Annotated in this window: 58 protein-coding genes, 2 tRNA genes and 1 pseudogene (1 of these 61 only partly in view); 42 read left to right on the top strand and 19 right to left on the bottom strand. The window is 47.6% G+C overall.

Annotated elements, in window-relative coordinates; all coding sequences use genetic code 11:
* Positions 1-973: the 5' portion of a lytic transglycosylase domain-containing protein gene (locus tag ACIQZ3_RS03615; RefSeq protein WP_397390416.1), read on the bottom strand. It extends 296 nt beyond the left edge of the window; only the first 973 of its 1,269 coding nucleotides appear in the window; the start codon lies at positions 971-973; the stop codon falls past the left edge of the window.
* 83 nt (positions 974-1,056) lie between these two features.
* Between ACIQZ3_RS03615 and ACIQZ3_RS03610 the strand changes: the two genes are divergently transcribed.
* The 5 genes from ACIQZ3_RS03610 to ACIQZ3_RS03590 are packed head-to-tail and all read left to right on the top strand — an operon-like array spanning position 1,057 to position 7,264.
* Positions 1,057-1,977, top strand: coding sequence for a histone deacetylase family protein (locus ACIQZ3_RS03610; RefSeq protein WP_397390414.1), 921 nt, complete (start codon positions 1,057-1,059; stop codon positions 1,975-1,977).
* A gap of 48 nt (positions 1,978-2,025) precedes the next feature.
* The gene (locus ACIQZ3_RS03605; protein WP_397390412.1) at positions 2,026-3,678 is read left to right on the top strand and encodes an acyl-CoA synthetase; all 1,653 of its coding nucleotides are present in this window, start codon (positions 2,026-2,028) and stop codon (positions 3,676-3,678) included.
* 58 nt (positions 3,679-3,736) lie between these two features.
* Entirely contained in the window at positions 3,737-4,486 is a 750-nt protein-coding gene (locus ACIQZ3_RS03600; protein ID WP_397390410.1) for an electron transfer flavoprotein subunit beta/FixA family protein, read from the top strand.
* Positions 4,487-5,422, top strand: a complete 936-nt coding sequence (locus tag ACIQZ3_RS03595) for an electron transfer flavoprotein subunit alpha/FixB family protein (protein ID WP_397390408.1) — start codon at positions 4,487-4,489, stop codon at positions 5,420-5,422.
* Between the two features lie 54 nt (positions 5,423-5,476).
* Entirely contained in the window at positions 5,477-7,264 is a 1,788-nt protein-coding gene (locus ACIQZ3_RS03590; protein ID WP_397390406.1) for an acyl-CoA dehydrogenase, read from the top strand.
* A gap of 41 nt (positions 7,265-7,305) precedes the next feature.
* Here ACIQZ3_RS03590 and ACIQZ3_RS03585 read toward each other — a convergent pair whose 3' ends face one another.
* Together ACIQZ3_RS03585 and ACIQZ3_RS03580 are read right to left on the bottom strand one after the other, a co-directional pair.
* A complete protein-coding gene (locus ACIQZ3_RS03585; RefSeq protein ID WP_397390404.1) occupies positions 7,306-7,752 on the bottom strand; it encodes a hypothetical protein in 447 nt (148 codons plus the stop codon).
* 36 nt (positions 7,753-7,788) lie between these two features.
* On the bottom strand, positions 7,789-8,313 hold the full coding sequence (locus ACIQZ3_RS03580; RefSeq protein ID WP_397390402.1) for an META domain-containing protein: 525 nt from the start codon (positions 8,311-8,313) through the stop codon (positions 7,789-7,791).
* Between the two features lie 253 nt (positions 8,314-8,566).
* On the opposite strand from ACIQZ3_RS03580, the gene rpsP reads away from it, so the two are divergent.
* The 6 genes from rpsP (at position 8,567) to ACIQZ3_RS03550 (ending at position 12,545) form a co-directional block, all read left to right on the top strand.
* Positions 8,567-8,812: a 30S ribosomal protein S16 gene (rpsP, locus tag ACIQZ3_RS03575; protein WP_011902362.1), complete on the top strand. Its 246-nt coding sequence runs from the start codon at positions 8,567-8,569 to the stop codon at positions 8,810-8,812.
* A 93-nt stretch (positions 8,813-8,905) separates the two neighbouring features.
* Positions 8,906-9,469: a ribosome maturation factor RimM gene (rimM, locus tag ACIQZ3_RS03570; protein WP_397390400.1), complete on the top strand. Its 564-nt coding sequence runs from the start codon at positions 8,906-8,908 to the stop codon at positions 9,467-9,469.
* Positions 9,470-9,515: 46 nt separating this feature from the next.
* Positions 9,516-10,262 (top strand): tRNA (guanosine(37)-N1)-methyltransferase TrmD, encoded by a 747-nt coding sequence (gene trmD / locus ACIQZ3_RS03565; protein WP_397390398.1) that lies wholly within the window; start codon positions 9,516-9,518, stop codon positions 10,260-10,262.
* 126 nt (positions 10,263-10,388) lie between these two features.
* Entirely contained in the window at positions 10,389-10,787 is a 399-nt protein-coding gene (rplS, locus tag ACIQZ3_RS03560) for a 50S ribosomal protein L19 (RefSeq protein ID WP_397390396.1), read from the top strand.
* Between the two features lie 64 nt (positions 10,788-10,851).
* The gene (locus ACIQZ3_RS03555; protein ID WP_397390394.1) at positions 10,852-11,589 is read left to right on the top strand and encodes a CoA pyrophosphatase; all 738 of its coding nucleotides are present in this window, start codon (positions 10,852-10,854) and stop codon (positions 11,587-11,589) included.
* Positions 11,586-12,545, top strand: a complete 960-nt coding sequence (locus ACIQZ3_RS03550) for a CobD/CbiB family protein (RefSeq protein WP_397390392.1) — start codon at positions 11,586-11,588, stop codon at positions 12,543-12,545. The genes ACIQZ3_RS03555 and ACIQZ3_RS03550 overlap by 4 nt, the downstream gene beginning before the upstream one ends.
* Here ACIQZ3_RS03550 and rsgA read toward each other — a convergent pair.
* Both rsgA and ACIQZ3_RS03540 read right to left on the bottom strand, forming a co-directional pair.
* Complete coding sequence (gene rsgA, locus ACIQZ3_RS03545) at positions 12,490-13,503, bottom strand: ribosome small subunit-dependent GTPase A (RefSeq protein WP_397390390.1); 1,014 nt, start codon at positions 13,501-13,503, stop codon at positions 12,490-12,492. The two genes, ACIQZ3_RS03550 and rsgA, sit on opposite strands and share 56 nt — an antisense overlap.
* A 23-nt stretch (positions 13,504-13,526) precedes the next feature.
* The gene (locus ACIQZ3_RS03540) at positions 13,527-14,777 is read right to left on the bottom strand and encodes a M48 family metallopeptidase (protein WP_397390388.1); all 1,251 of its coding nucleotides are present in this window, start codon (positions 14,775-14,777) and stop codon (positions 13,527-13,529) included.
* A 15-nt stretch (positions 14,778-14,792) separates the two neighbouring features.
* On the opposite strand from ACIQZ3_RS03540, the gene orn reads away from it, so the two are divergent.
* Positions 14,793-15,380 carry an oligoribonuclease gene (orn, locus tag ACIQZ3_RS03535; protein ID WP_397390386.1) on the top strand — a complete coding sequence of 196 codons (588 nt, stop codon included), beginning with the start codon at positions 14,793-14,795 and terminating at the stop codon, positions 15,378-15,380.
* 97 nt (positions 15,381-15,477) lie between these two features.
* On the opposite strand, the gene mog is transcribed toward orn, so the two are convergent.
* Positions 15,478-16,101, bottom strand: a complete 624-nt coding sequence (gene mog, locus ACIQZ3_RS03530) for a molybdopterin adenylyltransferase (protein WP_397390384.1) — start codon at positions 16,099-16,101, stop codon at positions 15,478-15,480.
* 71 nt (positions 16,102-16,172) lie between these two features.
* Here mog and pmbA point away from each other — a divergent pair, with 71 nt between their 5' ends.
* Together pmbA and ACIQZ3_RS03520 are read left to right on the top strand one after the other, a co-directional pair.
* Positions 16,173-17,474: a metalloprotease PmbA gene (gene pmbA / locus ACIQZ3_RS03525; RefSeq protein ID WP_397390468.1), complete on the top strand. Its 1,302-nt coding sequence runs from the start codon at positions 16,173-16,175 to the stop codon at positions 17,472-17,474.
* A 59-nt stretch (positions 17,475-17,533) separates the two neighbouring features.
* Positions 17,534-18,616 carry a TRAP transporter substrate-binding protein gene (locus ACIQZ3_RS03520; RefSeq protein WP_397390382.1) on the top strand — a complete coding sequence of 361 codons (1,083 nt, stop codon included), beginning with the start codon at positions 17,534-17,536 and terminating at the stop codon, positions 18,614-18,616.
* 74 nt (positions 18,617-18,690) lie between these two features.
* Here the strand turns inward: ACIQZ3_RS03520 and ACIQZ3_RS03515 are convergent, their stop codons facing one another.
* The 4 genes from ACIQZ3_RS03515 to fdxA are packed head-to-tail and all read right to left on the bottom strand — an operon-like array spanning position 18,691 to position 21,405.
* Positions 18,691-19,188, bottom strand: a complete 498-nt coding sequence (locus tag ACIQZ3_RS03515) for a dihydrofolate reductase (protein WP_397390380.1) — start codon at positions 19,186-19,188, stop codon at positions 18,691-18,693.
* Positions 19,189-19,203: 15 nt separating this feature from the next.
* Complete coding sequence (locus ACIQZ3_RS03510; RefSeq protein WP_215301534.1) at positions 19,204-19,998, bottom strand: thymidylate synthase; 795 nt, start codon at positions 19,996-19,998, stop codon at positions 19,204-19,206.
* 38 nt (positions 19,999-20,036) lie between these two features.
* A complete protein-coding gene (locus tag ACIQZ3_RS03505; protein WP_397390378.1) occupies positions 20,037-21,080 on the bottom strand; it encodes an NAD(P)/FAD-dependent oxidoreductase in 1,044 nt (347 codons plus the stop codon).
* A gap of 1 nt (position 21,081) precedes the next feature.
* Positions 21,082-21,405, bottom strand: coding sequence for a ferredoxin FdxA (fdxA, locus tag ACIQZ3_RS03500; protein WP_397390376.1), 324 nt, complete (start codon positions 21,403-21,405; stop codon positions 21,082-21,084).
* A gap of 119 nt (positions 21,406-21,524) precedes the next feature.
* Here fdxA and ACIQZ3_RS03495 point away from each other — a divergent pair, with 119 nt between their 5' ends.
* A complete protein-coding gene (locus ACIQZ3_RS03495) occupies positions 21,525-22,550 on the top strand; it encodes a 2-hydroxyacid dehydrogenase (protein ID WP_397390374.1) in 1,026 nt (341 codons plus the stop codon).
* Between the two features lie 26 nt (positions 22,551-22,576).
* Here the strand turns inward: ACIQZ3_RS03495 and ACIQZ3_RS03490 are convergent, their stop codons facing one another.
* The 5 genes from ACIQZ3_RS03490 to ACIQZ3_RS03470 all read right to left on the bottom strand — a co-directional run bounded on the left by ACIQZ3_RS03490 (position 22,577) and on the right by ACIQZ3_RS03470 (position 28,646).
* Positions 22,577-22,870 carry a hypothetical protein gene (locus ACIQZ3_RS03490; protein WP_015421612.1) on the bottom strand — a complete coding sequence of 98 codons (294 nt, stop codon included), beginning with the start codon at positions 22,868-22,870 and terminating at the stop codon, positions 22,577-22,579.
* An 11-nt stretch (positions 22,871-22,881) separates the two neighbouring features.
* Entirely contained in the window at positions 22,882-24,192 is a 1,311-nt protein-coding gene (glp, locus tag ACIQZ3_RS03485) for a gephyrin-like molybdotransferase Glp (protein ID WP_397390466.1), read from the bottom strand.
* Positions 24,193-24,200: 8 nt separating this feature from the next.
* The gene (gene mobA / locus ACIQZ3_RS03480) at positions 24,201-24,806 is read right to left on the bottom strand and encodes a molybdenum cofactor guanylyltransferase MobA (RefSeq protein WP_397390372.1); all 606 of its coding nucleotides are present in this window, start codon (positions 24,804-24,806) and stop codon (positions 24,201-24,203) included.
* Complete coding sequence (gene moaA, locus ACIQZ3_RS03475; protein WP_397390370.1) at positions 24,806-25,918, bottom strand: GTP 3',8-cyclase MoaA; 1,113 nt, start codon at positions 25,916-25,918, stop codon at positions 24,806-24,808. Before moaA ends, mobA begins: the two co-directional genes overlap by 1 nt.
* Positions 25,919-26,000: 82 nt before the next feature.
* Entirely contained in the window at positions 26,001-28,646 is a 2,646-nt protein-coding gene (locus ACIQZ3_RS03470) for a ribonuclease E/G (protein ID WP_397390368.1), read from the bottom strand.
* A gap of 450 nt (positions 28,647-29,096) precedes the next feature.
* On the opposite strand from ACIQZ3_RS03470, the gene ACIQZ3_RS03465 reads away from it, so the two are divergent.
* Genes ACIQZ3_RS03465 through ACIQZ3_RS03455 form a run of 3 tightly spaced genes read left to right on the top strand, consistent with a single transcriptional unit; the run spans position 29,097 to position 31,777 of the window.
* Positions 29,097-30,116, top strand: coding sequence for an RluA family pseudouridine synthase (locus ACIQZ3_RS03465; protein WP_397390366.1), 1,020 nt, complete (start codon positions 29,097-29,099; stop codon positions 30,114-30,116).
* On the top strand, positions 30,109-30,795 hold the full coding sequence (locus tag ACIQZ3_RS03460) for an HAD-IIIA family hydrolase (protein ID WP_397390364.1): 687 nt from the start codon (positions 30,109-30,111) through the stop codon (positions 30,793-30,795). The genes ACIQZ3_RS03465 and ACIQZ3_RS03460 overlap by 8 nt, the downstream gene beginning before the upstream one ends.
* Positions 30,796-30,817: 22 nt before the next feature.
* On the top strand, positions 30,818-31,777 hold the full coding sequence (locus ACIQZ3_RS03455; protein ID WP_397390362.1) for a S49 family peptidase: 960 nt from the start codon (positions 30,818-30,820) through the stop codon (positions 31,775-31,777).
* A 35-nt stretch (positions 31,778-31,812) separates the two neighbouring features.
* Here the strand turns inward: ACIQZ3_RS03455 and ACIQZ3_RS03450 are convergent, their stop codons facing one another.
* Positions 31,813-32,586, bottom strand: a complete 774-nt coding sequence (locus tag ACIQZ3_RS03450; RefSeq protein WP_216180249.1) for an SAM-dependent methyltransferase — start codon at positions 32,584-32,586, stop codon at positions 31,813-31,815.
* Positions 32,587-32,611: 25 nt separating this feature from the next.
* A complete protein-coding gene (locus tag ACIQZ3_RS03445; protein WP_397390360.1) occupies positions 32,612-33,235 on the bottom strand; it encodes a Maf family nucleotide pyrophosphatase in 624 nt (207 codons plus the stop codon).
* A 13-nt stretch (positions 33,236-33,248) separates the two neighbouring features.
* Between ACIQZ3_RS03445 and ACIQZ3_RS03440 the strand changes: the two genes are divergently transcribed.
* The 17 genes from ACIQZ3_RS03440 (at position 33,249) to nagZ (ending at position 48,649) form a co-directional block, all read left to right on the top strand.
* On the top strand, positions 33,249-33,827 hold the full coding sequence (locus tag ACIQZ3_RS03440) for a YceD family protein (RefSeq protein ID WP_397390358.1): 579 nt from the start codon (positions 33,249-33,251) through the stop codon (positions 33,825-33,827).
* Between the two features lie 105 nt (positions 33,828-33,932).
* Positions 33,933-34,112: a 50S ribosomal protein L32 gene (gene rpmF / locus ACIQZ3_RS03435; protein ID WP_011902241.1), complete on the top strand. Its 180-nt coding sequence runs from the start codon at positions 33,933-33,935 to the stop codon at positions 34,110-34,112.
* 84 nt (positions 34,113-34,196) lie between these two features.
* Positions 34,197-35,207, top strand: coding sequence for a phosphate acyltransferase PlsX (gene plsX, locus ACIQZ3_RS03430; RefSeq protein ID WP_397390356.1), 1,011 nt, complete (start codon positions 34,197-34,199; stop codon positions 35,205-35,207).
* A gap of 2 nt (positions 35,208-35,209) precedes the next feature.
* On the top strand, positions 35,210-36,196 hold the full coding sequence (locus ACIQZ3_RS03425) for a beta-ketoacyl-ACP synthase III (protein ID WP_397390354.1): 987 nt from the start codon (positions 35,210-35,212) through the stop codon (positions 36,194-36,196).
* 55 nt (positions 36,197-36,251) lie between these two features.
* Complete coding sequence (gene fabD / locus ACIQZ3_RS03420) at positions 36,252-37,187, top strand: ACP S-malonyltransferase (protein WP_397390352.1); 936 nt, start codon at positions 36,252-36,254, stop codon at positions 37,185-37,187.
* A gap of 64 nt (positions 37,188-37,251) precedes the next feature.
* On the top strand, positions 37,252-37,995 hold the full coding sequence (gene fabG / locus ACIQZ3_RS03415; RefSeq protein ID WP_397390350.1) for a 3-oxoacyl-ACP reductase FabG: 744 nt from the start codon (positions 37,252-37,254) through the stop codon (positions 37,993-37,995).
* Between the two features lie 103 nt (positions 37,996-38,098).
* Entirely contained in the window at positions 38,099-38,338 is a 240-nt protein-coding gene (acpP, locus tag ACIQZ3_RS03410; RefSeq protein ID WP_015421596.1) for an acyl carrier protein, read from the top strand.
* A 28-nt stretch (positions 38,339-38,366) separates the two neighbouring features.
* Positions 38,367-39,614, top strand: a complete 1,248-nt coding sequence (fabF, locus tag ACIQZ3_RS03405; RefSeq protein ID WP_397390348.1) for a beta-ketoacyl-ACP synthase II — start codon at positions 38,367-38,369, stop codon at positions 39,612-39,614.
* A 71-nt stretch (positions 39,615-39,685) separates the two neighbouring features.
* The gene (locus ACIQZ3_RS03400) at positions 39,686-41,134 is read left to right on the top strand and encodes a DegQ family serine endoprotease (protein ID WP_397390346.1); all 1,449 of its coding nucleotides are present in this window, start codon (positions 39,686-39,688) and stop codon (positions 41,132-41,134) included.
* A gap of 144 nt (positions 41,135-41,278) precedes the next feature.
* A complete protein-coding gene (lepA, locus tag ACIQZ3_RS03395; RefSeq protein ID WP_397390344.1) occupies positions 41,279-43,084 on the top strand; it encodes a translation elongation factor 4 in 1,806 nt (601 codons plus the stop codon).
* Positions 43,084-43,890 carry a signal peptidase I gene (gene lepB / locus ACIQZ3_RS03390; RefSeq protein WP_397390342.1) on the top strand — a complete coding sequence of 269 codons (807 nt, stop codon included), beginning with the start codon at positions 43,084-43,086 and terminating at the stop codon, positions 43,888-43,890. Before lepA ends, lepB begins: the two co-directional genes overlap by 1 nt.
* Positions 43,891-43,894: 4 nt before the next feature.
* Entirely contained in the window at positions 43,895-44,686 is a 792-nt protein-coding gene (gene rnc / locus ACIQZ3_RS03385; RefSeq protein WP_216180271.1) for a ribonuclease III, read from the top strand.
* Between the two features lie 2 nt (positions 44,687-44,688).
* Positions 44,689-45,624, top strand: a complete 936-nt coding sequence (gene era / locus ACIQZ3_RS03380) for a GTPase Era (RefSeq protein WP_397390340.1) — start codon at positions 44,689-44,691, stop codon at positions 45,622-45,624.
* A gap of 6 nt (positions 45,625-45,630) precedes the next feature.
* Positions 45,631-46,365: a DNA repair protein RecO gene (recO, locus tag ACIQZ3_RS03375; RefSeq protein WP_397390338.1), complete on the top strand. Its 735-nt coding sequence runs from the start codon at positions 45,631-45,633 to the stop codon at positions 46,363-46,365.
* A 12-nt stretch (positions 46,366-46,377) separates the two neighbouring features.
* Positions 46,378-47,121, top strand: a complete 744-nt coding sequence (pdxJ, locus tag ACIQZ3_RS03370; RefSeq protein WP_397390336.1) for a pyridoxine 5'-phosphate synthase — start codon at positions 46,378-46,380, stop codon at positions 47,119-47,121.
* A 15-nt stretch (positions 47,122-47,136) separates the two neighbouring features.
* Entirely contained in the window at positions 47,137-47,529 is a 393-nt protein-coding gene (gene acpS, locus ACIQZ3_RS03365) for a holo-ACP synthase (protein WP_397390334.1), read from the top strand.
* A 43-nt stretch (positions 47,530-47,572) separates the two neighbouring features.
* A complete protein-coding gene (nagZ, locus tag ACIQZ3_RS03360; RefSeq protein WP_397390332.1) occupies positions 47,573-48,649 on the top strand; it encodes a beta-N-acetylhexosaminidase in 1,077 nt (358 codons plus the stop codon).
* Positions 48,650-48,718: 69 nt separating this feature from the next.
* Here the strand turns inward: nagZ and efp are convergent, their stop codons facing one another.
* Both efp and earP read right to left on the bottom strand, forming a co-directional pair.
* On the bottom strand, positions 48,719-49,279 hold the full coding sequence (gene efp, locus ACIQZ3_RS03355) for an elongation factor P (protein ID WP_215301485.1): 561 nt from the start codon (positions 49,277-49,279) through the stop codon (positions 48,719-48,721).
* Between the two features lie 87 nt (positions 49,280-49,366).
* Positions 49,367-50,446, bottom strand: coding sequence for an elongation factor P maturation arginine rhamnosyltransferase EarP (earP, locus tag ACIQZ3_RS03350; RefSeq protein WP_397390330.1), 1,080 nt, complete (start codon positions 50,444-50,446; stop codon positions 49,367-49,369).
* Between earP and uvrC the strand changes: the two genes are divergently transcribed.
* The 7 genes and pseudogenes from uvrC (at position 50,445) to ACIQZ3_RS03315 (ending at position 56,006) form a co-directional block, all read left to right on the top strand.
* On the top strand, positions 50,445-52,385 hold the full coding sequence (gene uvrC / locus ACIQZ3_RS03345; RefSeq protein ID WP_397390328.1) for an excinuclease ABC subunit UvrC: 1,941 nt from the start codon (positions 50,445-50,447) through the stop codon (positions 52,383-52,385). The two genes, earP and uvrC, sit on opposite strands and share 2 nt — an antisense overlap.
* A gap of 36 nt (positions 52,386-52,421) precedes the next feature.
* Positions 52,422-52,997 carry a CDP-diacylglycerol--glycerol-3-phosphate 3-phosphatidyltransferase gene (gene pgsA / locus ACIQZ3_RS03340; protein WP_397390326.1) on the top strand — a complete coding sequence of 192 codons (576 nt, stop codon included), beginning with the start codon at positions 52,422-52,424 and terminating at the stop codon, positions 52,995-52,997.
* A 117-nt stretch (positions 52,998-53,114) separates the two neighbouring features.
* A tRNA-Gly gene (locus ACIQZ3_RS03335) sits at positions 53,115-53,190 on the top strand.
* Positions 53,191-53,240: 50 nt separating this feature from the next.
* Positions 53,241-53,314, top strand: a tRNA-Cys gene (locus ACIQZ3_RS03330).
* Between the two features lie 469 nt (positions 53,315-53,783).
* On the top strand, positions 53,784-53,966 hold the full coding sequence (locus tag ACIQZ3_RS03325) for a phage integrase central domain-containing protein (RefSeq protein WP_397390325.1): 183 nt from the start codon (positions 53,784-53,786) through the stop codon (positions 53,964-53,966).
* 41 nt (positions 53,967-54,007) lie between these two features.
* Positions 54,008-55,294, top strand: a pseudogene (locus tag ACIQZ3_RS03320) (IS110 family transposase).
* Positions 55,295-55,523: 229 nt separating this feature from the next.
* Positions 55,524-56,006, top strand: coding sequence for a tyrosine-type recombinase/integrase (locus tag ACIQZ3_RS03315; RefSeq protein ID WP_397390464.1), 483 nt, complete (start codon positions 55,524-55,526; stop codon positions 56,004-56,006).
* Positions 56,007-56,355 lie beyond the last annotated feature (349 nt).

Genomic DNA, 56,355 nt, shown 5'->3' with positions numbered 1-56,355 from the left:
CTGCTTGAAGGTCGCCTTGCTCTTTAGTCAAGATGCCTTTTGCGATGAGTTCTTGAACTGAGTATTTCAGCTGAGGTTCGCCATCAGCCAGGGATCTCGCTTCGCTAATAGCGCCTTCCTGTACGGGAAAGTAAATCGGCATTCCCGGTTGCCAGCCATGCTTTCTCATAAAGTTGGCCACACTAGCAATCGCATCCTTAGGGCTTTGCTTGAGATCAATATGTCCATCGCCATCACCATCTACTGCAAAGCTGCGAATACTGCTTGGCATGAACTGGGGTAGGCCAATGGCGCCTGCATAAGAGCTGTTCTGATTTAAGCAGGCATTAAAGCGAGTTTGGTTTAGTCCTTGCTTACTATTGTTAGCGGGTAAACTGCCGCCGCCCTCAGTCCAGCACATCAGAATGAGTTCTTGAAGTTGGTCTTTAAAGAGCTGTTCTCGGCTGGCTTTGTTGGGTGTATCTGGATAGCTGAAGGCCAATGTAGAAAGTGCATCCCTCACCCGAAAGTTTCCAGTTTGACGGCCATAGATGGTTTCGATCCCAATAATGGAGATGATGACTTCCGCTGGAACCCCTGATTCTTGCTCAACCTTGCTCAAGAAGGGCTGGTTTTGTTCCCAAAAGACCTTACCGGCCTTAAGGCGCACCGGCTCAATAAAGCGCTTGCTATAGGCCACCCAATTCTTTTTAAAGGTGCCTGATGGGGGTAACACCAATTTGCGTATGGATGGAATCGTTTTAGCATCTGAGAAGCTGGATTCAAGACTTGCCTCAGGGATTCCCTGGGTTTGGGCAATTTTGGCGATTAATTGATTGAGGTTTTGGCTAAACCGAGCTTCTGTTGCGGCATCTTCAAACTGGTTTACGATAGTCTCTTTAGGGCTAACTTGCTGAGTAGGCGTGCTGGAGCAGGCACCAAGCAGTAGCGCTATGAACAGTGTTGAAGCAAGGTAGGAGACGCGAAAATTCATGGATAAGAAAATGGGTTTTTGAAGGGTTGGCAGGTTTTATTAGATTATAAAAATTACAATTTTGCTATTGAGGATTTCTGGCAATGACAACAGGATACATAACTCATCCAGATTTTCTAAAACACGAGATGGGTAGTCATCATCCCGAGTGCCCAGAACGCATTCAGGCAATTAATGATCAACTCATTCGCAGTGGCGTCGATCGTTTTTTACAGCATCTCGATGCGCCACTAGCAACTGAAGATCAACTGGAGTTGGTGCATAGCCCAGATCACATTGCCTTCGTTAAAGAGCGCTCACCAGCCAGCGGTTATTTCATGCTGGATGGCGATACTATTATGAACCCCCACACTTGGAGCGCTGCGCTACGTGCAGCGGGCGCCGCTATTGCGGGTGTTGATGCGGTGATGAAGGGCGAGGTTGAAAATGTGTTTTGTGCGGTTCGTCCCCCAGGCCACCATGCAGAGCCAACCCGCTCGATGGGCTTTTGTGTCTTTGATAACGTCGCTGTAGCTGCGCGGTACGCGATGGAGACATACGGTATCGAGCGTGTGGCCATTATCGATTTTGATGTGCATCACGGCAATGGGACAGAGGCGGCATTTTTTAATGATCCCAATGTGCTGATGTGCAGCTTCTTTCAGCATCCGTTTTATCCATACAGCGGCTTAGATGGCGCCAATAATATGGTGAATGTTCCCTTGCCAGCATCTACTAGAGGAGATGTAGTGCGCTCGATAGTAGAAGAGCAATGGTTGCCGCGTCTAAGGGATTTTGAGCCAGAGCTCATCATTATCTCCGCAGGCTTTGATGCTCACCGTGAGGATGATTTAGGGCAGATGGGCTTGGTAGAAGACGACTATGCCTGGATTACTAAGCAGCTCAAAGGCGTTGCTAATCAATATGCCCAAGGTCGTATCGTGAGCTGCCTGGAGGGTGGCTATAACCTTTCTGCGCTAGGGCGCAGTGTAGTGGCGCACGTCAAAGCGCTTGCCGACATTTGAATGTAATTTGAAATTTAGATTTAAAAGAGATCAATACTCAAGGAACGCATGGCTAATATTTTTGAGCAGGGTTTGGATCGCAACCCAGCGAACTTCACTCCGATCACCCCACTATTATTTCTTGAGCGATCAGCTGAAGTGTATCCAGATCGTTTGGCAATTATTCATGGGAAATTACGTCAGACTTGGAGTCAGACTTATGAGCGTTGCCGTCGCTTTGCAAGCGCACTGCAAAAGCATGGCATTGGTTTGGGGGATACGGTTGCCGTCATGTTGCCTAATACGCCACCTATGGTTGAGGCACATTTTGGGATTCCGATGGCAGGGGCGGTATTAAATGCCTTGAACACACGTCTTGATGCGGAGTCAGTTGCCTTTATGTTGAATCACGGCGAAGCAAAAGTCGTGATCGTAGATCCGGAATTCTCCGGGGTAATGAAAAAAGCCCTTGAAATTGCCAAGAAAGAAAGTGGGCGCGAGTTTTTAGTGATTAATATTGAGGAAAAAGAATTTGATGTTCCTGGTGAGAAACTTGGCAAACTTACTTACGAAAAATTCCTATCTGAGGGCGATCCTCAATTTGCATGGCAAGTCCCCGCGGATGAATGGCAAGCGATTTGCCTAAATTACACCTCGGGAACTACCGGTAATCCAAAGGGTGTGGTGTATCACCATCGTGGCGCAGCGATCAATGCCGTCTCGAATATTTTGGATTGGGATATCAATAAGCACCCCATTTATCTCTGGACACTCCCCATGTTCCATTGCAATGGCTGGTGTTTCCCATGGACAGTGGCTGCACGCGCCGGTATTAACGTCTGCCTACGTCGCGTGGATGCGCAACATATATTTGCCGCCATTAAGGATCACAGTGTTACGCATTACTGTGCCGCCCCAATTGTGCATAACCTATTAGTTAACGCCCCAGATGAATTAAAAGAGGGTGTACCCGCTGGAGTCAAGGGCTTGATCGCGGGCGCTGCACCTCCTGCTTCCATCATTGAGGGTATGGAAAAGCTCGGATTTGATTTGACGCACGTCTATGGCTTAACTGAGGTTTATGGTCCGGCAGCAGTTTGTGTGAAGCAGGACGAGTGGAATGACGTGGATATTGGTGAGAGAGCACGCCTCAATGCTCGCCAAGGTGTTCGTTATCACATGCAACAAGCGATTGCCGTTCTTGATCCTGAAACCCTTGAACCTGTTCCTGCCGATGGCGAGACGATGGGTGAAATTATGTTTAAGGGCAATATCGCCATGAAGGGTTACCTCAAGAATGAGAAGGCAACCAAAGAGGCTTTTGAGGGAGGTTGGTTTCATTCGGGTGACTTAGCAGTGATGAACCCTGATGGCTATGTAAAGATGAAAGATCGCAGCAAAGATATCATCATTTCAGGCGGCGAAAATATTTCTTCCGTAGAGGTTGAAGATGTTCTCTATCGTCACCCTGCGGTAATGGCTGCTGCAGTAGTTGCGAAGCCTGATCCTAAGTGGGGCGAAACGCCTTGTGCCTTCTTGGAAATTAAGCCGGGCATAGAGGTGACTCCTGCCGACATCATTGCCCATTGCAAGCAGCATCTAGCTGGATTTAAGGTTCCCAGAGCCATTGTGTTCTGTGAGCTTCCAAAGACCTCTACTGGCAAGATCCAGAAGTTTGAACTTCGGAAGCAGGCTGACTCGGCTTCAGCAATCGATGTCTAGCCCTAGTTAGAGCTAGGCGGATAAAATAGAAAAGTTACTCAATAATAGAGAATTCAGCATGAAAATCTTAGTAGCAGTAAAGCGTGTCGTTGACTACAACGTCAAAATTCGGGTGAAATCGGATAACTCCGGTGTCGATCTGGCAAACGTCAAAATGAGCATGAACCCATTTGATGAGATTGCAGTTGAGGAAGCTGTTCGGTTAAAAGAGGCTGGTGTTGCTACTGAGGTGGTGGTAGTTTCTGCTGGACCAACTCAATGTCAAGAGACGCTACGCACTGCTTTAGCGATTGGTGCAGATCGTGCCATCTTGGTAGAAACCGATACTGAATTACAACCTTTAGCAGTTGCAAAAATTCTCAAGGCGCTCTCTGAAAAAGAGCAAGCGCAGATTGTGATCTTGGGTAAGCAGGCAATTGATGACGATAGCAACCAGACTGGCCAGATGTTGGCGAGCTTGATGGATATTCCACAAGCAACTTTTGCTTCGAAGGTAGTTGTTGTGGATGGTAAAGCAAATGTGACTCGTGAGGTTGATGGCGGCTTGGAAACAATTGCTATTACTTTGCCTGCAGTCATTACAACTGACTTGCGTTTGAATGAGCCACGTTATGTAACTTTGCCAAACATTATGAAAGCCAAGAAGAAGACTTTGGAAATCGTGAAGCCTGAAGAGCTTGGTATTGATATTGCCCCACGCCTTAAAACCCTCAAAGTGGAAGAGCCGCCAAAGCGCTCTGCTGGTGTGATGGTGGCTGATGTAGCGGCTTTGGTAGATAAACTTAAAAATGAAGCGAAGGTGATTTAAATGGCCGCACTCGTTATTGCTGAACACGACAATCAATCCTTAAAGGCAGCTACGCTCAATGCGGTAGCGGCTGCTTTGCAGTGCTCCCCTGAGGTAGATGTATTAGTGGCTGGTAGCGGCGCTGATGCGGCTGCTTCCGCCGCGGCTCAAATCGCTGGAGTGCGTAAAGTGATTCAAGTGGAAGCCCCATCTTTGGCCGATCAACTTGCTGAACCTTTAGCTGCGCAGATTCTGTCTATTGCTAATGGTTACAGCCACATCTTGGCGCCAGCAACTGCCAATGGCAAGAATGTATTGCCACGCGTTGCCGCTAAGTTGGATGTAGCGCAGTTATCGGATATCACCAAGGTTGTCTCACCTGATACCTTTGAGCGTCCGATTTACGCTGGTAATGCGATTGCGACTGTGCAATCTAGTGATCCAGTCAAGGTCATTACGGTGCGCACTACTGGATTTGATCCAGTCGCCGCAAGTGGTGGATCTGCTGCATTAGAAAAGCAAGCTGCTACCGAAGTTTCTGGTAAATCGTCTTTCGTGGGTCGTGAACTCACTAAGTCGGATCGCCCTGAACTGACTGCTGCCAAAATCATCGTATCCGGCGGTCGCGGTTTAGGTTCCGGCGAAAAGTATCAAGAAATTGTTGTGCCCTTGGCGGACAAGCTGGGTGCAGCGCTTGGTGCATCACGTGCTGCAGTGGATGCTGGTTATGTTCCAAATGACTATCAAGTGGGTCAGACCGGCAAGATTGTTGCTCCGCAGTTATATATCGCAGTAGGTATCTCTGGTGCGATTCAGCATTTGGCGGGCATGAAAGACTCCAAGGTGATCGTAGCGATTAACAAAGATCCTGAAGCACCAATCTTTAGTGTTGCTGATTACGGTTTAGTTGCGGATTTGAATACCGCTGTGCCTGAATTGACTAACTTACTCGGTTAAGGCGATTCAAGATATCTTTTTAACTGTCTTTACCTCTGATTTATAGGAATACTTATGCCGTATGTAGCCCCAGTAAAAGACATGCTATTTGTGATGAACGAACTAGCGGGGCTATCTGAGGTTGTTTCCTATTCCTCCTATGCTGAGGCTGGCGCTGATGTGGATTTGGCCCCAGCGATTCTGGAGGAGTCTGCCAAATTCAATCATGACGTTGTAGCCCCCCTAAATTGGCAAGGTGATCAACATCCCTGCTCATTAAAGGATGGGGTCGTCACCACTACTCCTGGGTTCAAAGAGGCTTTGGAGCAATTTGCTGCGGCAGGTTGGCAGGGTGTTGTGCACCCCGCAGAGTTTGGCGGTCAGGGCTTGCCTAAACTCATTGCCACTGCCTGCTTTGAGATGGTGCATTCAGCTAGCTTATCGTTCGCCTTATGTCCGATGCTGACTGATGGTGCGATTGAGGCCCTGCTAACTGCAGCAAGCCCTGAGTTACAAGAGCGCTATGTGCCTAAAATGATCTCAGGGGAGTGGACTGGATCCATGTGCCTCACCGAGCCTCAAGCAGGCTCCGATTTATCGATGGTGCGTTCTCGTGCCGTGCCTGATGCTGATGGCACGTACAAAATTTTTGGTACCAAGATCTACATTTCCTATGGTGAGCACGATATGGCAAAGAATATTGTCCATCTCGTATTGGCTAGAAGACCAGATGCGCCAGAAGGTGTGAAGGGGATTTCTTTATTTGTAGTGCCGAAGTTCTTGGTGAATGCAGATGGTTCGCTAGGTGAGCGTAATGATGTTCATTGCGTCTCGATCGAGCACAAGCTTGGTATCAAGGCCAGCCCAACCGCAGTCTTGCAATTTGGTGATCATGGTGGCGCAACTGGCTACTTAGTTGGCGAAGAAAATCGCGGCTTGGAATACATGTTCGTCATGATGAACGCCGCTCGCTTTGCAGTCGGTATGCAGGGTATTGCGGTTGCAGAGCGTGCATATCAAAAGGCGGTGCAGTATGCCAAGGACCGAGTTCAGAGTCGCGACCTAGCTGGCTCTCCAGGTCCCGTAGCCATTATTCATCAGCCTGATGTGAAGCGGATGCTGATGACGATGCGTGGCTATATTGAGGCATCTAGAGCTTTAGCGTATTACGCTGCCGCTGCCTACGATGCGCAGCATGCATCCCCCGATGAAGCAGCTCGTAAGCAGAACCAAGCGGTATATGAATTTCTGGTGCCGATTGTGAAAGGCTTCTCGACTGAGATGTCGATTGAAGTGGCCAGTTTAGGTGTGCAGGTTCATGGAGGCATGGGTTTCATTGAGGAGACGGGTGCAGCACAGCACTATCGTGATGCCCGTATTCTGACAATCTACGAAGGCACTACAGCCATTCAGGCAAATGATTTGATTGGAAGAAAAACAGTGCGTGATGGCGGTGCAACTGCAAAGCTGTTCTCGGAAAAAATACAGCAAACTGAAAAAGATCTCGCAGGTAGCGGCACTGCAGATGCCAAAGCAGTGCTAAAGCAATTAACTTCAGCGCGAGAAGCATTTGAAGCCTCGGTGGCTTACATCGTGGCAAATGCCAAGACGGATATCAAGGCAGTCTATGCGGGTAGCTTTGCATACTTGCGTTTATGTGGCTTGGTATTAGGCGCCTGGCAAATGGCGCGCGCTTTATTAGTTGCGCAAGAGTTACGTGCCGGTGATCCTAATTTCTATGATGTCAAGATTGCTACTGCACGCTTCTATGCAGAAAATCTATTGCCACAATCTCAAGCTCTGGCAACATCGATTCTGGAGAGTGGACATTCCACTAATGCGCTGACAGCGGAGCAGTTTTAAGAGTTAAAAAACTGCCACCGCCATTCAAAAAGCTATCCGCATTACTGGGATAGCTTTCTTGCTTCTAGAAGTTGGGAGATGAAGAATTGTTCAAATGCAATTGCCAAGAACGTCATCATGACGCCTGCACCAAATACCAAAGAAAAAATCACCGTCAGCACAACTGGCCAGCCTGATTTAGTAACTTTGCTGGGCTCTAGAGCAGGATTAAATTCAGCATCCCACTTTTCATCGGCGCGTAAACCATAAGCAATGGTGGTTAGCCAGCTTGCTTCAAAAGTGATAAAGCCAAAAGTGATTAATACCCAACCCGACGCAGAGTGGAAGTGCGCATCTTTGAGAATAAACCAACCGGCGATTCCACCAACAAATGCAAATAGTTGAGCCCATCCCCAAAAGGATTTAAATCCTTGTAAATAAAAACAGTTCAAGCCAGTCCCGGGAAAAAATAATCCAAGTGAGCAAAATAGGAGTTTGTATTTTTTCATGCTGACTTTCAGTGATGAGCTTGTATAAGTATTAAATTATTTTGCAGCATTATTTTTTTGCATGAAGCTTAAAACTTCACGATCCGCACCAATCATCAGGAGTTGATCGCCGTTGCGCACAATCGAGCGGTAATCATTTAATTCATAGAGAAAGTCATTCTCTAGTTCCATGCGTTGTGGTGTGCAGCCCATTTTTGTACTAGCGATTTGATCTAGCGTAAAGCCTCTGGCATCTTCAGTAATGCGCGCAGTAAAGCGATTGCAGCCTGAGGATCCACTCACACGCTCACCATTGGCATCAAAGATGATTTGGATTGGGTTGCTATTGTCACCCTGAGGGATTTGTCGGGCACGAACCTCACCCCTGGCATTAGGCGCGAGATTCCAGCGGACTAGCTCCCATTTGGTATTTCTGAATTCACTGCTCGGAGGGCTGATTTTGGCATTGCAGGGCGGAATGACATTGGCGCAGGCGGTCAAAAAACCTAAACCAAGGCAAGAAAGAATGAGAAAAAGGCGCTTTATAGGGCCTCTGGAGGGTCTAAAAATGGCAGTTTTCATGGTGGTATTTCTGTAAGTTATTGTTTTTAATAATTATTTTATGAGCTACTGGGTTCTATTCTACTGTTGAAGCCAAAAGGGTGCCCGCTTAAATAGGTGGATCAAGTAGGGGTTTTCGTCTAGAATATGAGGTTTTCCGCTATACCGTGCATTTGTTTTGTTAATTTGCTCAGTTAGTCGGAGCCCAAGATTTTGTAGTAATTTCATTGGGTTGTAATCAACCTGTTTTCATTTTAGATTTTAAGGAATAAGTATGGTCGTCATTCGACTGGCACGCGGCGGTTCAAAGAAGCGCCCTTTTTATAGCATCGTGGCTACAGACAAGCGCAATCGTCGCGACTCGAACTTTATCGAGCGTATTGGTTACTTCAATCCACAGGCAGCAGCGACAGAGCAAGCAATGCGTATTGCTCAAGATCGTTTGACCTATTGGACTGGTGTTGGCGCGCAGATCTCTCCAACAGTAGTTCGTTTGATCAAAAATAATCCTGCGGTCTAAAGACTTCAAATCCAAAGACTTTTTCTTAGTGATGAAGTCTTTGGTAGCAGAATTTACTTGTAGTGTTATTTGGGGAGTTGGGGTGGCTTCAATATGAATACACCTTCCCTAGATGATTTGATTGAGCTCGGTGCAGTTCAGGACGCTCAAGGCTTACAGGGTCAGATTAAGGTTCGCCCTCATTCTTCCGATCCCGTAGCGCTCTTATCTAGCAAAGAACTTTGGTTATCTCTCATTCCTCGTCGGAGTGCGGGTGTTGCTGCGTCTCATGAGCAGGCCTCATTAAAGCTATACAAGGTGAAGCAAGCCAAGATGCATAGCGGTACTGTAGTGATTGCCTTAGACGGCATCACGGATCGTGATCAAGCTGAGGCTTTAAAAGGTGCCCGCATCTTAGTTGCGCGCGACGTATTTCCAAAGGCAGAAAGTGATAGCTATTACTGGGTTGATCTGATCGGTTGTAAAGCAATCAATCTTCAAGGCGAGAGCCTGGGTGAGGTGATTGATGTTAACGATAACGGTGCTCACGGAATCATTGCCCTTGGCGATCCAGAAACCAAAACAGTAAAACAGTTAGTGCCTTTCGTAAAAGAAGCGGTGCAAAGCGTTGATTTGCCAAACAGGCTCATTACTTTAGATTGGCAAGCTGATTGGTAGCCCAATTGCTATTCCAGTAAACGGTCTTTGATGCTCTATTCCCACTATGCGATTTGATGTAGTTAGCCTATTCCCTGAAATGTTCTCTGCTTTAACGCAGTGGGGCATTACTGGGCGCGCTTGTGAGCAAGGCCTTGCCAGTGTGAACCTCTGGAATCCTCGAGACTACTGCACCGATCCCCGCAAGACTGTGGACGATCGCGCCTATGGTGGCGGTCCCGGCATGGTGATGATGGCAAAACCACTGGAAGATACGATATCTGCTGTTAAAGCCGCACATCAATCTCAAAACGTTGTTTCTGGCCCAATTTGCCTTCTCGCCCCTCAAGGGGAGGTCTTTTCTCAGAAGATAGCGACAGATATCCTCAATTACGGCAATTTAACCTTTATTTGTGGTCGATACGAGGCTGTCGACCAACGCTTTATTGATCGAAACGTCGATTTACAGCTTTCTATGGGTGATTTTGTGGTTTCTGGTGGTGAATTGCCCGCTATGACCATGATGGATGCGGTTATTCGCCTCATTCCAGGGGCCTTGGGGGATGGGGAATCTGCAGTCCAGGATAGCTTTATTAACGGACTTTTGGATTATCCGCACTACACCCGTCCTGAAATATATGAAAATTTATCTGTTCCAGACGTGCTTTTGGGCGGACATCACGCTAAAATAGCGGATTGGCGTCGGCAGAAGTCTTTAGGGCTGACGTTAAGGCTTAGACCTGATTTAATTAAATCAGCAAGAGCTAATGGGTTGCTAAGTAAAGAAGATGAGCAATTTCTTCGAACGCTGTAAGTAATTATGGTTTTGAATGAAGTGTTTGTGTTTTGATTTAGTGAAATGGTTTTAACTGCATCCTCTGTCCGGTCCGTTGATGAAAGTCTCGGGATTAAACGCTGACAAGATGTTTAAGGATTAATAATGAATTTGATCGAAAAAATTGAGCAAGAAGAAATTGCTCGCTTAAGTGCTAACAAAGTACTTCCTGCATTCTCTCCTGGCGATACAGTAGTTGTTGGCGTAAACGTAGTTGAAGGTACACGTAAGCGTACCCAGGCCTTTGAAGGCGTTGTGATTGCTAAGCGCAATCGCGGACTGAATTCCAGCTTTATCGTTCGCAAGATTTCATCTGGCGAAGGTGTGGAGCGTACATTCCAAACTTACTCACCATTGATCGCTAGCATTGAAGTGAAGCGTCGCGGTGATGTACGTCGCGCGAAGTTGTACTACTTGCGTGATCGTTCAGGTAAGTCTGCACGTATTAAAGAAAAACTTCCTGCCCGTAAAGTTAAGGCAGTTGCTGCGACAGTAGCGGAATAAGGTTTGCTTTAATCTAAAAAGAAGGCGGCCTAGGCTGCCTTTTTTGTTGCCCTAAAATAAGCGCATGACCCAGAAATCAAGCTCTCCAAATCAGACATTCAGCGTTGCTGTTCCAGCTGGTTTTGATGCGCAAGCTATTCCAGTTCATGAGGTGTGTTTCAGTCAACCTAAGGTAGCAACTCATGTTATGGAGCCCTTGGGTTTGAGGGATCGTTTTCAAAATCCTCCGGTCTGGGAACCAGAAATCACGGATGAGAATCGACACGTTATTGCTTCTGACATCATCCAGAATCGCCAGGCCGCTGGAAAAATAACCCAGGCAGCGGTGCTGATCCCCTTGCTTTTAAAGAGCGATGGGCTCTCGGTGCTCCTTACCAAAAGAACCGATCATTTGCACGATCATGCTGGTCAAATTAGCTTTCCGGGCGGTCGGATGGACCCGGGTGATTCCAGCCCCAATGACACCGCTTTACGAGAAAGCGAAGAGGAAATCGGTTTGGATCGACAGGGGGTGGAGATCATTGGCCATTTGCCTCAGTATTTAACGGTTTCGGGCTATAGTGTGACGCCAGTTGTGGGATTGGTAAAACCTCAGGCAGAATATGCCTTAGAGGCTTTTGAAGTAGCAGATGTTTTTGAAGTGCCTTTACATTTTTTAATGGACCCTGCAAATCATCAAGTGCGAGTCTGGGAGAGTGATCAGGGTAGTCGTCGGTTTTATTCAATGCCCTATGAAAATCGTTTTATCTGGGGTGCTACTGCTGGCATGTTGCGTAACCTTTACCATTTATTAAAAGTATGACTTTCTTTTCTATTCTCTTTGCACTGATTGCTGAGCAATATCGCCCAGTAACTTCGACTCATTGGATCGCGCGCATGAGTGCTCGTTGGTTAGATTGGGTCGCCGGTGAATTCGGTGGTAAGACCGAAGATGGTGCGAGCCCAGTCGGCGCTCGTATGGCCTGTTTGGTCGCTTTCATTCTGCCAACTTTTCTTGTTTTCGTAATTTACGTTGTCTTTATGGTGACCTTCCCAATTTTGGGATTCGTGTGGAACGTATTAATTGCGTATCTATTTTTTGGCTTCCGCCAATTTAGTCACTCTTTCACGCTAGTTCATGAAGCAATCGCAAATCATGATTTGCCAGCAGCACGCGCAGTCTTGGGTGAGTGGTATGGCCCTGAATTAGATGCCTCCAATCTCACGGAAACTGAAGTCATTTCACTGGCATTGGAGCGCGCCATCATCGGTTCACATCACCATGTATTTGGTGTGCTGTTCTGGTTCTTAATGCCAATGGGGCCTGCAGGTGTGGTCTTGTATCGCTTAGCAGATACAGCTGCTCAGCATTGGTCAGAAAAAGGCGATTTCAATTTAAGTGAAGCAGCGCGTCATTTCTTCTACGTATTGGATTGGATTCCTGCACGTATTACCGCGATGGGCTTTGCGATCGTGGGTAACTTTGAAGGTGCCGTCTATGCATGGCGTCACTTGACTGGTAAATGGTCTGACTCTTTATCGGCAGTGATCTTGGCATCTGGTAGTGGTGCCTTAGGCGTTCGTTTGGGTGAGCCTATGAGCGAGCCTGATAGCGATGAAGCTTTGCGAATGGCTGAAGCTGGTGAGCCCGTTGTTTACGAAGTAGGTCTTGAGCCGAATGAGCGCACGATGCGCTCTGCAATTGGTTTGGTATGGCGCCTGGTTATCGCTTGGATGGCTTTATTGCTAATGCTGACCATCGCTCTTTGGCTTGGCTAATTCCCTGAATCTGCGTATCGGCTGTTTTTGAGTCGGATCGCAATTGCCTAAATAGCGCCAGTCTCTCTGGCGCTATTTCATTTCTGTCGACGGCTTCTCGTATTGCGCAATCTGGTTCTGATTGGTGTGCGCAGTTATGAAAGCGACACTTGCCCAGTAAGTCATGAAACTCTCTAAAGGCATGCTCTAGTTCGCTAACCGACATATGTGCCAGGCCAAACTCCTGAAAGCCTGGAGAGTCGATTAAAGCACCCAATTTGCCATTAGCATCACGTCCCCAGGCCTCAGGTAGCTCGAAGTAGCGGCAGGCGGTAGTGGTGTGTTTACCAGTATCGAGACGAACTGAGTACTCTTGAGTAATGGCTGCCGCATTTGGAACCCAGGCATTGAGTAGGCTAGATTTACCCATGCCAGATTGGCCTACGAATACCGACACTTTGCCACAAATAGCTGGACGTAATGCTTCGATGGAGGCTTCATCAAACTTGGCGGATACCTCTGTTACGGGGTAGCCCATGCGCGCATAGGGTGCAATGATTTTGCGAGCGTGCTCTAAATTATCTTTGAGATCGCATTTGTTCAATAGGATGTGCAAGCCAATATTATTCGTCTCTGCAGCAACAACGGCTCTTCCCAAAAGATCTGGGGAGAAAGCGGGTTGCGTTGCAAGCACTACTAATATCTGATCGACATTCGAAGCAATCAATTTGCTTTTAAAAGCATCTGATCGATAGAGCAAATTTTCTCTTGACTCGATGCGAATAATGCGTGCTTGATCAACTGAAGTCATCTCCAGCAACATGCGATCACCTACTGCGCCAATGTGTTGCTTTGCTGGTGTGCTTACTTGAATTAATTCGCCGATAGGGGATTCATTTCCACGCCCATCTTTCACCAAGCGCTGCGCTAAATAATGCCTTCCGTAGGAGGCGGTGAGTAGCGCATGAAATTGTTCCATTAACTAAATCAATTCCAGATGACTTAGTTAAAACGTTTGAGATTAGCAATGCGTAGTGGAGCAGGGGGATGCGAACTATAAAAGGCGGTATAGATCGGATCTGGCGTCAAAGTCGAGGCATTGTCTTGATAGAGTTTGACTAAGGCAGAAATCAAATCGCTTGCAGATGATTTGGCTGCAGCAAAACCATCTGCCTCGTATTCATGTTTGCGCGAGGCCAAGCTCGATAGCGGAGTCAGGAAGAAGCTAAATACCGGGGATACCAACATGAATAGCGCTAGAGCTAGGCCACCGTTATAGCCATTGGGGTTGGGCATCACGCCAAGGTCGGTGTAGAACCAGGGTTGAGTGCTGACCCAGCCTAGGAGTGCGAATGTCGCAAAGCTCAAAGCAAAGGAAACTAGCAGACGTTTGCGGATATGGTCGCATTTGTAGTGACCAAGCTCATGAGCTAGTACTGCCTCTACTTCGCCGGGATTGAGTTTCTCGATCAAGGTGTCAAAAAAGACGATACGCTTGGCTTTACCCATGCCGGCAAAAAATGCATTGCCGTGCGCGCTACGTTTGCTGCCATCCATCACAAAGAGGCCTTGGCTTGCAAAATCACAGCGCGTTAGTAAAGCTTCAATTTGTGTCTTGAGCGCACCTTCCTCTAGAGCTTCGAACTTATTAAAGATGGGTGCGATAAAGGTTGGAAATATCCACTGCATCAATAAGCTGAAAACAGTAAGAACACCCCATGCCCATAGCCACCAAAAGTCACCTGCTTGGGCCATTAAGCTGAGAATGACCCAGAGGAGCGGAACACCAATTGCACCACCAACACCTAGACCCTTGAACATGTCGCTAAAAAAGAGTTTGGCATTCATGCGGTTAAAACCAAAGCGCTCTTCTAAGTAAAACTGTTTGTACCAGGAGAAGGGTAGGTCAATAATTCCGGAGATCAAGACAATGGATATCAATAGGGCCATTTGCTGTGCAATGCCTTCTCCCAATAACTGCAGAAGAGAGAAATTCAAAATCTGCAAGCCGCCCAAGAGCGTGAAGCTAATTAAAACAATTGCGCTAAAGCCATTCTCTAAAATACCGAGGCGCAGTTTGGCAATCGTATAGTCAGCAGCCTTTTGATGTTCGGTTAAAGAGATCTGAGAGGCAAACTCAGCGGGCACTACATCGCGGTGGGTAGCGACGTGACGAATTTGGCGTTGGGATAACCAGTGGCGTAGACCAAAGCTGGCGATGAAGGCGATTAGAAAAACAATTGTGAATGTCATGAGATGATTATAGATATGAGTGAAAAAACAAGTACCCCCGCACCAAAGGTAGCGCCGGCCAATGAAAACCTGATTTGGGTGGATATGGAGATGTCAGGCCTGGACCCTGAAAAAGAGCGTATTTTGGAAATTGCCGTGATCGTGACCGATGCACATCTCAATACCATCGCTACTGCCCCTGTTTGGGTGATCCACCAAGACGATGCCTTATTGGATGCAATGGATGCCTGGAATAAGGGTACCCATGGACGCTCAGGCCTCATTGATAAGGTCAAAGCCTCAATTACAGACGAAGCTACTGCAGAAGCTGAATGTATCGCTTTCCTCAAGAAATATATCAAGCCTGGTATTGCTCCGATGTGTGGCAATACGATTGGTCAAGATCGGCGCTTCATGGCGAAGTACATGCCAAAACTAGAGGCATTCTTTCATTATCGGAATATCGATGTTTCCACTCTCAAGGAGCTTTGCAAACGTTGGCATCCGGAGTTGGTAAAGGGCTTTACCAAGAAGCAGGCCCATACCGCATTGGCCGACATCGAAGAGTCCATCGAAGAGCTTAAGTACTACCGAGAAAAGTTTATCGTTCCCCTGCCGGAGTAGGCTGGCATTTAAAGGTAAGCAACGAGCTGACTCGTCCTAATATAGGTTGACAGTTAAAAATCTATATTAGGACGAGTCACCCAAACGATTGCTCGTCTTATTTCTTAATTGCACTCTTGGGTCTAAAAGCCTTGACAATGGCTTCATCTGTCTCGATATAGGGGCCGCCAATCAAGTCTATGCAGTAGGGGACTGCAGCAAAAATCCCTGGAACAATGGATTTGCCTTCGGCATCCTTTAATCCTTCGAGTGTTTCTTTGATGGATTTAGGCTGGCCTGGCAAGTTGATGACCAGGGCCGCATGCCCTTCAATTTCTCGCAAAACAGCCGTTTGACGAGACAGAATCCCAGTGGGTACAAAGCGCAGGCTAATTTGGCGCATTTGCTCGCCAAATCCGGGCATTTCCCGGGTTCCGGCATCCATTGTGGCCTCAGGGGTTACATCTCTGCGGGAGGGGCCCGTACCGCCTGTGGTGAGGACTAAATCACAGCCGAGATCGTCTGTCAGCTCCACGATTGTTTCGGTAATGATCTCCCGCTCATCCGCAATAAGGCGCTCATGAAAGACGCAGGGGGTATTAATAGCGGTCTGAAGCCACATTTGCAGGGCAGGGATACCCTCGTCGGTATAGACGCCCTTACTCGCTCTATCGGAGATAGATATTAGACCAATTTTAATTTCGTTTGGGGAGGATTTTTTCCAGGCTTCGGTATGATTCATGTTTCTATTCTAGCTATTATTAGGGCATGTTTACATACTCATCAAATCAGTTTCAAGAACTCATTGATTTCATGCTCACGGAAGCCAAAAGGCGGGGTGCCTCGGATGCTGTAGCCGAGGTTTCGGAGGGGCAAGGTCTTTCAGTAACCGTCCGCAAGGGCGAGGTCGAGACTATTGAGCAAAGCTTGGATAAACAAGTTGGCGTAACTGTCTTTTTAGGTCATCGTCGCGGTAACGCTAGCACCAGTGATTTCTCTAAGGATTCCCTAAGGGCAGCGGTTGAGGCTGCGTACCATATCGCCCAACATACGGCGGAAGATCTTTGTGCCGGTCCCGCTGAAAAAGCGCTCCTAGAAAAACATCCGCTTGATCTAGATTTATTTCATCCATGGGATTTAGATTCGGCAACAGCAATTGATATCGCGCGTACTGCTGAAGGCGCTGCCTTTGCAGTCAGTAAACAAATTAAAAATAGCGATGGCGCTTCGATATCCGCACATCATGCGCATTTCATGATGGGAACTAGTCACGGGTTTATGGGCGGCTATCCATTCTCACGCCACTACATTTCTTGCGCACCGATTGCAAATCAGGGTGGCAAAAAGTCACTCATGCAAAGAGATGACTGGTACTCAAGCTCACGTATCCCTGAAGAGTTGGCCAATCCAGCTGCGATTGGTAAATACGCGGCAGAGCGTGCGCTCTCACGTCTTAAGGCAAGATCGCTCACTACGCGCCGTTGCCCAGTCATTTTCGAGGCTCCCTTGGCTGCTGGTTTATTGGGTGGATTGGTCCAAGCAGTATCTGGTGGCGCTCTATATCGTCGCTCCAGTTTTTTATTGGATAGCTTGGGCAAGCAAGTGTTACCAAAGCACGTTAGCCTCTTTGAAAATCCCCACCTCAAGTCGATGACAGGAAGTGCGCCTTTCGATGAGGAAGGTGTGAAGACTAAAGCTAGAACCGTGGTGGACAAAGGCGTGTTGCAAGGCTATTTCTTGTCCACTTACTCCGCCAGAAAATTGGGCATGAAAACTACCGGCAATGCTGGTGGCTCTCACCATCTGACATTGCAAAGTCGGAAGACGCCTAAGGGTGGTTTGCCTGCGCTCTTAAGGGAGATGGGTACAGGCCTGCTCGTTACTGAGCTTATGGGGCAGGGCGTAAATTACGTCACAGGCGATTACTCTCGTGGTGCCTTTGGATACTGGGTAGAAAACGGTGAGATTCAATATCCGGTAGAGGGTATTACGATTGCGAGTAATTTACGCGATATGCTGATGGATATTCAGATGATTGGTAGTGATTCATTAATCCGTGGCACAAAAGAAACTGGTTCGATCTTAATTGGATCAATGACGGTTGGCGGCAAATAAAGCAGAAGAAAAAACAGAAGAACAGAAGAACAGAAGAAAACTATTTTGGAGGAGAAAAGATGCAAAGACGTTCCTTTTTAAAGAAAGCCACTATTGGTGCAGGCGCAGCGGCATTAGCGGCACCATCTATTGCGCAGAGCTTGCCAAGCTTAAATTGGCGTTTAGTCTCGAGCTTTCCCAAATCCTTAGATACTTTGTTTGGTACGCCAGAGGTATTTGCCAACGCCTTGCGCAAAGCAACCGATGGTAAGTTCAATGTCAAGGTGTTTGCCGCTGGTGAGGTGGTGCCAGCCCTACAGGTATTAGATGCGGTTCAAAACGGTACGGTGGAGTGTGGCCATACTGCTAGCTATTACTACTTAGGCAAGAACAGCGCATTTATTTTTGATACGGCTGCGCCATTTGGCATGACGGCGCGCCAGCAATCTGCCTGGATGTTGCATGGCAATGGTATGAAGCTAATGCGCGAACTCTACGCCAGCTACAATATTGTCAATTTCTTGGGCGGGCAAACCGGGACTCAGATGGGTGGCTGGTTCCGCAAAGAGATTAAGTCTCCAGAAGATTTCAAAGGACTCAAATTCCGCATCGCTGGTTTTGCGGGACAGGTACTCGCGAAGTTAGGCGTAGTGCCACAACAGTTGCCTGCTGGTGAAATTTATTCAGCCCTAGAAAAAGGCACGATTGATGCTGCTGAATTTGTAGGTCCTTACGATGATGAGAAATTAGGTCTAGCTAAAGTCGCCAAGAACTATTACTACCCTGCATTCTGGGAAGGGGCAGCTGGCCTCTCATTCTTGGTGAATAAGAAGCAGTGGGATTCATTACCACCTGCATATCAAGCGGCATGGCAGGCAGCCTGTTTTGAAGCTCACACGGATATGTGTGCCAAGTACGATGCCTTAAATCCGCCTGCATTGCAGCGCCTTGTCCAAGGTGGCGCAGTATTGCGCAAGTTCAATACCTCAGTCATGGATGCCTGCTTTAAGGCTAGCCAAGAAACTTATGCTGAAGAGTCTGCCAAGAATCCTCAGTTCAAGAAAATCTTCGAAGACTATCGAGCTTTCAGGAACATGGAAGCGCAATGGTTTAATGTGGCCGAGCAAGCATTTGCGCAATACAGTTTTGCGAAGAAACTCTAATCCTTGAGATCTTTGCGGTGAATTAGAAAAGGGCTCCTAGGAGCCCTTTATCTTATTGCGCATTACAAGTCAGGCTACTTGCTCTCAAGCGTAATGAAGCTAAACGTAATTTCACCTTCTGAAGCCGGGGTACGCTCAACCTCTTTCCATTCAGATGGGTTCGGAACTTCAAAGAAGGTATCACCACCGTCTACATCGATATCAATCTCGGTAATGTAAAGACGATCTGCCATAGGGAATGCTTGAGTGAACAGCTGTTCTCCGCCAATCACAAATACCCGTGGGAACTCATTCAAACTGGCGAGTGCTGCTTCGAGTGAGTTCACCACTTCTGCGCCGGTCAACTTGAGATCGACATTGCGGCTCACAACGATATTGCGGCGTCCAGGAAGCGGGCGGCCAATCGACTCCCAGGTCTTGCGACCCATGATGACTGGGTGACCCATCGTCACTTTTTTAAAGAATTGCAGATCAGCAGAAATCTTCCAAGGCATTTGATTGTCACGGCCAATCACGTGATTACGTGAGCGAGCAACAATCATCGAGATGGCGGGGTGCTTAGAGGCGGTCATGGGTAATCTGATTTCTTAAACGGCTACAGGAGCTTTAATGGCGGGATGGGATTCATAGCCAGCGATTTCAAAATCTTCGAATTCATAATCGAAGATGGAATCTGGCTTGCGCAGAATATTGAGCTTAGGTAGCGGGAAGAAGTCTCTGGATAACTGAAGATCAACTTGCTCTAAGTGGTTGCTATAGAGATGGCAATCGCCACCGGTCCATACAAAGTCACCTACTTCCAGATTGCATTGCTGCGCCATCATGTGGGTCAGTAGGGCATAGCTAGCAATATTGAAAGGTACGCCTAGGAAAATATCTGCACTACGTTGATAGAGTTGGCAAGACAATTTGCCATCGGCAACGTAGAACTGAAAGAAGGCGTGGCAAGGAGCTAAAGCCATGCGAGGAATATCAGCGACGTTCCATGCAGAAACAATAATGCGGCGAGAGTCCGGATTCTTTTTAAGGGTCTCTACAACTTCTGCGATTTGGTCAATATGCTGACCATTAGGCGCAGGCCATGAACGCCACTGGTAGCCATAGATCGGACCTAGGTCACCATCTGGGGCTGCCCACTCGTTCCAAATAGAAACGCCACGCTCTTTTAGCCAGTTATTGTCAGTGCTACCTTTGAGAAACCACAGCAATTCCAGAATGATGGATTTGAGATGGAGTTTCTTAGTGGTAACCATCGGAAAGCCTTCTGCCAGATTAAAGCGCATCTGGTGGCCGAAGATGGAGATCGTTCCGGTTCCGGTTCTATCGGATTTTTGGACGCCCTTTTCGAGGACTTCCTTCATAAGATTGTGATATTGACGCATAGGTATATTCAGCTAAATGATTCAGTGATATGAAGAGCTTACTCGAATGTTGGTGGGCTTACCCCAAGTGCCTTATGCAGCTTTGGGGAGGTAGTGGTGTACTGGAGTTGAATCTGCTTTTCAGGGGCTAGATAGGCTGCTGCGGCGAAGGCTGCCAAGGCTGCCTCATGAAAGCCTGACAGAATCAGTTTTTTCTTGCCTGGGTAGATATTGATATCGCCAACGGCGTAAATACCGGGCGTACTGGTCTGAAAGCAGGCCGTATCCACAGCAATTTGCTTGCGATCGATATCGAGACCCCAGTCAGCAATCGGGCCTAATTTCGGGGAGAGGCCATAAAACAATAAGAGGGCATCTAAGGCAATATTTTGAACTTCACCATCAATATTGGTGACGGCAATGTCGGTGAGTTTGTTATTGGAGGATTCAAGGCCGGTAATTTGTCCGATGATGAGTTTCATCTTGCCGGCTGCGCAAAGCGCGCGCATCTTAGCTATAGATTGAGGCACTGCTTTGAATTCATCTCTGCGGTGAATGAGTGTGACGCTTGCCGCTTGATCAGCGAAATGCAATGCCCAATCTAGTGCGGAATCTCCGCCACCACAAATCACAATACGTTTGTTATTGAATTGCTCGGGATTTCTGACGCGATAGAAAACTTGTTTATTTACAAAGGCCTCAATGCCATCCAGGTTGAGTGTGCGCGGTTGAAATGCGCCAACACCAGCGGCAATAAAAACAAGCTTTGTTAAAAACGATTGATCTTGAGAAGTCTTAACCAGAAAGCGGCCATCGGCCTGCTTCTCAAGGGTAGAGACCTCTTGATTTAAATGGAACTGTGGTTTGAATGGCTCAATTTGTTTAAGTAGATTACTAACTAGCTCGCGACCAGTGCACACCGGAATTGCCGGAATGTCATAGATCGGTTTATCTGGATAGAGCTCGATACATTGACCACCCACCTCAGGCAGGGAGTCAATGACATGCGCTTTAATTTCCAGGAGTCCAAGCTCGAATACTTGGAAGAGTCCCACTGGACCGGCGCCAATAATGACTGCATCGGTTTCAATGGGGGAGTGCAATTTACTTTACCAGTTGGTCAAGTTTATTTTTAACGTCTTTCCACTCTTCCGCTTCTGGGAGGGCAGCTTTGGATTTGGTGATGGATGTCCATGACGGAGATAGGTCAGCATTCAACTTAATGAATGACTGTTGATCGCCAGGCACATCATCTTCTGCATAAATCGCATTGACTGGGCACTCAGGAACACATACTGCGCAATCGATGCATTCATCTGGATCGATTACTAGAAAGTTAGGACCTTCGCGAAAACAATCGACTGGGCAGACATCTACGCAATCAGTGTATTTGCAACGGATACAGGCTTCGGTAACAACGTAAGTCATGATAGTTTGCAGGTTAGGAGCCCAAATCAATGGACTACCAAGTTATAAAAGATCAATTTTAGCTGAATTGACCCATTTTTCAGGCAAAAGCATCAATTTACTTGAGGTAAAGTCGCGCTATGAACACACCAGCCAATACCTCTACAAACCCCTCCAAACCGAAGATTTTGGTTGCAAGAGCCATATTTCCTGAGGCGCTAGCCAAATTGGAGGAATCCTATGAGGTTCACTCCAACCAGTCCGACAAGATATTGACCCCGGAAGAGCTTAAAAAAGCACTTTCAGAGGTGGAGGGAGCTTTGGTTGCTGGTAGCGAGAGAATCGATGCCGCTGCCCTAGCTCAGGCTAAAAATCTGAAGGTAGTTGCCAATATTTCTGTCGGCTATAACAACTTTGATGTCCCAGCGATTACTGCTGCTGGTGTCATGGCTACTAATACCCCTGATGTTCTTACGGATACCACTGCGGATTTTGGCTTTGCTTTATTAATGGCAACTGCTAGACGTATTACGGAATCGGAGCATTGGGTGCGAGCGGGTAAGTGGGATCAATGGTCCATTGTGAATAACCCACTCGGCATGGATTTGCATCACAGCACCGTTGGCATTATTGGCATGGGTCGCATTGGACAAGGGATTGCGAAACGCGCTTTGGGTTTTGGTATGAAAGTGATTTATCACAACCGCAGCCATCTCTCTGATGCGGATGAAAAAGCCTGTGGTGCAACTTATGTCTCCAAAGAAGAGTTGCTTCGCACCGCCGATCATGTGGTGTTGGTGTTACCTTACACGGCTCAAAACCATCACACCATTGGTGCTGCAGAAATTGCGATGATGAAACCGTCTGCAATCCTGATCAATATTGCCCGCGGGGGTATTGTGGATGATGTGGCTTTAGCGCAAGCATTGCAAAGTAAAAAAATATTTGCAGCTGGCTTGGATGTTTTTGAGGGTGAACCTCAGGTGCATCCTGAGTTACTCAAGTGCAGCAATATTGTGTTGGCTCCGCACATTGCGAGTGCTACAGAAAAAACGCGTAGAGCGATGGTTGATCTCGCGGTAGAAAATCTACGAGCAGCGCTTGATGGAAAGAAGCCACCAAGCTTAATTAATGCTGAAGTACTAGCGGATAAAAGTCAGGCTTAAGAAATGAAACGAAGTCGACCGAGTGATTAGTCGGCTTCGATTTCTTCTGGGAGCTCGCGAAGAGCAAGCTCAATTCCACCAAATTTCCCTGCTACCCAGTTGTAAACCTTGCAGGCAATCCAAAGCAAAGCAAAACCAAGTAAAGCATTGAGGATCAGTGCGGAGAGAACGGTAAATCCAGGAATGGCACCGTCACGAATGAAGGCTACAAACAGGGCTAACAACACAATCGGAACCGAGAAGCAGAGGTAAACCAAAACCAGGGTTTTGGCGGTATGCATTGGATCTACGAAGGCGATTTCTTTTTTGGTGAGTTTCATGAGGTGCAATCTTAAAGCAGTCCGTCGAAAAGCGCCACATCTACCCAGTCGCCAGCGGCAATATTTCCTTGGTCGTGAGACAGAATGACAAAGCAATTTGCCTCACTCATGGAGCGCAAAATTCCAGCGCCTTGGCTACCAGTCAGTTTGACCGTAGGTTTTCCATCTGGGCCACGCCCCACAATAGCGCGCTGAAACTCTGTCCGACTAGGCTTTTTCCGAATGGGTGCTTCAGCAATGGCCTGAGTCATTGGCGGCTCAGTTTGGCTCGCACCATTGAGCTGCAATAAGGCTGAGCGAACAAATTGGTAGAAAGTCACCATGACTGCAACGGGGTTGCCGGGCAGGCCAAAGAAGAGGGTTTTGCGGCCAGACCCTTCAACCGGCTTGAGCATTCCAAAGGCCATGGGACGACCTGGTCGCATAGCAATTTTCCAAAACCCTACATCACCCAACTCTTGCATGATTTGCTTAGTAAAGTCCGCTTCACCAACTGAGACTCCGCCAGAAGAAATCAGGACATCTGCTTTAGAGGCGGCATCTACAAAGGCGGCTTTAAGTGAGGCAGGATCATCACGCACAATGCCGCAGTCAATGATTTCTAAATTCAGGCGATTGAGTAGCCCGGTCAGGCTATAGCGATTGCTGTCATAAATGCTGCCGATATCCAGGGCTTGCCCTAAAGGACGCAACTCATCTCCAGAAGAGAGAATGGCTACCTTGAGTTTGCGATGTACCTTGAGGTTGGCAATGCCAAGGGACGCAGCAAGACCAAGATCGGATGGTCGCAATAAACGGCCAGCTTCGATAGCGGCTTTTCCGCTTTGCAAATCTTCGCCACGTAAGCGACGATTCTCACCACGCTTTACTTGATTTCGCTTAAAACCTACAACTGACTCATTTGTAGATTCCGTAAACTCTTGGGGGATGACGGTATCGCAGTCACGAGGCATGAGTGCCCCAGTCATAATCTTGAGACATTCGCCCGAACCAATAGCGCCCTCATAAGGTTTGCCAGCATAGGCCGTGCCGACGATCTTCAGGGTGACTATATTTTCATCGACTCCTAAGCAATCGCCATTAAAAGCGAAGCCATCCATAGCGGAGTTATCAGCGGCAGGGACATCAATCGGTGAAAGTAAGTCTTCTGCCAGAATGCGGTTGATCGCTTGATCCAATGTGACCGACTCAATATCGCTTACATTGTTTAGCTTGCGAGACTCAAGAATCAATTCATTAACGAGACCGGCGATTGCCTTACGTGCTTCATCCACATTGAGAGAGGCAGTCAAGAGAATGGGGCTATTGGGAGAGTGCTTCATTAAATCTGTCATGACGATACTTTTTCTAGGGCAGCTAACTCTTCCGGTGTATTGACGTTGGCAAATGCTTGCGGGTTTTCAAAAACTACAGTACCAGAACGTAACTCTTTAAACCATCGATCAATCTTTAAATCTCCTTTGCTTAAAAAGGCATTCAAAGAATCTTGCAGGCTGGTTTTCATTAAACAGAAAACGGGTTGCGACCAAACCTTTCCATCGGCCTCTTTAGACGAGGCAAAGACGAGCTCTAAATTGTTATCTTCCAGCTCGACTGACATTGTTTTGGCGAGATCAGTTGGTAATAAAGGTGAGTCACAAGGCGATGTCAGTAGGTAAGGTGTTTTGCAATTCTTTAGGCCAACCGAGAATCCAGCTAATGGGCCTGAGAAATCTGGCGTTTCATCCATGAGTACTGGGTAGCCATAGTGCGAATACTTCGCAATGCTACGGTTGGCATTAATCAGAATGGTGCTGACCTGAGGCTTGAGTCGACTAATGGCGGACTCAATGAGGGGTTTGTCATGAAAGGGGATTAAGCCCTTATCAATGCCGCCCATTCTTTGGGCGCGGCCACCAGCTAGGATTAGTCCAGTAATGTGTTCCGAGGTAATCATTAGCCGCCGATGTAAGACATCTCTACTTTGCGAGCGGATTTTGATCCAGCGGTATTAGACCCCCGAATTTCTGAATAGTGATCATTGCGTCCGAACCATGTTGACATGATGGCGTTGGCAATTTCTAAATCGCTTCTATCAGAACGTAACAACGTTTTGAAATCAAAACCCTCGTTTGCAAATAGGCAAAGATAGAGCTGACCATCTGTAGAGATGCGAGCACGCGTGCACTCGTGACAGAAAGTTTGCGTGACGCTAGAGATAAAACCAATTTCACCAGAGCCATCAACATAACGCCAGCGCTGCGCAACTTCACCTGGATAGTTAGCCTCAATAGGCCCTATCGGAAAGATAGTATTAATGCGATTGGCCACTTCTTGCGATGGAAGCACTTGTGACATATCCCAGCCGTTAGAGCTGCCCACATCCATGAACTCAATAAAGCGCAGGGTAACGCCGCTACCTTTGAAGTGCTTGGCCATGCCAATAATCTCTTGATCGTTTGTACCCTTCTTAACAACCATGTTGACTTTGAGATTAGTGAAGCCCACCTCTTGAGCTGCTGCAATTCCGTCGAGCACATCCGTGACTGGGAAGTCGACATCGTTCATTTTTTTGAAGACATCATCATTCAAGCCATCAAGGCTAATGGTTAAGCGATGCAATCCTGCTGCTTTTAATGCAGCAGCCTTCTTGCGCAAAATACTGCCATTGGTAGTGAGCGTTAGATCAAGAGGTTGATCTGCTGTAGTGTGAATCTTGGCGAGCATCTCAATCAGCACTTCTAGATTTTTACGTAGTAAAGGCTCGCCACCAGTCAGGCGAATTTTTTCTACACCCAGAGAAGCAAAGATATTTGTTAAGCGCGTGATCTCTTCAAAGCTAAGTAATTCATTATGAGAGAGATAGGGATAGTCTTTGTCGAAGATTTCCTTAGGCATGCAATAGGTGCAGCGGAAATTACATCGATCCGTTACGGAGATTCGTAAATCACGTAGAGGGCGCCCCCGAGTATCTTTGGTTGAAGTATTAGTAGCAACAAGCTGTCCAGTAATGGACGGCGTCAGGCCTTTGCCTTCATCTAAACGTATGGGGATTACTTTTTCAACCATGCCTAATTATGGCTGTGAAACGGCGTTTCTGCCAAGCTGCCAAATATCCTTGTGGGATAAATAGCAGTCTGGAGAAATTGGATTAAACCGTTTTTTCTTGGCCGCCGGTTTCAACTAAAACCATTGGACCATTTTGCAAGCTAACCGGAGCTTTAGGAGTTCTGCCCATTGGCAAAATTTCTGGCTCAGCTTTGATTTGCGATTGTGCTTCTTGATGCTTGCTTGAGTCTGTAGCTACCCAAACCATGCCGGCAGATTGAACTACGCTATGCAATGGAGTTTCCTCGAGCGCCTGGAAGGCAACCTTAGGAAGCTCGGGCATCTGCTTTGCAATTATCTCAATAGCTGGCGCTGGCTTAGCTGCTGCCTGTGGGGCAGGAGTTGTGGCAGCGTTATCAGGGCTATTACTTTGACGTGGTGCACGTTGCTCTCTTGGCTCTCTAGGTGCGCGCTCTTTTACTTCGTTAGAGGCTACAGGCGCAACAGTGTTTCCAAGGCTTTGAGCAATATTCTGAATCGGCATTGAAGCAGATGCTCCACCCATTCCTACTGGTGGGCCTGAAAATGAAGTTGCTATTGCAACAACAGAAGCAATCGCTGCATCACCATTGGACTCAGTATGCTCACCACGTTGGCCACGACCACGGCCACGACGGTTGCGACCACGACCACGACGCTCTTCACCATCCGCACTTGGTGCTGCATCTGTGCCGGGAGCAGCCTCAGTAGCTGGTGTTACAGCAGCCTGATTTTCTGGTTTTGGATTTTGATTGTTCTGGTTGCGATTGCTGTTATTTCCGTTTCGGTTACGACCATCTTGACGGCCTCTACCTGAGCCTGCTTCGCGTGGAGCATTTGTACCTTCAACGCTTGCTGCACCTTCGGCTGGACGCTCCGCACGATCGTTGCGTTCGCCACGACGACCGCGATTGCGGTTATTGCCATTGCGATTGTTTTGATTGCGGCCACGTGGTGCGCTAGGAGCAGGTTTCACTTCTGGCGCAGGTGCTGAAGAGAATAGACTCTTAATGAATCCGAAGAATCCACCAGTGCTTGCAGTTTCAGTATTCGCCTTTTCAGTACGTGCAGGACGTGGCTGACTGACTGGTGCTGGTGCATTTGGCGTAATACCTTTTACAGCGGCTTCAGGGCGAACTTTAACGTCGGCATCTTTACGGCTTACTGCAGTATCGGTCTCGAGTTCTGCGGCAGCTTCTTCAGCCATTACATAACTCGCTTTTTGATCATCAAGACGTGGGTCGTCATGACGCAAACGCTCCAGTTTGTAATGTGGAGTTTCTAGATGCTTGTTTGGAATCATTAAGACATTGACTTTGAAGCGTGTCTCAATCTTGATTACTTCAGCGCGCTTCTCATTTAGCAGGAATGCAGCCACTTCGACTGGAACTTGGCTATGAATAGCGGCAGTGTTTTCTTTCATTGCCTCTTCTTGGATGATGCGCAAGACTTGCAATGCAGAAGATTCGGTATCGCGGATATGGCCAGTGCCGTTACAACGTGGGCAGGTTACATGGCTACCTTCAGATAAAGCAGGGCGCAAACGCTGGCGTGACATCTCCATTAAACCAAATTTGGAGATCTTGCCCATTTGAACGCGAGCACGGTCATGACGTAGAGCATCGCGTAGACGATTCTCAACATCCTTCTGTGCCTTGCTCGATTCCATATCGATGAAGTCGATCACGATCAAGCCACCCAAGTCACGTAAACGTGCTTGACGGGCAATTTCATCGGCAGCTTCTAAGTTGGTACGAGTAGCAGTCTCTTCAATGTCAGAGCCGCGGGTTGCACGTGCAGAGTTAACGTCTACTGAAACCAAGGCTTCAGTGTGGTCAATCACAATCGCGCCGCCTGAAGGCAATGGCACGGTACGTGAGTAAGCAGTTTCAATCTGATGCTCGATTTGGAAGCGAGAGAACAATGGAACATCGTCCTGATAACGCTTCACTCTTGGCAGATTATCTGGCATCACTACGGACATAAATGCCGCAGCTTGCTCGTAGATATCATCCGTATCGATGAGGATCTCACCGATATCTGGCTGGAAGTAATCACGAATCGCACGAATCACTAAGCTGGACTCGAGGTAGATCAATAGCGGTGCTGAATTGCCTTTAGCGGCTTCATCAATCGCTGCCCACAACTGCATGAGATAGCTTAAGTCCCATTGCAATTCAGTAGCGTCGCGACCAATACCAGCTGTACGAGCAATGATGCTCATGCCATCAGGTACTTCTAATTGGGACATTGCTTCACGGAGTTCTTGACGGTCTTCACCTTCAATGCGACGAGAAACGCCGCCTCCACGCGGGTTATTTGGCATTAATACCAAATAACGGCCTGCCAAGGAGACAAAAGAGGTGAGGGCGGCGCCTTTTTGGCCACGCTCTTCTTTTTCTACTTGAACAATGATTTCTTGACCTTCGCGTAAGGCTTCTTTAATAGAGGCATTACGAACATCAACGCCTTCTTTAAAGTAGGTGCGGGCAACTTCTTTAAATGGCAGGAAGCCATGGCGCTCTTCGCCGTAATTTACAAAGCAAGCTTCGAGCGATGGCTCAATGCGAGTAATAACACCTTTGTAAATGTTGCCTTTGCGTTGTTCACGACCGGCAGCTTCGATATCGATATCGATGAGTTTTTGGCCATCGACGATGGCAACTCGCAACTCTTCTTGTTGAGTTGCATTAAATAACATGCGTTTCATAACACTCTCCTATTGGGAGTGCGTCGTTGCGCGCTGCGTTAGGGACAGGTTATATACCGCTTGGGGCATAGCCCATTAGCGGCTTTGGAGTGTGGATCAAGCAAATCCAGGCATTTCTTGCCTGGTACACCAAGTTCAATGTTGTTAAACCGGTGCCACACTTGACGATCGCCGCAGAGACCTCCTTTAGGTCATCAATGCAGGCGCGCGCCTGAAAACTGTCTTCTAATCGCGGGTCGCGGCATACGGCACACCAACCCTGCGCCTCATTACAACGGGGGAGGGGCAACCCCGGGAGTCTATTAAGGGCGACTCCAAGCTCCACGATTCGAACCTGAATCAGGTCAGTCTCGGGCCAATAAATTGGCTAGAGCGTTGATTATACGGCACAAGTTGAACGACAATGGGGTATTGTTAAGTCCCTTGTCGAGGCGACAAAAGAGATAAATCATGAAATCCGAACCCATTTCCAAGCCTTCACAGGTAAAAACCACTGCTCCGGCTGCCGTTCATCTCCAGACTATTGGTCCGGAAGAGGCCGGCCAGCGCTTGGATAACTACCTCTTGCGCTGGGCTAAAGGGGTTCCCAAAAGCCACGTTTACCGGATTATTCGCTCTGGCGAAGTCCGTGTGAACAAGAAAAGAGCCGAGCCAACTACGCGTTTAATTGAGGGGGATGTGGTTCGAGTTCCTCCGGTTCGGATCGCTGAGCCCGCCCAAATGGCGGCAGTCAATACCGCCCAAACCAAGTCTCGGGCCCAGGGATATTCCGACAAAATGCCGATTTTGTATGAGGATGAGGCGCTATTAATAGTCAATAAGCCGGCAGGTTTGGCGGTTCATGGTGGTTCGGGTATCGCCCTGGGTGTAATTGAGACTTTGCGCATTACCCGTCCAGAGCTCAAATTCTTGGAATTGGTTCATCGTTTAGATCGAGATACCTCGGGTGTCCTACTCTTGGCTAAAAAGCGTAGTGCTCTAGTGGAATTGCATCGCCAGATCCGCGAAGGTCAAACAGACAAGCGTTACTACTTGCTAGCTCATGGCGAAATTGCCCAGACTGCGGGCACGATGCAACTGAAGTTTGCATTACATAAATACTTATTGGCTAATGGTGAGCGTCGTGTTCGCGTTGATCCAGATGGCCTACCAAGCCATACTGCTTTGCGTGTTACGAAAGTAATGAAGCGCGGAGATCTAGCTATTACCTTGGCTGAGGCTCAGTTGAAAACCGGGCGTACCCACCAAATCCGCGTACATCTCCAAAAGCTAGGCCACTCGATTTTGGGTGATGATAAGTACGGCTTTGAAGATCAAGACAAGATTGTCAAATCTAAACGCCTGTATCTACATGCTCATTTGGCTGGCTTTACTCATCCACGTACTGGCGAGAAAATGCGTATCGAATCACCACTACCTGCTGAATTTACAACGATGATGAAAACTTTTGAAGTGCCCAACAATGCCTGAAGAGCAAAAACCCGATAGACGTTACGACCTGATTGTGTGGGATTGGGATGGAACCATCATAGATTCCACGCCGACGATAGTGAACTGTATTCAGCAGGCGTGTCGTGATTTAGGCTTCAAGGAACCAGATGACACTTTGGCTAGTTCTGTCATCGGCTTGGGTATTCAGGATTCATTGAGAAGGGCAGTGCCATGGATTGAGCCAGCACATTTCCCAAAATTGACTGAACGCTTTCGTTATCACTACCTCGCTAAGGATCACGAGCTTGATCTATTTCCAGGTATTCGTGAGCTACTTCACAGTTTGCGTGAGGATGGCTATCTTTTAGGCGTTGCCACAGGTAAATCTCGCGTTGGATTGGATCGATCTTTAAAGCACCACCAGCTTGAGCAGATGTTCCATGAAACACGGACTGCGGATGAGTCCTTCTCTAAGCCCCACCCTGGAATGCTTCTAGAGCTTTCGGATGCTATGCAAGTACCGATGCGCCGTGTGTTGATGATTGGCGATACCACCCATGATTTAGATATGGCAGCCAATGCTGGTGTTGATGCGGTAGCGGTAACTTATGGGGCGCACCCACCGAGCACTTTAAAAGAGGCGCCATCACTGATTCATGTGGATGATGTCTCGCAGTTAGGCCAATGGCTTAGCGACAATCTCGCAATTAAAAATTAGTTAGTCATTAAGGATTAAAAAGATGGATCAGAATCAATCCGAGAGCGCCAATCAAAATTGGGAACGTCAAGCTCTCGAGCATTTATTGCTTGAGAATTTAAAAGAGACTCGTAAGGCCCGTCGCTGGAAAGCGGTGTTTCGTATTCTCACTCTGATCGTCTTTGTTGGCGTAGTGATATCAGTTTTTGATTTCCATCTACCGGGGCGCGGGATGGGAATGGAGAAGCACACGGCTTTAGTCACGCTAGAGGGTGAGATTTCTTCTAGTTCGATGGCCAATGCATTGGATATCAATTCATCACTTACCGCTGCTTTTGAAAATGAAAACAGTGCGGGCGTAGTCTTGCGAATCAATAGCCCTGGAGGCTCTCCGGTTCAGGCGGGCATGATGAATGACGAGATTCATCGCTTACGCAAACTCTATCCAAGTAAACCGTTTTATGTCGTCGTGGAAGATATCTGCGCTTCAGGTGGTTACTACGTTGCTGTTGCAGGCGACCAAATTTTGGTTGATAAGGCTAGCTTAGTGGGATCTATCGGCGTGATCATGGAGGGCTTTGGTTTCACTGGCTTGATGGATAAGCTGGGTGTAACTCGTCGCATGATTACCGCTGGCTCAAACAAGGGAATGATGGATCCGTTCTCTAAAGAAAATCCACAACAAGTGGAAATGATTAAAACCATGATCGATGAGATTCATCAGCAATTTATTGCGGTGGTTAAAGCAGGTCGTGGCGATCGCTTAAAAGAAACTCCAGAAATGTTCTCAGGCCGCGTTTGGAATGGCGAGCAGGCAATCAAAATTGGTTTAGTGGATGGCTATGGAACAGTAGAGACTGTAGCGCGCGATATCTTTAAAGCGCCGGATATCCTGGACTACACCATGAAAGAGAATTTCGCTGAACGTGTTGCTAAACGTTTTGGGGCTGAGGTGGGTTCTGCAGCAGGCAAGGCCTTAATTAAGACTCCTGATCTAAAGTAAAAAACGATAGATCAACGAGTTAGCAAACAAAACACCTAGGCCAGCAATAGAAATACTGCCGGCCTATTTTGTAATGAAGCGCAGGCAGCCTCATTGGGGAAGCGCTTACGCCAATCTGCAATCGAAAGCGTTGTAATGGTTTCAGTTGGAAGACTGAGATCCATGCCAAGGCACAGCAAAGATTGTGGTGACAGAGCACTCAGGCAGGCCATCAGCATGGCAGTATTGCGATAGGGCGTCTCAATCCAAATTTGCGTCTGCTGTAATTTTCTAGATTCCACTTCTAACTGTTTCAGTCGTGCAATGCGATCTTGCGCATCATGAGGAACGTAGCCTTGAAATGCAAAGCGCTGACCATTCAAACCGCTCGCCATCAGACCTAACAAAATCGAGCTTGGTCCAACCAAGGGCTTTACTTTAGCGCCTAGCTTGTGTGCTGCTAGCACGAGCTCGGCACCGGGATCCGCAACACCGGGAACACCTGCCTCTGACATGAGCCCCATGTCTTTACCAGCAATGAGCGGCTTGAGTAAATCCATTGGTTTAACGGCATCACCGTACTTAGCATTGCGCGCAACGCCACGCCACTCACTCATTTGCATTTCTTGAATGGTGCAGGCTAAAGGTGAAACGCTATCGACTGCTTTTAAAAAAGCACGTGCTGTTTTTGCATCCTCAACAATCCAGTTGGTGAGCTTGGCGGTTTGGGCGATGGTTTCACTTGGCAAGACCCAAGGCAATTGCTCAACTCGAGAATCATCACCCAAAGTATTGGGAATTAAAAAGAGGGTGCCTAGTGTCGAACTCATGTAGTTGCTTAACTTTATGTTTGTTTTATTTCTTGGCTGGAATAACAAAGCCAGCTTCACGTAAGAGGCCGCTCAGCGCAATTAATGGCAAGCCAATTAATGCAGTGGGATCATCACTCTTGATGGATTCCAGGAGTGAAATTCCTAAGCCTTCAGACTTGGCGCTACCAGCGCAGTCGTAGGGTTCTTCGGCATGGAGGTATGCCTCTAGAACATCATCCGATAGTTTGCGAAAGGTCACTTCCGTAGGAATATTGATGGTTGTTTCGACATTGCCGCGCATTAGACATAGCGCCGTTTGAAAAGTGACTGTTGCACCACGCATGAGTTGGAGTTGCGCCATGGCGCGCTCAAAGTTTCCTGGTTTACCAATAGCAGCTCCACAAAGGTCGGCCACTTGATCGGAGCCAATAACCCAAGCCTCGGGGTGATCTTTCGCTACTGCGGCGGCCTTGGCTTTTGCTAGGCGCAAGGCTAAATCTAAGGTGCTTTCACCGGGTAAAGGGGTTTCATCCACTTTGGGTGAGATGACATCAAAAGGGATGCGCAGGCGCTCTAAGAGCTCTCGACGATAGACCGAGGTGGATGCCAGAATTAGTTTTTTTGCAGAATTACTCATCACTACTTGTACTTTCGCTGAAGCCTTCATTTAGACTGATGTCATGAATCGTAATCAAGTTTTACCTCAAGTTGAGCTCTCCACTGATCCCAAGGCTTTGAGTCGGATCGATTTTTGTGCCCCCCAGTCCTATCAAGGGTCTGGTTTTTTGGAGATTTCAGCCTTGCCAAGGGTGGCTGAGGAGGCCTCCAGTATCGAGCCGGGCGATGGTTTCCATTGGCAGGTAAAGACCCATTTTGCCGATTATCCGGGTTCTGAGCCCCGCCAAATTCTGGAATTAGCCATAAAAGGCCGTATTCATCTGATTTGTCAGAGTTGTTTACAGGACTGCGGCCTAGATTTGGCTCAAGAGAGTCGATTTGTCATGGTGGCCTCTGAGGAGGAAGCGGATGCCTTCCCAATGGAGGATGATCAACAAGAGCCCTTGGTAGCAAGCCAGCACTTCGACTTTTTGGGGTTAATTGAGGACGAAATTCTCCTGTCTATGCCTTTAATTCCAAAGCATCCAGAGGGTACTTGCAAGCCACATGCCTCTTCATTCGGGGAGGGTGGGGAGGCTGGAGATGCCGCTGAAAAGCCTCAAAACCCCTTCAACATATTGAAAAATATGAAGAAAAATTGAATAGACCACTGGCATTGGCAGTGGCTTTTCAAACCTGTTTTATCAATTAATCAAGCATTTAGCTCAATTTTCATGCTAGAATGTCGCCTTGCTTAGGAGTTCAATATGGCCGTCCAACAGAATAAAAAATCCCCATCCAAACGTGGCATGCACCGTGCGCACGACTTTTTGACCGCACCTGCTACGGCTGTTGAAGCCACAACTGGTGAGGCTCATTTGCGCCACCACATCTCACCAAATGGTTACTACCGTGGTCGTAAAGTTGTTAAAACTAAAAACGACTAATTTTTTAGTCTAAAAGATAGAAGCGGCTCCAATAAAAGCCGCTTTTTTCTTTGAAAAATACCACTTGCAGCAATACTTGATTTTATGAGTGTCACTCTTGCTATCGATGCCATGGGCGGAGATCACGGCGCAGTCGTTACGGTTCCCGCTTGTTGCGATTTTCTCGAAAAACATGCTGATGTGAAGATTGCCTTAGTTGGCAATCCGGAAGTGCTCAAGCAAGCCTTGAGTCAATTTCCAAAAGCGCCAATGGAGCGCATTCAAATTATTCCCGCCAGTGAAGTTGTCTTGATGGATGACCTCATTGAGGTGGCATTGCGTCGTAAAAAAGATTCTTCTATGCGCGTTGCCATCGAGCAGGTGAAAGAGGGTCTGGCTGACGCGATCATCTCTTCTGGAAATACGGGCGCCTTAATGGCGATCTCCCGCTATATTCTCAAAACCCTTGATGGTGTTGATCGCCCCGCGATTGCTACTGCGATCCCCAATGAAAAGGGGCGCGGTACAACCATGCTGGATCTCGGTGCTAACGCAGATTGCGAACCGATGCACTTGGTGCAATTTGCACAAATGGCTAACGTGATGGTTCAAGTGGTAGATGGCACGCAAAACCCTTCAATTGGTCTTCTCAATATTGGTGAAGAAGTGATTAAGGGTAATGAGGTGGTGAAGCAGACGAGTGAGTTGCTGCGCCAAACAAATTTAAACTTTTACGGCAACGTAGAAGGCAATGATATTTTCAAAGGCACGACGGATATCGTGGTGTGTGATGGCTTTGTGGGTAATGTCGTGCTCAAGGCAAGCGAAGGCTTGGCGAAGATGATGAGCGGCTTAATCAAACAAGAATTCAATCGATCATGGCTTACTAAGCTGATGGCAATCTGTGCCATGGTTCCATTGTTGCGTGTTCGCAAGCGTGTGGATCATCGTCGTTATAACGGCGCAGTACTTTTGGGTTTGCGCGGTTGTGTGATTAAGAGCCATGGCTCAGCAGATCGGTTTGCATTTGGTTTTGCACTCGATCGCGCATATGAAGCAGCAAAAAATCGCATGGTAGAGCGGATCGCTCAAGCTTTTGTGGCGGAGACAAAATAATCATGAGTACTTATTCACGAATAGCGGGAACTGGAAGTTATCTTCCTGAGCAACGTTTAAGCAATCAAGATCTTGTTGAGCGTTTAGCAAAAATTGGACTTGAGACTAGCGATGAGTGGATCGTGACTCGTAGCGGAATTTCTGCTCGTCACTTTGCTGCAGACAATCAACTCACCAGTGACTTGGCAGTCAAAGCCGCTGAAGCCGCATTAGAAGCTGCTGGCTGCACTTCAGAAGATCTTGACCTCATTATTTTGGCAACATCTACGCCAGATCATTTGGGTGGCTTCCCCAGTACTGCTTGCGTAGTGCAAGACAAATTAGGCGCTCATACCAATTGCGCGGCATTTGATGTCCAGGCGGTATGTGCTGGCTTTACCTATGCACTCGCCATTGCAGATGCATTTATTCGTACAGGCACTTACAAAAAAGTTTTAGTACTTGGTGCGGAAACCTTTTCCCGTATTTTGAATTTCCAAGATCGCACGACTTCTGTTTTATTTGGTGATGGTGCTGGGGCAGTGGTTCTTGAAGCTTCGAAAGAACCAGGTATTTTGGCAACCGCCTTACATGCTGATGGCAGCCAACGCGACATCCTCTGTGTCCCAGGACGTGCAAAGCAGGGTGGCGTAGAAGGCTCCGCCTACTTAACTATGGACGGTCCAGCAGTATTTAAGTTGGCTGTCAAAGTGCTAGAGCAAGTCGCATATGAGGCTTTAGAAAAAGCCAATCTCAAGCCAGAACAAATTGATTGGTTGGTGCCACACCAAGCCAATATTCGCATCATGGAGAGCACAGCTCGCAAGATGGGTATGTCGATGGATAAAGTGATTGTGACTGTGCATGAGCACGGCAATACTTCTGCTGCATCTATTCCACTCGCCCTGGATGCTGGCGTTCGCTCTGGTCAAATTCAACGCGGCCAACACCTCTTGTTAGAGGGTGTGGGTGGTGGCTTTGCTTGGGGTGCAGTAGCAATTAAGTATTGAAGCAAAGTACTAAGGCTAAAAATATATTGACAACTATTATTCAGCGATTATTCCTATGACATTTGCATTTGTATTCCCTGGCCAAGGTTCCCAATCTGTTGGGATGCTCAACTCCATTGCTGACCGCCCAGAAGTTCGTGCAACTTTACAAGAAGCCTCAGAGGCTTTGGGTGAAGATGTTGCAAAACTTATTGCGGAAGGTCCTGCCGAAGCATTGTCTTTAACGACTAATACACAACCCGTGATGTTGACTGCAGCGATTGCGTTTTATCGCGCTTGGTTAGCCTCTGGGGGCGCTATTCCCCAGATGATGGCTGGCCACAGTTTGGGTGAATACTCTGCGTTGGTTGCTGCCGGCGTAATCTCATTTAAAGATGCGGTGCCTTTAGTGCGATTTCGTGCTGAAGCGATGCAGACGGCCGTACCAGTTGGTACGGGTGGTATGGCTGCGATCTTGGGGTTGGACGATGCCATTGTGAAGACGGTTTGTGCTGAAGCTGCCGCAGCCTCTGGTGGTGTAGTTGAGGCGGTGAACTTCAATGCGCCAGGACAAGTCGTGATTGCGGGTGGTAGCGATGCTGTAACTAAAGCTTGCGAATTACTTAAGGCGGCTGGCGCGAAGCGTGCTCTGCCATTGCCAGTGTCTGCACCATTTCATTCATCATTGCTGCAGCCTGCTTCTGAAAAGCTCAAAGCTTACCTAGCGGATATTGAATTTAAGGTCCCCACTATTTCTGTAGTTAATAACGTTGATGTCAATGTGCTAAATGATCCAGCGGCTATTAAAGATGCCTTAGTGCGTCAAGCTGCTAAGCCCGTACGTTGGCAAGAGACTATCAATGCTATGGCGCAGCAGGGCATTACTCAGGTAGTGGAATGCGGTCCTGGCAAGGTATTGGCTGGGCTGACTAAGCGTATTAATGAGCATGTTGTTGGCATTCCTATTTTTGATGAAGCTAGTCTCACTGAAGCCTTGGCTACAGTACAGTAAAAATACCAATAAGAAATATTAAAGAAGTACCAAAGAAACAATAAAGAAACAACGGAAGACAAATATGAATCTCGACTTAAGCGGACAAATTGCATTGGTAACTGGCGCATCGCGCGGTATTGGCCAAGCCATTGCGGATGAGCTAGTGAAATGTGGCGCCAAGGTAATTGGTACGGCCACATCCGAAGATGGCGCCAAGGCTATCAATGCGCGTTTGCAGGTTAGCGGTGGTCGTGGTGAGGTGTTGAATGTGACCGATCCGAAGGCTTGCGAAGACATCATTGATTTGATCGTGAAGGATTTTGGTGGCATCAATATTTTGGTGAATAACGCAGGTATCACCCGCGATAACTTAGCCATGCGCATGAAAACAGATGAGTGGACCGATGTGATCGACACCAACTTAAGTGCAGTTTTCCGCTTGTCACAGGCGGTAATGCGCCCAATGATGAAAGCGCGCGCTGGCCGCATTATCAATATCACCTCAATTGTTGGCCATATGGGCAACCCTGGACAGGCCAATTACGCAGCTGCTAAATCAGGCGTTTCAGGCATGACTCGCGCTTTAGCCCGTGAAATTGGTAGCCGCAATATCACCGTGAACTGTGTGGCGCCCGGATTTATTGATACCGATATGACTCGCGCTTTGAGCGAAGAACAGCAAAATAGCCTAAAAGCGAACATTCCCTTGGCCCGTCTGGGTAGCCCAGAAGATGTGGCCCAGGCAGTGGCGTTTTTGGCATCTCCAGCAGCTGGGTACATTACGGGTAATACCTTACATGTCAATGGCGGCCTGTATTTAGCCTAAAAATAAAGCAGAAATTTGATCATTTTTTGGCGGATTTGCTAATTCGGTCCGCCAAGCTGATAAAATTCTTTTCATCGTTTTTTTACAACCCTTGGGGGAATTAATGGATAACATCGAACAACGCGTTAAGAAGATCGTCGCTGAGCAATTGGGCGTCGCAGAAGCAGATATCAAGAATGAATCTTCTTTTGTGAACGACTTGGGCGCAGACTCTCTTGACACTGTTGAATTGGTAATGGCTTTGGAAGATGAATTCGGGATTGAAATTCCGGACGAAGAAGCTGAAAAAATTACTACTGTTCAGCTCGCTATCGATTTTGCTCAGTCAAAAGCTCAGGGTTAACCCCCTAGCTTAGTTAAAAGCTATTACTGTGTCAGCATCAAATGGCCGTCGCCGGATTGTTGTTACCGGCTTAGGCCTTATTTCACCAGTTGGTAACTCGGTTGATGTAGCTTGGTCTAATTTGCTCGCGGGCAAATCAGGCATCGCTACCATCACGAAGTTTGACCATACTCCGCTGAGCGTGCATTTCGCCGGTGAGGTGAAGGATTTCAATGTCGAAGAATATGTTTCTGCCAAAGAGGCGCGCCATATGGATACCTTTATCCATTACGGTATCGCTGCTGGTACGCAAGCAATTCGCGATAGCGGTTTACAGATAACCGAAGAGAACGCCGAGCGCGTTGGTGTCATGGTTGGTTCAGGTATCGGTGGTTTGCCGATGATTGAAGAGACTGGCGCTGAGTTGCTCGCTCGCGGTCCTCGTCGCATCTCCCCATTCTTTGTACCAGGCTCAATCATCAATATGATTTCTGGGCACCTCAGCATCTTGTTTGGGCTTAAGGGTCCAAACGTGGCTGCGGTGACTGCCTGCACTACAGGTCTGCATAGTATTGGATTGGCAGCACGCTTAATTCAGTACGGTGATGCTGATGTGATGGTTGCTGGTGGTGCTGAATCTACGATTTCTGCATTAGGGGTTGGTGGCTTTGCTTCAGCTCGTGCGTTATCTACTCGTAATGATGACCCTGCAACAGCTTCACGCCCATGGGACAGAGACCGTGATGGTTTCGTTCTAGGTGAGGGTGCTGGTGTTGTTGTTCTCGAAGAGTATGAGCACGCTAAAGCACGTGGCGCAAAAATCTACTGTGAGCTCTTGGGCTTCGGTATGAGTGGTGATGCGTATCACATGACCGCCCCAAATATGGATGGTCCACGTCGTTGCATGGTGAACGCAATGCGCGATGCCGGTTTGAATGCCGATCAGATTCAATACATTAATGCGCACGGTACTTCGACACCTTTGGGTGATAAGAACGAAACTGGCGCTATCAAGGCTGCTCTTGGTGATCACGCCAAGAAGACGCTAATTAACTCTACTAAGTCGATGACTGGCCACCTTTTAGGCGGTGCGGGCGGCTTGGAATCTGTCTTTACTATTCTGGCTTTACATAATCAGAAGTCTCCACCAACAATCAACATCTTCAATCAAGATCCAGAGTGTGATTTGGACTACTGCGCCAATACTGCTCGTGACGTGAAGATCGACCATGCCGTCAAAAACAACTTTGGCTTTGGGGGTACTAACGGTACCTTGATTTTTGGCAAACTGACCTAATATTCTTACTAGGTTATTTCCTTTCCTCGTTTCTTTAATTATTGGTTTTTACCAAGCAGGTCTATAGCATTATGAAAAAGTATCTTGTTGCGCTCTTAGCTATCTTTAGCTTGGGGCAAATTGCATTCATTCCTCAGGCTAGTGCTCAGAGCCCGCGCGTCTCTATTCCAGATTTTGCTGATTTGGTTGAGAGGGCCAGTCCGGCCGTAGTGAATATTCGCACTACCGAAAAAGTGATGCAGCAGCAAGCTCAGGGTGGCTTCCCAGGAATGCCAGAGGATCAAGCCGAGTTCTTCCGTCGTTTCTTTGGTGTACCTATTCCAGGTTTACCTGGTGCACCTAAACAAGCCCAACCGAATCCTGGCAAGCCTCAAGAGGCTGATCGTGGCGTAGGTTCAGGCTTCATTATTGAATCTAATGGTTTGATTTTGACAAACGCGCACGTGGTAGAAGGTGCAAACACTATTTACGTTACCTTGACTGACAAGCGTGAGTACAAAGCGAAATTGCTAGGCATGGATAAGCGTACTGATGTGGCGGTTGTCAAAATCGATGCGCGCGATTTACCCAGGTTGCCATTGGGTGACTCTTCCCGCGTGAGGGTGGGTGAGTGGGTCTTGGCTATTGGCTCCCCATTTGGTTTGGAAAATACTGTGACCGCAGGCATCGTGTCTGCCAAGAGTCGTGACACTGGCGACTACTTGCCATTTATTCAGACTGACGTGGCGGTGAATCCTGGTAACTCGGGCGGCCCCTTATTAAATACAGCCGGACAGGTCATTGGCATTAACTCACAAATCTTTAGCCGCTCTGGCGGTTATATGGGTATCTCATTTGCGATTCCGATTGATGAGGCCATGCGCGTTGCAGATCAATTGCGTACCAATGGAAAAATGACTCGTGGTCGTATTGGTGTTGCTTTAGGTGAAATGACTAAAGAGATTGCCGAGAGCTTAGGCCTAGGAAAACCACGTGGAGCCTATGTCCGCAATGTTGAGCCAGGTGGTCCAGCGGCAGCAGGCGGTATTGAGTCGGGCGACGTGATTCTGAGTTTTAATGGCCGTGATATCAGTAAGTCCACTGACCTACCCAGGGCGGTTGGTGAAACTAAGCCAGGTACTAGTGCAACAGTACAGGTCTGGCGCAAAGGGGGCACCAAGGATTTGATGGTGACTGTGGCCGATACCGAAGCCGGTCAGGCCGCCATGAAGAAGTCGGATAACTCCGGGTCATCTGGTGGGAATACCAATTCTCTTGGGGTAGCGGTTTCAGAGCCCTCAGATAGCAAGAAAAAAGAGCTCAATATCCGCGGTGGTGTTGAGGTTACAGGCCTGGGAGATGGCCCTCTGGCGCGTGCGGGGGTGCGTCCTGGGGATGTCATTATCCGGATTGCAGATGCTGACATTACTGGGGTAAAGCAGTTTGAGAGCCTGGTTAAGGGCTTGGATGCCAACAAGGCGGTCCCAGTTTTCGTCCGCAGGGCTGATAGCACCATGATTATTCCAGTTAGGCCAAAATAAGCCAAAACCTGGGTTTTTGCATGGAATAAACGGGTTCGGCGCTAATTTAGCGCCACCCATTACAATCACTTTAAGACGGCTTTTTGCAGTGCATCATTGTGGTGCGTTCTGACAAGGCGTTTTTTGAAGACCACATAAGACGCTATGGATTTAATCCGCAATTTTTCTATCATCGCCCACATTGATCACGGCAAATCAACGCTTGCTGATCGCATTATTCAACTTTGTGGCGGTCTATCTGATCGTGAGATGGAAGCCCAGGTGCTTGACTCGATGGATATCGAGCGGGAGCGTGGCATCACGATTAAAGCGCAAACAGCAGCGCTGACTTATAAGTCTAAAGACGGCAAAACCTACAGCATCAATTTGATTGATACACCGGGACACGTTGACTTCTCCTATGAAGTGAGCCGCTCTCTGTCTGCATGTGAAGGTGCCTTGTTGGTAGTGGATGCCAGTCAAGGTGTTGAGGCTCAAACTGTTGCTAACTGTTACATGGCGCTGGAGTTAGGTGTTGAAGTGGTGCCAGTACTCAACAAAATTGATTTGCCACAGGCTGACCCTGAGCGCGCTAAAAAAGAAATTGAAGATGTTATTGGTATCGATGCATCTGAAGCAGTGACCTGTTCAGCTAAAACTGGCTTAGGCGTACAAGACGTCATCGAAGAGATGATTGCTCGCGTACCCCCACCAAAAGGCAATGCAGCAGATCCTTTGCAAGCCTTGATTATTGATTCTTGGTTTGATAACTATGTTGGCGTGGTGATGTTGGTGCGGGTTGTGAACGGCACCTTGAAGCCAAAAGAAAAAATTACCTTGATGTCAAATGGCTCAAGCCATCTAGTTGAGCACGTTGGTGTATTTAGCCCTAAGTCTGTGGATCGTCCAGCGTTGTCTGCTGGTCAGGTAGGCTTTGTGATTGCCGGTATTAAAGAGTTAAAAGCCGCTAAGGTGGGTGACACTGTTACTCATACCCCTGGGCAACAAGGCCGAGTTCCTGCTACTGAGCCACTTCCAGGCTTTAAAGAAGTGAAGCCCCAGGTTTTTGCAGGTCTATACCCAGTAGAGTCGAGTGAGTACGATCAACTGCGCGAATCTTTAGAGAAGCTGCAATTAAACGATGCCTCACTCTTGTATGAGCCTGAGGTTTCGCAAGCACTTGGTTTTGGATTCCGCTGCGGCTTCTTAGGATTGCTCCATATGGAGATCGTACAAGAGCGCTTAGAGCGTCAGTACGGTATGAATCTCATTACTACCGCACCAACAGTGGTGTATCAGGTAGAGCAATCTGACGGCACAATCTTATCGGTAGACAATCCGTCGAAGATGCCAGAGGCTAGCAAGATCAATACGATTCTTGAGCCGATCGTGACAGTTAATCTGTATATGCCGCAAGAGTACGTGGGCGCGATCATTACCTTGTGTGTCGGCAAGCGCGGCATACAGATGGATATGAATTACCTCGGTCGCCAAGTAAAGCTCACATATGAGTTGCCTATGGCCGAGATTGTTTTGGATTTCTTCGACAAAATGAAATCCATCTCTCGTGGTTATGCATCGATGGATTACGAGTTCAAAGAATATCGTCCTGCCGATGTGGTTAAGGTCGACATCCTGATTAATAGCGAGCGAGTTGATGCGTTGTCGGTGATCGTTCACCGCAGTAATAGTCAACATCGTGGACGCGAAGTAGTTGCCAAGATGCGCGGCATCATTCCGCGTCAAATGTTTGATGTGGCTATTCAGGCGGCAATTGGTAGCAATATTGTTGCCCGTGAAAACGTCAAAGCTTTGCGGAAGAACGTATTGGCCAAGTGTTACGGTGGAGACATCTCTCGTAAGCGCAAATTACTAGAGAAGCAAAAAGAAGGTAAGAAGCGCATGAAACAAGTAGGTAACGTGGAGATTCCACAAGAGGCCTTCTTAGCTATTTTGCAGGTAGACGACTAATGAACTTTGCCCTCATCCTATTTATCTTGGTAGTGGTTTCAGGCATTGCCTGGATTGCTGATCGTTACTACTTTGCCCCACAAAGACGTATGGCTGGTATCGATCGTATGCCATTGTGGTTGGAATATACAGCGGGCTTCTTTCCGGTAATTTGTGCGGTATTTGTATTGCGCTCTTTTATTGTGGAGCCATTCAAAATTCCATCAGGTTCCATGATTCCGACTCTGCAGATTGGCGACTTTATTCTGGTGAATAAATTTACTTACGGCATTCGGTTGCCAGTGATTAATCAGAAAGTGGTGGATCTAGGCTCCCCAAAACGTGGCGATGTAGTCGTTTTCCGCTATCCCCGTGATGAATCTATTGATTACATTAAGCGCGTCGTGGCTTTGCCAGGTGACACGATTACCTATCAAGACAAGCGCTTAACAGTCAATGGTCAGCCGTTGCAATACAGTGGCGGCGAGTCTTACCTAGACCCAGAAAATATGCGTTATGCCAAGCGCTTTTCGGAATCATTTCCCGCGGACTTAGGTGGCAATAAGCATGAGATTCTGAACGATCCTGATCGCCCTGCTGGCATGTTTCCTGCAGAGCGTTTCCCTGGATTTGAAAACTGCCAGTACATTAATGCCGGTCTGACTTGTACAGTCCCAGCAGGGCATTACTTTGCTATGGGCGATAACCGTGATAACAGTGCTGATTCTCGTTACTGGGGATTTGTACCAGATAAAAATATTGTCGGTAGAGCATTCTTTGTTTGGTTAAATCTCGGAAATCTTGGCCGTATTGGCGGCTTCGAATAAGATCATGAACGCCCGCGCCGTCATTGAAACTGCACCGCTGCAAGCGCAACTGGGCTACACATTTAAAAAACTAGAGCTACTCAATCAAGCTCTTACGCATCGCAGTCACAGCAAGAAAAATAATGAGCGCTTGGAGTTTTTGGGTGACTCAATCCTCAATTGTGTTGTTGCTGAAATGCTCTATGAGCGTTATTCTGATTTAGATGAAGGCGATCTTTCTCGCGTACGGGCTAACTTAGTCAAGCAACAAGCGCTCTATGAGATTGCTCAAACCCTATCGCTATCAGACTATCTGCGCTTAGGCGAGGGTGAGTTAAAGAGTGGTGGCTTCCGTCGCCCATCCATCCTTGCTGACACACTTGAAGCAGTCACTGGTGCCATATTCTTGGATGGCGGATTTGATGCCGCCAAGACTTGTTTGCGCAAACTCTATTCCATCATTTTGGCAAATGTTGATCCCAAAACATTGGGTAAAGACGATAAAACTTTATTGCAAGAGTGTTTGCAGAGTTATCAATTGCCATTACCAACCTATAACGTTACTGGCACAAGCGGTGCAGCTCATAACCAGCAATTTGAGGTGGAGTGTTTAATCCCCAACCTCAAGGTATCGGTTAAGGGTGAGGGTGCATCTAGACGTGCGGCGGAACAGGCAGCTGCGAAGATCGCTTTAATCGCAGCATTAAAAGCCTTGCCACAAGCATTAGGCAAACCTAAAAAGACTCGGTCGGCTAAAAAGAAAGCAGCAAAAAAAGTAGCGACCGAAGAGCAGTTAAATCTTAAGCTGAAGGGCTAATCGTGTTTAGATGCGGCACTATCGCCATTGTTGGCCGTCCCAATATGGGTAAATCGACCCTCCTGAATGCCTTGGTTGGTCAGAAAATCAGTATTACCTCCCGTAAGGCGCAAACCACACGTCACCGTATTTTAGGTATTCAGAATCGTGAAGAGGCACAGTTCATCTTCATCGATACTCCGGGCTTTCAGACTCGTTTAATGAATACCCTGAACAAGGCATTGAACCGCACGGTCACTACGGCTTTGCAAGATGTGAATGTGGCTTGCTTTGTGGTTGAGGCTGGTTACTTTGGCGAAGATGACAAGAAGGTTCTCAAATTACTGCCGGATGACTTACCCATTGTCTTGGTTTTAAATAAATTAGATCTATTTAACAGTCGCTTTCAAACTCCTTCTGAGCGGGATCAGGCACTGCTCAATTTCATTAAAGACATGGCCCGCCCTTGGTGTGAATTAGGTGGCCATGAAGATCAGAAGTCTGAGTTCGCTGAAATCGTGCCGATGAGTGCTAAGAGTCCTGGGGATGTTGAAAGATTATTGGACGTACTCGAAGGCTATTTACCTGAGGCATCAGCGGTCTACGATGGCGATACCATTACTGATCGCAGTGAGCGCTTCTTGGCCGCTGAGATCCTGCGCGAGAAGGTCTTCCGCTTTACTGGGGAGGAGCTGCCTTACACCAGCACAGTAGTGATTGATCAGTTCAAGATGGACGGCAAAATGCGCCGTATCGCAGCAACTATTTTGGTTGATCGTGATAGCCACAAGGCGATGATTATTGGCGCCAAAGGTGAGAGACTGAAAAAGATCTCCACTGATGCTCGTATTGATATGGAAAAGCTGTTTGACGGCAAAGTCTTCTTGGAGACTTGGGTTAAGGTCAAACGTGGCTGGGCAGACGATCGCGCTGAATTACGGGCGCAGGGTCTAGAGTAATTATTCATGGCCTCCATTCGTGTTGCTGACGAACCCGCTTTTGTATTGCACAGCATTCCCTACAAGGAAACCAGCTTAATTCTGGATGTGTTTACACGTCAGCATGGCCGCATGGCTTTGATTGCTAAGGGTGCCAAGCGCCCACATTCTGTATTGCGTCCAGTATTGCAGCGCTTTCAGCCTCTATTGGTTTCTTGGAGTGGGAAGTCTGAGTTACGAACTTTAACGAAGTCGGAGTGGGTTGGCGGTACTCCTTCCTTAGTTGGCGACGCCTTACTCTGTGGGTTTTATCTCAATGAGTTGTTAGTCAAGTTTCTGGCGCGTGAAGACGACTATGAAAAACTCTATGACCATTACACCAATACGATCTCCGCTCTATCGAATCTTGAATTTGAATCCAAGGGTTTAGAGGAAATTCTGCGCCCCTTTGAGTTAACACTTTTGCAGGAAACCGGTTATGCAGCAGCGCTTGATCGCTGCGTCGAAACCAATAGTGCTCCGATCTCGAATGAACAATATGTTTATCAGCCAGAACGTGGGGTGAGGCCCGCTCAAGGCGATGATCCAGGCCACTGGCCAGTCTTAAGTGGCAAATCCCTGCTAGCCATTGCTGCGGGAGACTTTTCTGATCAAGAAACGCTATCCGAGAGCAAGCAGTTAATGCGCTTCTTATTGGGCTTGCATCTTCAAGATCAAGTGCTCACCACCCGGCAGATTTTGATTGATCTCAAGAAAATCTAGTAACCTATAAATATGAGCAACTCCAATACTCTTGAGCTTGGCATCAATATCGATCACGTCGCTACCTTACGTAATGCACGTGGCACGGTTTACCCGGATCCTTTGAGGGCTGCTCGTTTGGCTGAAGAGGCGGGCGCCGATTTAATTACCTTGCATTTGCGCGAAGACCGTCGCCATATTAAAGATGCGGATTTGATGGCTTTACGCCCTTTAATTCAAACGCGTATGAATTTGGAATGTGCTGTTACTCCGGAGATGATTAATATCGCCTGCCGTGTCCAGCCGCATGATGTTTGCCTTGTCCCTGAAAAGCGTGAAGAGGTCACAACTGAGGGCGGCTTAGATGTCTTGGGTCACTTTGATGCGGTGAAGGCGGCTACTACGCAGTTAAAAGCTGCAGGTATTCGGGTCTCACTCTTTATTGACCCGGAGGAAAAGCAAATTCAGGCTGCCAAAGATGTTGGCGCAACAGTAGTCGAATTGCATACCGGTCGATACGCAGATCTGGCCGGTGATCAACAGAAGCAAGAGCTCGAGCGCATTAGAAAAGCAGCTCAGTTTGGGAAAAGTATTGGCTTGCGGGCCAATGCAGGTCATGGTTTAAATGAGGGTAATGTGATCCCAGTTGCCGCCATTGCCGAGCTATCCGAGCTCAATATTGGCCATGCTATTGTTGCTGAAGCCCTCTTTAAGGGCTGGCAAAAAGCGATTACCGACATGAAGGCCCTGATGGTTCAGGGTAGAGCTCAAGCTTAAAAGATTACATATCAAATGATTATTGGCATAGGCACAGACATTTTGCAGATTGAGCGGCTTCAAGCTACTTACGATCGCACTAACGGCCGTTTGGCTGAAAAAATTCTTGGACTAGATGAGATGTTGGTTTTTAAGCATCGCTTGGCTAGAAATCACAAGCGGGGCATTGCTTTCTTGGCAACACGCTTTGCCGCAAAAGAAGCATTCTCCAAAGCAATTGGCTTAGGCATGAGAATGCCGATGACTTGGAGATCTCTCCAAACGCTCAATGAGCCTAGCGGTAAACCAGTGACATCGTATTTGGGTGCGCTAGCTCAGTTTATGCAGGACAAAAATTGGGAAGCTCAGGTCACCGTTAGTGATGAGCAAGACATGGCAATAGCGCATGTCATCGTAGTGCAAAAATGAAACAAGCATTAAGAATATAAAACTAAAAAATTTCGAGGAATACATGACTAAGTCGACTATGAAACCGGGCTCAGTTACTTTGGATGTTGTTGGTCTTGAGTTAAACGCTGAGGATCGTCGTCGCATCTTGCACCCACTTACTGGCGGTGTGATTTTGTTTGGCAGAAACTTTGCTAATCGCAAGCAGCTCACCAAACTCACTGCAGAAATTAAAAAACTCCGTTCCGATGTATTGATTTCGATTGATCATGAGGGTGGACGTGTTCAGCGCTGCAGGACTGATGGCTTTACCCATTTGCCTGCCATGCGTAAACTCGGTGAACTTTGGGGTTCTAAAAATAAGTCGCCTCATTCCGCTGAATCTGCTGCTATTGCGATGGCCGCAGCTACGGCTTGTGGTTATGTCCTAGCTGCTGAGTTGCGTGCTTGCGGTGTGGACTTTAGTTTCACCCCGGTCCTGGATCTCGATTTTGGTCGCAGCGACGTAATTGGAGATCGTGCATTTAGCCGTGACCCACAAATTACTTTTGCATTGGCTAAGAGTTTGAACGAAGGCTTACGTCTTGCAGGTATGGCAAACTGCGGAAAACACTTTCCAGGCCATGGCTGGGCAGAAGCGGATTCTCATGTGGCCATTCCGGTTGATGAGCGTCCTTTGAAACAAATTCTGAATGACGATGCTAAGCCGTATGAGTGGTTGGATCTGAGTCTGACGGCGGTGATGCCAGCACATGTAATCTATCCAAAAGTAGATAAGAACCCAGCTGGATTTTCTAAGGTTTGGCTACATTCCATTCTGCGTCAAGAGTTGGGCTTTGAAGGCGTGATCTTTAGTGATGACCTTTCGATGGAGGGTGCGAGTGTTGCTGGCTCTGTAGTGAAGGGCGCAGAGATGGCGCTCGAAGCAGGGTGTGATGCGGTGCTGATTTGCAATCGTCCCGATCTTGCAGATCAATTACTTAGTCAGTTGAAAGTTTCTAAAGCAAAGCAAGCTGAGTCTGCTATTCGATTAAATCGCTTGATGCCGACGGCGGCAGCCCCAGTCTGGGATGAGTTGCAGTCTGAAGCACAGTATCAACATGCTAAAGGCTTGCTCCAGCAGTTGAAGCTCATCGCCTAGACGATAAGCAAAGCATTTAGATAATAAAAAAGCCCGGCATGCCGGGCTTTTTGCTATCGAGCGTGCTAATTAGTTAGCGCGGCTACGATATTCACCAGTACGAGTGTCGATCTCGATCTTGTCGCCGGTGTTGCAGAACAATGGAACTTGCAATTCATAGCCAGTAGCTAGTTTTGCAGTCTTCAATACTTTGCCTGAGCTGGTATCGCCTTTAACTGCTGGCTCTGTGTAAATGATTTCACGAACCAAAGAGTTTGGCATTGCTACTGAGAGTGCTTTACCTTCGTAGAACACCACTTCGCAAGGCATGCTTTCTTCGAGGTAGTTCAATGCATCACCCATGAATTCAGCTTCAACTTCATACTGGTTGTAGTCGCCGTCCATAAATACATACATTGGATCTGCGAAGTAAGAGTAGGTGCAGTCTTTCTTATCGAGGATCACTACATCGAATTTGTCATCAGCTTTGTAAACACCTTCATTAGGTGCGCCGGTTAACAAGTTCTTAAATTTCATTTTTACAACTGAAGAGTTGCGGCCTGAGCGGCTGTATTCTGCTTTTAAAACGACCATGGCATCAGTGCCGATCATTACTACGTTACCAACGCGGAGTTCTTGTGCTGTTTTCATCTTGCTATTCCTGGGTGCAGAGCTGATTTTCTGCGGGTTTTATCAAAAACAAGATTGTAACCGCCCGCAGGCAGATTTCGCCCAAGATCAGGCTACAAAGCCCATTAGACGGGCAGCCAGGCCGCCATCAGCTTGTTTTTCAAGTAAACCCGCTCCCCAGGCCTTGGAATGGGTGCTCCATTCATTAATGGGTTGATACCACTCGCTAGGCATTGCCCAAGTCATCGCAGCTATTACAGCGTGTTTAAGCTCCTGTGATGCATCTTCAAGATAAAGATCTAAAAATGCCGCTAACTTGGTTTTGTGAGCCCCATCTTCTTGGGGATAAATATGCCAAATAAAGGGTTTTCCGGCTAACTGCGCTCGGACAAAAGAATCCTCACCTCGAACAATATTGAAGTCGCATTGCGTCAGCACCCAATCGTATTCATCTTGAGCAACAAAAGGAATCGAGATCAACTGAATGGAGTCGGGCAAAGCAACAGGTTGAGTGGGGTGGGCAGAGCTGAACTGCAATTGCTCACGTTGACCATGTGTCAGCAGGATGTCGAACTTTTCATCCAAGGTCGCCAGATCCTCCAACCATTTCAGTAGCGGTGCACCTGGGTAGCAAAAAACACTGATGCGTTTTGCATTGGGTCGCAATACCTCCCAGCCAGCCTTGAGGCTCTCGGGAATCAATTGCTCAGTGAGTGATTGCTCCTTAGGTATTGGGTCAATCAAAATGCCACCCACATTCTCCTGGAAGCCTGGGAAGAAGAAGTACTTCGGAATGCCGTGGGCTTGGGGGGATGCCTTCTGATGAAAGTCCACAATCCAGGGCTCTGCACTTAAATACTCCAGATTGATGATGATGGGTTTTTTAGGGGCAATCAGGAGGCCTGCAAGGTAGCGCTCCGGAAGGTCGCACCCAAATGCCTCAATCACTACGTCAGGTGTTTCTACTGGATGGCGACTATTGTGATGGCTTGCTTCCCAGGGTTGAATGTCGATACGGCACTTAATTTCCGGATCTACCCCAGAAGCGAGTAAATTAAGGGTTGGCAGATCGTCACAGAAAATGCGCACGTCTTGGCCATGAAGACTTGTTAAGCTTCTTGCTAGACGCCAGCAAACACCGGCATCACCATAGTTGTCTACGATTTGACAGAAAATATCCCAACGCATGAGCAATTCGCTTTTTGAAACCCTTCAGCAGGATGTTAAACGGCTACCCGGATTGCCGGGGGTCTATCGCTTCTTTGATGAGGCGGGACATATTTTGTATGTCGGAAAAGCGCGCAACCTCAAAAAGCGTGTATCTAGTTATTTTCAGCGAACTCAACTTTCACCACGGATAGAGCTGATGGTGGGAAAGATTGCCCGCTACGAAACTACAGTAACACGCTCAGAAACTGAAGCCTTAATTCTAGAGAACAATCTCATTAAGGAGTTGGCTCCTCCATTCAACATTCTCTTTCGAGATGATAAGTCCTATCCCTATGTGATGTTGACGGGGCACCAATTTCCTCGCTTGGCCTCTTATCGAGGAAAGACGGATAAGCGTAATCACTACTTTGGCCCATTCCCAAATTCATGGGCAGTGCGCAATAGCGTACAGATTTTGCAGAAAGTATTTCGTCTGAGAACTTGTGAAGACTCAGTATTTAAAAACCGCAGTCGCCCTTGCTTATTACATCAAATACATCGCTGTAGTGCGCCTTGTGTTGGCCGTTTAAGTGTCGAGCAGTATGGGCAGGACGTAGCCCAGGCAACTCGGTTTCTAGAGGGCGATCATAGCCGTGTCCTTTCTGAGCTTGAAAAGAAAATGCATGCTTATAGCGATGCTATGGAATTTGAAATGGCTGCAGTGCTGAGGGATCGTATTGCAGATCTCTCGAGCGTCTTACAACAGCAGTCGATGGACACCGTCGCTGATGGTGAAGGCGATGTCGATGTGATTGCTGTAGCCCAAATGGAAGGTGTGGTTTGCGTTAATCTGGCAATGATTCGTGGTGGTCGCCATTTGGGTGATCGCGCTTATTTCCCGAAAGGCTTGCGCTCAACGTCTGGAGAGCTGCCACCACCAGCAGAAATTCTCGAGGCCTTTATTGCTCAGCATTACTTGGATGAGAAGTCTGGTGATGGTGAGGCGACGACTAATTTAATTCCTCCTGTACTGATTCTGAACCATCCTTTGAGAAAGTTGGTTGATGACATTGCAGCTCCAGAAGAAGGTGTTGAAGATGTTTCTGAGCCATCAGCCCCAGAAGGTTTGCACGATTTATTGAATGCACAGGCTGGTAAGCGCATTACTTTCTTGCATCAGCCACAAGGTCAGAGACGTCATTGGTTGGCCATGGCTGAAGGTAATGCCAAGATTGCGATAGCAAAGCGTTTGGTAGAGACGGGTGGCCAACTAGCAAGAGCGCGAGCATTGGCTGATGTCTTGGCTTTGGAGCTGGAAAGTCTTGAGCAGCTACGTATTGAGTGTTTTGACATTAGCCACACCTCTGGAGAGGCTACTCAAGCTTCTTGTGTGGTGTATTCCAAAAATGCGATGCAGCCTAGTGAATACCGCCGATTCAATATCAATGACATTACGCCGGGTGATGACTATGCTGCAATGCGTCAGGTCTTACAGCGTCGTTATGCAAACTTCCAGGAGCTCCCTGTTGAGAAGATGCCCCAAGTCATTTTGATCGACGGTGGCAAAGGTCAAGTTGAAATGGCAAGACAAGTCCTTTCTGAATTCGGTATGGATATTGGATTAATTGTTGGTGTTGCCAAAGGGGAGGGTCGTAAGGTAGGTCTGGAGACCCTAATATTTGCGGATGGACGAAAGTCGCTTGAGCTTGGTATTGATAGTGCTGCATTGCTATTAGTGGCGCAGATACGTGATGAGGCACATCGCTTTGCTATCACTGGCATGCGAGCTAAACGAGCAAAGGCCAGAACAGTTTCTCAGTTAGAGGAAATCGAGGGCATAGGGGCCAAGCGACGTCAAAAATTGCTTGCCCGGTTTGGGGGTTTGCGGGGCGTTTCTAATGCCACTATTGAAGAGCTTTCGAGCGTAGAGGGAATATCCACGGCATTAGCTGAGCAAATCTATAGGCAGCTCCATTGATTTCCCAGTGTGCTCGCATTAGTTTATGCTTAAGCCATGCCATTTAATCTGCCCATTGCTCTGACCTGGTTGCGCGTAGCTGCAATCCCGCTCGTGGTTGCAGTGTTCTATTTACCTGGTAGCTGGCTTACTCCTTTTGACAAGAATTTCACTGCTACCGTGATTTTTGTTTTTGCGGCAGTGACTGATTGGTTGGATGGTTACTTAGCCCGAAAAATGAAACAAGAATCGGCATTCGGCCAATTCTTAGACCCCGTGGCAGATAAATTAATCGTAGCCGCTGCATTACTCGTTTTGCTCAATATGGACCGCGTTCAGGTCTGGGTGGCGCTAATCATTATTGGTCGTGAAATTACTATCTCAGCATTAAGAGAGTGGATGGCACTCTTGGGTGCTGGAAAAAGCGTTGCCGTACACATGGTCGGTAAGTTAAAAACCACCGCTCAACTTGTCGCCATTCCATTTTTATTGCTAAACGACACGTTATTTGGGTGGCTTAATTGCGCACAAGTAGGTACCTGGCTAATTTGGATTGCATGCTTTTTGACACTTTGGTCCATGTTCTACTACATGAAAAAGGCTTTGCCTCAGCTGGTTGATAAGGCTGAATAAAGTCCACAAACCCATGGCTGATATGGGTTTGGTACAAACGTGAGTCTCACCTGTTTTAAGGCTTACTGACAAATAATGCGTTCTCCTAAATTGTTTGTTAAACTAATGCCCTGTTATGCGGGAATAGCTCAGCTGGTAGAGCGATACCTTGCCAAGGTATAGGTCGGGAGTTCGAACCTCCTTTCCCGCTCCAAGTTCGATGGGAAGCCCTAAAAAGCTTCCCATTTTTTGATTCAAGCATATGGCGCGTTGGCCGAGTGGTTAGGCAGGAGCCTGCAAAGCTTCGTACGGGGGTTCGATTCCCTCACGCGCCTCCAACATAATATTTAACGAGTATCAATGTTGTTCAAAAAACCCTGACGGCATAAAGCTCTCAAGGGTTTTTTTGTTGCTTATTGATTAACCTTAAATAACCCTGCAATGGTTAAAAAGGCGGGGCACAAAGCGGGGCGCAAATAAAATATGGCCCGTAATCGCCATATAAATCAATAAATATATGGCTTTAAAGGAAAAGCGCTCACGCCCACATTCCGTCAGTGCCAAACCCATGCCTGCCCGCCTAGCAGGAAGCGGGCTCGTATCTATGATGGCGGCGGCTTGTATCTTGAGGCTCTACCGTCAGGGGGTGAGGCCTTTCTATTGGGGCGCTCCCTGTCATAACGCTGGCGCAAGCTAGGGTGGACGCGATAAAGCAAAGCAGTTGGTATACAAGGTAGAGACCCAAACCTAGATAAGCAAGAGAAAGGACCGCTTTCCGCCCTCACCGCAGGGAATAGTTTTCAGGCGGTGGCATTGCGTTGGTTTGAGGGGTTGACGCCCAACAAGTCGCCAGACCACGTAAAAACAATCTTAAAACGCTTGGAGGCCGATGTATTCCCTTATATTGGGCGTATGCCTATGGGTGAGATCACCGCACCCCTGCTCATTACCATAGTACATGCAGAATGGTGGTCAGCCGCAGCAATTTAAGCCATGCTTGTGATTGCGAGATCATCAACAAGGAGATTGCTATGGCTGACCACTTAAACAATAAACCCTATGGGGCATGGATTGCAATCGATATTGCCAAGGACTTTAATGCCGTGTTAAGCGAGACTAAAGAGGGTAAACGACAGCATTTTCGGATGGCTAATTCTGCATCTGACCATGACCGCTTCCTTTCTTATCTCAGAACTTTGCCTTCGCCTTGCATTATTGGGTTTGAAGCAACCGGCAATTACCACCGAGCATGAGGACATCGCTTGGTAACAGCGGGTTTTGAAGTCTGCTTTATTTCTTCGGTAGCTAGTGCCCGGTATCGCGAGGTGATGTTCAACTCCTGGGATAAAAATGATCCTAAAGATGCTGCAGTGCTTTTGGAGCTGCTTAAACAAGGGATTACTCAGCGCTATGTTGATCCATTAATTGCAGGGCATCATGATCTCCAGGAGTTATCTAAAACCTACTATCAAGTGACCTTGAGTCGCACGCGCCTGCAACACTCCATACTCACGCATTACCTGCCTTTATATTTTCCTGAGATGGGTAAATGGTGGAACAGTACTCGCTCGGCATGGTGGATTAATTATCTTTTGCACTTCCCCATCCCTAGCGCAGTAACTAAGTACTCACAAGAAGAGTTTTGCCAGATTGCCAGCCCTGTCGTTGGCCGTAAGGTTAACAAGGCAGCCAAGCTCATTGAGCTTTATGAGACCGCCTTGCATAGCATTGGGCTACCCGTTGAGGAAGATTCCTTGGCTTGTAAAACCTTTCAAATACAACTGCGACGCTATCAAGAGATTAATGATTGTCGTACGCAGCTAGAGCTAACAGCTCAGGCAGTATTGGCCGATAACCTAGATTCTGCCATTTTGCAAAGTGTGCCGGGGATTGGTCCGATTAATGCCTTAACGATTCTGGCGGAAGGTGGCAATCTGCGTCGCTTTAGCCATCATCGTCAGTTCTTAAAGTATTGCGGGTTTGATCTAGCGAAGAACCAATCAGGCAATTATCGTGGTCAAGAGCAAATCTCCAAGCGGGGTAATGCGCGCCTGCGCTTAGCGCTGTGGATGTCAGTCAACCGTGCCATTTAGCAACCTGAGAACAGTTTCCAGCAAAAATATCTACGCTATATTAAAAGTGCGCCTCAAGATAAAGATTTACAGCGCAAGGCAAGGACTGCGGTGGCAGCAAAGATGGCGCGTGTAGTTTACGGATTAGTGAAGTCAAAACAGATGTATCAAGGTTACTATGAAAAAGCTTTACCCAGTGGATCGATCCCTCTCTGTAGGGCCGTAGAGGCCGCAAGGACCTCGTAGATAATGTTTGGACCTTCCACTGGGACCTCAGATTGTTTTAAGTAGGGTAAAGACCAAAACGTAAAGTAGCGGATCTTGTGTTCATTATGGTTAATCGGGACCCCTGATGTATTTGTGGAAGTGACCGTTTGGGTATAGACAAGTAGTAAGTTTGATTTTTTTAACTGCAATTGGCAGTTACGGGATGGCTTTGCCTATCGCTGGAAAAAGTTCTTGCATTTAGTACGTTATCAATAAGATCGCCTCAAGGGATACGCTAGATGTGGCTAAGAGAGCCCATCAAACTTGTGGACAGGTATTTGAGTACACCATGGCTCATGGCTTGTGCGAACGCACTCCCGTAAAGGATGTAAGGCCGTCAGCATTTCTAAAAAGTAGGGGTGAAACAAATTTTGCAAGGGTGGAAGCTAAAGAGCTTCCTGAGTTGCTTCGCAAGATCGACGGGTATGGCATAGATCAAAAGGGTAGCGAGATCACGCGGCTTGCATTGCGGTTGATGGCTTATGTATTTGTGAGGACAAGTGAGTGGATAGGGGTGCGGTGGGATGAGGTGGATATGGATGCCAAAGAGTGGCGCATTCCTCCTGAGAGCATGAAGATGAAAACGCCCCACATTATTTTTCTATCAGATCAAGCTTTAAGCGACTACATGAAATCTCAGGCGGTAGAGAGTTGGTATTTCCCTCGGTTAGTAGTCCTAAGAAAAATATGAGTAACAATACGTTGCTATTTGCTTTGTATCGGATGGGTTATCGCTCGCGCATGACAGGCCGCGGCTTTAGGGATCTTGCCTCCACCATCTTGCATGAGTAGGGCATCAACATGAGCACATCGAAGCTCAGTTAGCACATGCAGAGCGCAACAAGGTATCGGCCAGTTATAGCCATGCAAGGTATCTACCTCAACGTAGAGCAATGCCACAAGACTGGGTGAACTACTTGGATGTAGTTAAAGCGAGTACGGATGTAATCCCGTTTAAGGTCAAGGCTGGGCGGTAAAAATATCGGGGCAATAGTTCAAGATTTGAATTTAATTTCGATTGCTCAGTCGTTCATTTTGGG

Origin of the sequence: Polynucleobacter sp. (assembly GCF_044342855.1) — a bacterium.
In the GTDB taxonomy this organism is placed as follows: Bacteria; Pseudomonadota; Gammaproteobacteria; order Burkholderiales; family Burkholderiaceae; genus Polynucleobacter.
The sequence above is the reverse complement of the archived record's forward strand: the minus strand, read 5'-3'. Positions and strand labels throughout refer to the sequence as shown.

Excerpts from the sequence above, each read along its gene's own strand:
- ACIQZ3_RS03610 (WP_397390414.1), top strand. The coding sequence starts at position 1,057 with ATGACAACAGGATACATAACTCATCCAGATTTTCTAAAACACGAGATG.
- ACIQZ3_RS03605 (WP_397390412.1), top strand. The coding sequence starts at position 2,026 with ATGGCTAATATTTTTGAGCAGGGTTTGGATCGCAACCCAGCGAACTTC.
- ACIQZ3_RS03600 (WP_397390410.1), top strand. The coding sequence starts at position 3,737 with ATGAAAATCTTAGTAGCAGTAAAGCGTGTCGTTGACTACAACGTCAAA.
- ACIQZ3_RS03595 (WP_397390408.1), top strand. The coding sequence starts at position 4,487 with ATGGCCGCACTCGTTATTGCTGAACACGACAATCAATCCTTAAAGGCA.
- ACIQZ3_RS03590 (WP_397390406.1), top strand. The coding sequence starts at position 5,477 with ATGCCGTATGTAGCCCCAGTAAAAGACATGCTATTTGTGATGAACGAA.
- ACIQZ3_RS03585 (WP_397390404.1), bottom strand. The coding sequence starts at position 7,752 with ATGAAAAAATACAAACTCCTATTTTGCTCACTTGGATTATTTTTTCCC.
- ACIQZ3_RS03580 (WP_397390402.1), bottom strand. The coding sequence starts at position 8,313 with ATGAAAACTGCCATTTTTAGACCCTCCAGAGGCCCTATAAAGCGCCTT.
- rpsP (WP_011902362.1), top strand. The coding sequence starts at position 8,567 with ATGGTCGTCATTCGACTGGCACGCGGCGGTTCAAAGAAGCGCCCTTTT.
- rimM (WP_397390400.1), top strand. The coding sequence starts at position 8,906 with ATGAATACACCTTCCCTAGATGATTTGATTGAGCTCGGTGCAGTTCAG.
- trmD (WP_397390398.1), top strand. The coding sequence starts at position 9,516 with ATGCGATTTGATGTAGTTAGCCTATTCCCTGAAATGTTCTCTGCTTTA.
- rplS (WP_397390396.1), top strand. The coding sequence starts at position 10,389 with ATGAATTTGATCGAAAAAATTGAGCAAGAAGAAATTGCTCGCTTAAGT.
- ACIQZ3_RS03555 (WP_397390394.1), top strand. The coding sequence starts at position 10,852 with ATGACCCAGAAATCAAGCTCTCCAAATCAGACATTCAGCGTTGCTGTT.
- ACIQZ3_RS03550 (WP_397390392.1), top strand. The coding sequence starts at position 11,586 with ATGACTTTCTTTTCTATTCTCTTTGCACTGATTGCTGAGCAATATCGC.
- rsgA (WP_397390390.1), bottom strand. The coding sequence starts at position 13,503 with ATGGAACAATTTCATGCGCTACTCACCGCCTCCTACGGAAGGCATTAT.
- ACIQZ3_RS03540 (WP_397390388.1), bottom strand. The coding sequence starts at position 14,777 with ATGACATTCACAATTGTTTTTCTAATCGCCTTCATCGCCAGCTTTGGT.
- orn (WP_397390386.1), top strand. The coding sequence starts at position 14,793 with ATGAGTGAAAAAACAAGTACCCCCGCACCAAAGGTAGCGCCGGCCAAT.
- mog (WP_397390384.1), bottom strand. The coding sequence starts at position 16,101 with ATGAATCATACCGAAGCCTGGAAAAAATCCTCCCCAAACGAAATTAAA.
- pmbA (WP_397390468.1), top strand. The coding sequence starts at position 16,173 with ATGCTCACGGAAGCCAAAAGGCGGGGTGCCTCGGATGCTGTAGCCGAG.
- ACIQZ3_RS03520 (WP_397390382.1), top strand. The coding sequence starts at position 17,534 with ATGCAAAGACGTTCCTTTTTAAAGAAAGCCACTATTGGTGCAGGCGCA.
- ACIQZ3_RS03515 (WP_397390380.1), bottom strand. The coding sequence starts at position 19,188 with ATGACCGCCTCTAAGCACCCCGCCATCTCGATGATTGTTGCTCGCTCA.
- ACIQZ3_RS03510 (WP_215301534.1), bottom strand. The coding sequence starts at position 19,998 with ATGCGTCAATATCACAATCTTATGAAGGAAGTCCTCGAAAAGGGCGTC.
- fdxA (WP_397390376.1), bottom strand. The coding sequence starts at position 21,405 with ATGACTTACGTTGTTACCGAAGCCTGTATCCGTTGCAAATACACTGAT.
- ACIQZ3_RS03495 (WP_397390374.1), top strand. The coding sequence starts at position 21,525 with ATGAACACACCAGCCAATACCTCTACAAACCCCTCCAAACCGAAGATT.
- ACIQZ3_RS03490 (WP_015421612.1), bottom strand. The coding sequence starts at position 22,870 with ATGAAACTCACCAAAAAAGAAATCGCCTTCGTAGATCCAATGCATACC.
- glp (WP_397390466.1), bottom strand. The coding sequence starts at position 24,192 with ATGAAGCACTCTCCCAATAGCCCCATTCTCTTGACTGCCTCTCTCAAT.
- mobA (WP_397390372.1), bottom strand. The coding sequence starts at position 24,806 with ATGATTACCTCGGAACACATTACTGGACTAATCCTAGCTGGTGGCCGC.
- moaA (WP_397390370.1), bottom strand. The coding sequence starts at position 25,918 with ATGGTTGAAAAAGTAATCCCCATACGTTTAGATGAAGGCAAAGGCCTG.
- ACIQZ3_RS03470 (WP_397390368.1), bottom strand. The coding sequence starts at position 28,646 with ATGAAACGCATGTTATTTAATGCAACTCAACAAGAAGAGTTGCGAGTT.
- ACIQZ3_RS03465 (WP_397390366.1), top strand. The coding sequence starts at position 29,097 with ATGAAATCCGAACCCATTTCCAAGCCTTCACAGGTAAAAACCACTGCT.
- ACIQZ3_RS03460 (WP_397390364.1), top strand. The coding sequence starts at position 30,109 with ATGCCTGAAGAGCAAAAACCCGATAGACGTTACGACCTGATTGTGTGG.
- ACIQZ3_RS03455 (WP_397390362.1), top strand. The coding sequence starts at position 30,818 with ATGGATCAGAATCAATCCGAGAGCGCCAATCAAAATTGGGAACGTCAA.
- ACIQZ3_RS03450 (WP_216180249.1), bottom strand. The coding sequence starts at position 32,586 with ATGAGTTCGACACTAGGCACCCTCTTTTTAATTCCCAATACTTTGGGT.
- ACIQZ3_RS03445 (WP_397390360.1), bottom strand. The coding sequence starts at position 33,235 with ATGAAGGCTTCAGCGAAAGTACAAGTAGTGATGAGTAATTCTGCAAAA.
- ACIQZ3_RS03440 (WP_397390358.1), top strand. The coding sequence starts at position 33,249 with ATGAATCGTAATCAAGTTTTACCTCAAGTTGAGCTCTCCACTGATCCC.
- rpmF (WP_011902241.1), top strand. The coding sequence starts at position 33,933 with ATGGCCGTCCAACAGAATAAAAAATCCCCATCCAAACGTGGCATGCAC.
- plsX (WP_397390356.1), top strand. The coding sequence starts at position 34,197 with ATGAGTGTCACTCTTGCTATCGATGCCATGGGCGGAGATCACGGCGCA.
- ACIQZ3_RS03425 (WP_397390354.1), top strand. The coding sequence starts at position 35,210 with ATGAGTACTTATTCACGAATAGCGGGAACTGGAAGTTATCTTCCTGAG.
- fabD (WP_397390352.1), top strand. The coding sequence starts at position 36,252 with ATGACATTTGCATTTGTATTCCCTGGCCAAGGTTCCCAATCTGTTGGG.
- fabG (WP_397390350.1), top strand. The coding sequence starts at position 37,252 with ATGAATCTCGACTTAAGCGGACAAATTGCATTGGTAACTGGCGCATCG.
- acpP (WP_015421596.1), top strand. The coding sequence starts at position 38,099 with ATGGATAACATCGAACAACGCGTTAAGAAGATCGTCGCTGAGCAATTG.
- ACIQZ3_RS03400 (WP_397390346.1), top strand. The coding sequence starts at position 39,686 with ATGAAAAAGTATCTTGTTGCGCTCTTAGCTATCTTTAGCTTGGGGCAA.
- lepA (WP_397390344.1), top strand. The coding sequence starts at position 41,279 with ATGGATTTAATCCGCAATTTTTCTATCATCGCCCACATTGATCACGGC.
- lepB (WP_397390342.1), top strand. The coding sequence starts at position 43,084 with ATGAACTTTGCCCTCATCCTATTTATCTTGGTAGTGGTTTCAGGCATT.
- rnc (WP_216180271.1), top strand. The coding sequence starts at position 43,895 with ATGAACGCCCGCGCCGTCATTGAAACTGCACCGCTGCAAGCGCAACTG.
- recO (WP_397390338.1), top strand. The coding sequence starts at position 45,631 with ATGGCCTCCATTCGTGTTGCTGACGAACCCGCTTTTGTATTGCACAGC.
- pdxJ (WP_397390336.1), top strand. The coding sequence starts at position 46,378 with ATGAGCAACTCCAATACTCTTGAGCTTGGCATCAATATCGATCACGTC.
- acpS (WP_397390334.1), top strand. The coding sequence starts at position 47,137 with ATGATTATTGGCATAGGCACAGACATTTTGCAGATTGAGCGGCTTCAA.
- nagZ (WP_397390332.1), top strand. The coding sequence starts at position 47,573 with ATGACTAAGTCGACTATGAAACCGGGCTCAGTTACTTTGGATGTTGTT.
- efp (WP_215301485.1), bottom strand. The coding sequence starts at position 49,279 with ATGAAAACAGCACAAGAACTCCGCGTTGGTAACGTAGTAATGATCGGC.
- uvrC (WP_397390328.1), top strand. The coding sequence starts at position 50,445 with ATGAGCAATTCGCTTTTTGAAACCCTTCAGCAGGATGTTAAACGGCTA.
- earP (WP_397390330.1), bottom strand. The coding sequence starts at position 50,446 with ATGCGTTGGGATATTTTCTGTCAAATCGTAGACAACTATGGTGATGCC.
- pgsA (WP_397390326.1), top strand. The coding sequence starts at position 52,422 with ATGCCATTTAATCTGCCCATTGCTCTGACCTGGTTGCGCGTAGCTGCA.